This is a genomic window from Paraburkholderia phymatum (assembly GCF_038900715.1).
Lineage (GTDB): Bacteria > Pseudomonadota > Gammaproteobacteria > Burkholderiales > Burkholderiaceae > Paraburkholderia > Paraburkholderia phymatum_A.
Genome location: NZ_JAYMRZ010000003.1, coordinates 456,436 through 512,965 on the forward strand (window position 1 = coordinate 456,436; position 56,530 = coordinate 512,965).

Here is a 56,530-nt window from a genome sequence, read left to right on the forward strand (position 1 = left end):
CGAGCATCGCGCACGGCCGCAGGAACGCGACATCGTGCTGCATCTGATCGGCGAATGAAACGTCCTCGCTCTTCGCGACGAGAGTCCCGTCATTCGTTGAATGCACTCGTTTATGAGCCGGCATCATCAATAAGGAATCGAACCATGACAATGCGCGCCCGCGTTCGCCACGTTCTGCACGCACGTTTTACGGCAGCAGCGCTCGCACTGCTGGTGACGGCCTGCACGCATACGGGCCCCGTCGAATTCTCGGCGGCGGGCGCGGACGCGCCGACGCTGAACCGTTCGAGCGACATGGACTTCGGGCCGATGGACCATTCGATCGCGCAATGCAAAACGGTCGCGATGAATTCGGGTCCGGGCCAGTGTACAAAGGTGCGCGCGTACGAATCGTGCATGAAGAGCAGAGGCTATATCACGGTGCTCGGCCCCGAGAACCCGAAAGGCTGCGGCGAGCCCGACTGGGAAAAAGACGTACGCAAATGGCTTCAATGACGACGGGGTTTCGTCGTCGATTCGGCGTGTGTTATCCACAATTTCTGTGCACAGGCCTGTGGAAAAGTTCTTGGGCACGAACGCTATCTGTCTGATCAATCAGGCATTCTTCGCGCGCTGCGGTACAACGGCACCGGTCCGGGCCTATCGATTGCGAAGTTCTATTGGCAGTGACCGGCCGTGTGTTCTTCAATTCAAGCTCCCGACTACCGACCGAATGATGGGAGACCCGGATGAAGACGGCCGACTCGCGAAAGATCGTGCACGAAATAGCAGAATCCACGGACAGCCCCGAAGAAGTCGTATCGCAGATGTACACCGACGCCGTCGAAGACTATCAGCGCGAAGCGCGCATTTTCGACTATGTGCCGCTCTTCGCGGCGAAGCGCGTGCGCGAGACACTGCGTTCGCGAACAGGGCACTAACAGGACGCAGGACGTCAAGCGGCCCGCCCGAATACGGCACGGCCCATGCAGTCGTGCGGCGCATCCATCGCGTCGCAACCCGGTTGCATTTCTATCGACATGAACATGATGACGTGTGAACGTTGAAGCGCTACCCGGTAGCGTTCTTGTGTCGACGCGGCATCACGAGCGGCATCGTTTGCGTCCGTCATAACAACCTCGCTGCCGCTCGCATGCGGCGCTTGCGTTCCTTCGCAAGCGAGTCGAGCGCGCGAGCGCTTGACGCTTCGTCGGAAAACACACTCTGGTTGTCGCGCAACAACTGTTCGCTCGCGACGACGTCGTTCAACTCGCCGAAGCGCTTCTGAAGCTTCTTCAGCGAACTGACGGACTTCACCTGTTTTTTCTTTAGCACCGGCTCGAAGAACTCGATCAGATAGCGGAGCTTCTTCCCTGCCTTGCGCACTTCGTGATAGGACGCATAGTCCGAGCGCTTCGCATGCGCCGCTCGCTTCATGCGCTTCTTCATCGACTTTTGCGCCGACGCGAGCCGCTTGCGCGCGAACTTCGGCAGCGGCGTGCGATCGTGCGCAGTATTCAATTCGCGGTTCGCTTCCTTGAGCGCATCGCGTAGCGCGCTCTTCACGTTGGCCTGCGCGAGCGTTTCGCGGCTCGTGTCGAGCGACCTGGCACGCGCCGTTTTGAGCGCCTCGCGAGGTTGGCCTTGCGTGTCGGCTGTCTCTTCGAGCAAGCTGATCAGAATGTCCCAATCGCGAGTCTTGCCGGCCGCGCTCGCGAAGAACTTGAAGAGCGCGCGTTGCTGCGCGTCGAACGTTTCGTCGAGTAGCGGACGGTACGCCCACAACAACGAGCGCAAGCGCCGCAACGAAACGCGCAGCTTGTGCAGCACTTCCGCATCCGGATTGGCGCGCAGCGCGGCCGCGCAAGCAAGCGCGCTGTCGATCAGCGGCGCGGCATAGTGAGAGAAATGGGCTTCGGCCGTGCCGTCGTGCGGCACTGCACTACTGGCTTTGGTATTGGCTTCGACTCTCATTGGATTCCCTGATTGTGCGAGCACTCGGTCCCGGTCATGACCGACGAGCAAATCAGGTTCCCGATGCGGCCGTTCTATGGCTGCGCTTTGAGCCGCCATTCGAAGCCGTTATTGGGCCGCTATTGAGCCGTTATTGAGCCGCTTTATTGACCGCTCATCAGCAGGTCGCACGCATCGGGCGTGCAAGGCGCAACCGACGGCAATTTCAACGACGGCCAAGGGCGGCGTTCGGCGGTGATGAAATCTTCGACGCGCTTCAATATCTGCCAGAACGCGTATTCGAACGCGCCAGCAGCGGAGCGCGCGGACGGCGTCAACGCCCAGTGGAGCAATTGCGGGCGGCCGTGAAACGCGCGCATGTCGACGCGCGACGACTCGTCGCACAAACTGATGACGAAGTCCATCTGCGGCGCCCATTCGCTCGTGAACTCCAGCCAGCTCTTCGGATTGAGCAGTTCCAGGCTGGAAAAACCGTGGCGCAACTCTCCCATTGCCGCCGCGTGGACCTTGTCGGCGGGTTCGAGACCTGCGCTGAAAGCGTCGAAATGCAATCCGTCCAGTTCGCGTAGCAAGGCTTCCGCCAAGATGCTAAGCGCTGCGTTGTCCCTGCAGAGGAACAGCACCCTTTGTTTTCTGGTCACCCTATACCCCGTCATGCAAATCTTATTTTTTGCGGGATTCTGAGCGCGCAGTTTTTCATATTGGTGACAGAATCCCAATCGTCCATCTGACTCGCCGCAAGACCAATTAGGTACCACGCCAATTTGCCTTCTGCCAACCAGCGTTAACGATAGTCAAACGATTCAATACGGGATTCGCCCCGCCGGAGCTTGCGCTCCTCACGATGTGGAATGCGAGGCGGGAAGGAAGTGCAGCGCCGCCGCCACAATAGAACCGCGTGGGGAGCCAAGGCGCTGCGCGAAGAGAGGTCGTTACTTGACGATCGCGAGCAGTTCGACTTCGAACGTCAGATCGCTGTTCGGCGGAATCGGGCCGACGCCGCGCGAGCCGTAGGCCGTTGCGGCCGGGCAGGTCAGCTTTGCCTTCTCGCCGACTTTCATCGTTGCGACACCTTGCGTCCAGCAGGGAATCACGCGACCGAGCGGAAACTCCGCCGGACCGCCGTGCTTGGCTGAGCTGTCGAACTCGGTGCCGTTCGCGAGCGTGCCGCGGTAGTTGACGCGCACGACGTCGGCGGCCGTGGGCTGCGGGCCGCTTCCCTGCGTCAGGTGTTCGACGACGACGCCCGAGGGCAGCTTTTCCGTCGATGCAGCTTGAGCGGTGAGCGCCGTTGACGCGAGCGCGGCTGCGGCGAGCAGGGCAACAACTGATTTCACGCGAATCTCCTTGGTTGAAAAAGCGAGCCTCATTCTAGCGGATCGAACGTTTGCGGCCCGAGCGCTGAATCAAATCGCTACAAATGAAACCACGGACGAAACCAGGGAGACGCGCCGCCGCGCAGCCACACGCGATCAACGCAAAACGCCCGTGACGGCACGCGGCCAGTCACGGGCACATGGAAAGCCGCCCGACACGAGCGGCTTGCCGTTGCGTCAGACCTTCGGAAAGTCCACGACGGTATCGTTCACGCGATTGAACAGGTTCGTGAACGTGATGTCGGCGATTGCGAGCAGCGTCTCGACGATCTGCTGATTGCTATAGCCTGCGGCTTTCACGGCATCGACGACTTCGACGGGCACGGTGCCGTGCGTCGTGAACACCGTACGCGCAAACGCTGCGATTGCATTCAGACGCGCGTCGGCGGAATCGCGCCCTTCGCGCAGCGCGGCGATATCGTCGGCCGCGATGCTGGCCTTGCGGGCCGCCAGCGAGTGAGCCGCGAGACAGTAATCGCAATCGGCGACACCGCTGATCGCGAGCTTGATCGCTTCAACTTCCTTGCGCGACAGCGCGCCCTTCGTCAGCACGTCGCCCGTGCTGAGCACGACTTGCAGTGCAGCGGGGCTGTTCGTGCCGATGTCGACATACGCATTCGGCACCATGCCGACGGCGCGCTTGATGCCCGCAAACAGATCGGCGGCCTGGCCGGTGGCTTCGCTGACGGATTGGCTATTGAGACGTCCCATGATGTGCTCCAAAGGTTGATCGACTGGTGGTTGCGCGACGAGGTCAACGCATGGAGAGCATTCTAGGAACGAGCGTTGCTGCAATGAATGCCGGTTCAAATCACCTTTATGCTCGATCGGCTCATCCGCAGTTCAGTTCGTCTCTGCTATATTCGTGCGAGATTTGCCCGGCCGGATTGGCCAGCCACGGATCTGTCAGCAGGAGCGCGGTCATGAGCACTCAGCGGATCATGCGTATCACGAGGCGACTCGCGTTCATGGTGCTCGCGCTATTGGGCCTGTCGCTCGGCGCGCTGACATGGGCCGACGACAACGCCACGGCGCTCAGGGACAAATACGACGCGCTCGCGCCGCAACTCAAGTCGAATGCGTTTCATCGCCCGATCCACCTCGACTCGGAAGAAACGCAGAACACGCTGAAGGGCGATATCTACGCCGTCGTCGATTATCCGTTCGAGCTCGTCAACAGCGCGTTCAACGATCCGCAGCAAGGCCCCGCCAACTGGTGCGAAGTGCTGATCCTGCATCTGAACACGAAGTACTGTCATGCTGCTTCAGGCAGCAACGGCGCGATCATCAGCATGAACGTGGGCAAGAAGACGGAGCAGGAAATCGGCGATACGTACCGCGTGCAGTTCAACTACCGTTCGGTGGCGTCGAGCCCCGACTACTTCCAGGTCGGTCTGAGCGCGGCGACGGGACCGCTCAGCACGAAGGACTATCGCATCGTGCTCGAAGCCGCCGACATCGGCAACGGGCGCACGTTCCTGCATCTCACCTACTCGTATGGATTCGGCACGGCGGGGCGCATCGCGATGAAGGCCTATCTCGCGACGATAGGCAGCGCGAAAGTGGGCTTCTCGAAGGCGCCGGACGGCGATTACATCGGCGGCGTGCGCGGGCTCGTCGAACGCAATACGATGCGCTACTACCTCGCGATCGACGCGTATCTGGCCTCGCTTGCAATGCCCGCCGACAAGCGCGTCGCTCGACGCTTCGCGACATGGTTCGATGCAACCGAGCAGTATCAGCGCCAGTTGCACGAACTCGACCGGCAAGAGTACCTGGACATGAAGAAGAACGAGTACCGGCGCCAGCAAGCGGCGCAATAGTCCCTGCATGTTCTTCCGTGCGGCGAGAGACCGCACAAGCCGGGCGACAAACCAGTGCGGCTAGTCCCAGTTTTCATCGACCCATTCGATCGCCCATGTGCGCGCGCATGTCACCGCGTCCGATTCGTCGACGAATGAATCGATGTCACCCGATTGGTGCACTTCGGCGGGCGCATTGGCCGTCGCCGCCCGAGTGAGCTTGGCTTGGGCGACGTAGTGGCCATCTTCGTCGTGCCTCGCCCGGCAGTCGATATGAAATCCCTTGTAGTCGAAGTGCATGGCAAGCCTCCTGCAGCGAAGAAAGTGCGATGCAATCCGGGGCTGGGTTTCTCCCGGCGGATGACGGCATCGTAGCATGGCAAATCGCCCGCCAGGCCGCTGTCTATGTGCCCGGCGCCACACGAAGCCTTGCGTTGCTGCACGGCGTTTCGTCCTGTTGCGTTCCGCGCTCGCGCCGCCGCCGCGATTCAACCCTGATCGGTATATGGAAAAGCTGCAATCCGCATGACGGACTTTCATGGTCGGCGTGATGGTCGACGCGCAGCGCTTCCGACATGCCGCACGCGCAAGGCGGCATCTGAAGCCCGGCGCGAAACCGCGCGTGAACTCGCTGGAATCGGCGTTTTCCGCCATTGCGCGGCGGCTCTTGCGTGTTCGAAAGCTCGCCGGACGCAAGGTTGGAATGGCCGTTGCTGTGTCTGCTTACAAGACATGACCAGCCGCAAACAGCGACGGACCATTAGGGGGAGCAGCATGCACCACACGAGCTTCAGGCCAACGCGAAATCAGATATGGACGGCAGCGCGCGCCGCCGCGCATTCGATCCCGCCGCGCGTACTCGTCGTGGACGATTTCATCGATTCGGCCGACTCGCTGGCTGCCTTTCTCGGCAGCGTAGGCTTCGAGGCGCGCGTGGCCTACAACGGTTGCGACGCGCTGAAGATCGCGAACGAATGGCATCCCGACGGCGTCGTGCTCGACGTCGCGATGCCGGGCGTGTCGGGGCTCACCGTCGCAAGGACGTTGCGCGAGTCGCCCGAGACCGCATCCGTGCCGCTGCTCGCGTACACGGCCTATGAGACCGACGACAACTTCGACGAACTGCGCGCGGGCGGCTTCGACGCCGTCTGCGCAAAGCCCGTCGATCCGATGATGATCGTGAAGATCCTGACGCTGCTGATGGGCGTCACGCCGACGAACCGCACTTCGATCGACTCGTAACGCGGCGCCACGGCAGCGCTGCGCCTGTTCCGCTCGCTTGTTCCGCCTGCTTGTTCCGCTCGCTTGTTCCACTTGTAACCGCCCAACGCTCCCGCTAATCTGACGCGCATCCCGTTGCGGAGCGCGCACATGATCAAACTACGAAGTCTTCTCGCGGCCTTCACCGTCGCCTTGCTGACTTCGTGTGCAAGCTTGCCGCCGCAGACGGACCGCGTCGAGACGCATGCCGCCACCGATACGCAGAACACGCGCCTTGCCAACGCGTTCACGCGGCAAGAGCAGCAGCACCCGGACGAAAGCGCATTCCATCTGCTGCCCGACGCCGTCAATGCGCTCGTCGCGCGCCTCGTGCTCGCGCAAGCCGCCGACCGCACGCTCGATCTCCAGTACTACATCTGGCACGACGACCTGACGGGCCGCGCGCTGGGCGCCGCCGTGCTGCGCGCCGCCGATCGCGGCGTGCGCGTGCGCATCCTGCTCGACGATCTCGGCACCAACGCCGACGACAAGCTGCTGCTCGCGCTCGACTCGCATCCGAATGTGCAGATACGCCTGTTCAATCCCGTCGCCAGCCGCACGTTCAAGAAGATCGGCATGGCCACCGAGTTCTTTCGCGTGAACCGGCGCATGCACAACAAGTCGATGATCGCGGACAACGAAGGCGCGATACTCGGCGGGCGCAATATCGGCGACGAGTACTTCGGCGCGTCGACCGATGTCGCATTCGGCGATCTCGACGTGCTCGTGCACGGCCCCGTGGTGCGCGACGTATCGACGGCATTCGACCTGTACTGGAACTCCGAAGCGTCGTATCCCATCGCCAGCCTGATGGGCCGCGAGGCGGACTCCAACGCGCTCGCGGAGGTTCGCGCGAAGCTCGACGCGTATCTCGCGTCAGAGGAGACCAATCCGTACGTCGTCAATGCGCGTGCGCGGCTCACGCAGGTGATTCATTCGCACGACGCGACGCAGTACTCATGGGGCAAAGCCACGCTGCTCTATGACGATCCCGCGAAGATCACGCGCTCGCCCGGCAACGCGCAAGGCCATCTGATGACGCAGTTGAAGGCGCTCCACCTTCAGCCGGAGCATCAGATGCTCGTCGTCTCGCCTTATTTCGTGCCGGGAAAAGAAGGCGTCGCGTGGCTTAGCGGGCTCACGCACGATGGCGTGCGCGTGACCGTGCTGACCAACTCGCTCGCCGCCACGGATGTCGCCGCCGTGCACGCGGGCTATCAGCGCTACCGCAAGGCTTTGCTCGAAGCGGGCGTGCGGCTGTACGAACTCAAGCCCGTTGCCAGCGAGAAAAGCGCCTGGGACAAGAAGCAACTGTTCGGCTCGTCGAAAGCATCGCTGCACGCAAAGACCTATGTGTTCGATCGCGATACGCTCTTTATCGGCTCGATGAATCTCGATCCGCGCTCCGTCGAACTCAATACGGAAATCGGCGTGTATTGCGAGAGTGCAGCGGCCGCATCGCAAGTCGTCGATACGCTCGAGCCGAGCCTCGACCACATCGCCTGGCGGCTCGAACTGCGGCCGAATCCGAATGGCACGAACAGCATCGTGTGGATCGATACGGCACCCGACGGCACCGTGAAAGTGCTCGACAGCGAGCCGGATGTGTCGGCGCTGCGCAAGGCGAGTATCTGGCTGCTCGGCATACTGCCGATCGAATCGCAGTTGTAGCGGCGCTTTCCCGGTGACCATGTACGGCACGTTTCAGGTCGTCGATGCCTTTACGCGATCTTTACGCGCCGACCGTATATCTTTTGAAAATCTCGATGGCGGAGTGCCTAGAGTGCGTGCATTTGGGCTCGTACCCGACGGGACATGCAAGAACAACAACGCACGCGACGTGCCCTCGCCAGCGCAAAGTGGAAACACACGCTTCTCAGGTTCGCGCTGATGGCGGCAAGCCTCGCGCTATGCAGCGCGTTGCCGCTCGCGCATGCGCAAGCGGAAACCGCGCCCGCAGCCGACGCCGCTTTTCTGCCCGCGCCTGAAGATATCGTCGCGACGTTGCGCGCGCAGTTTCGCCTATCGGCTGCCGATGCGCTGACCATCGCGCAAGCCGTCCTCACGGAAGCGAACCGCTATTCGATGTCGCCCGTGCTGCTGTTGTCCGTGATGGCCGTCGAGTCGGGATTCGATCGGCGCGCGGTGAGCACACTCGGCGCGAGAGGCTTGATGCAGGTGCTGCCCGCTGCGCATCCGCGCGTCGTCGCCGACGTCAGGCAACTCGACGATCCCGCCATCAACGTGCGCATCGGTTCGTCGATCCTGCGCGGCTATCTCGACGAATCGGGCGGCGATATCGATGCCGCGCTCCTGCGCTATAGCGGCGGCGGCAAAGGCTACGCGCGCCGCGTCGCGCTGCGCATGCAGCGTTTCAACGCGACGTTGCGCGGCAATGGCAACGCGCAGCCGCTCGAAAAGGTATCGCTAGACGCGGTCCGTTAGCGTCATCAACTGTTTCGCAAGTGCGTACGCATGCGGCGTGAGCGCCGCAAAGTCCCGCGCGCACAGATGCAGACGCCGCGCCGTCCAGGCTTCCGACAACGGCAGGATCGCGAGATTCGCGTCGCGCAACGGCTGCGTGCAAGCCGCAGGCAGAATCGCGATGCCGACGCCCGCTTCGATCAGCCGGCCCAGATCGGCGACGTTGCGCAGACGCACGCGGTATTGCATCTGCCGCCCGAGCCGCGATGCGCGCTCCGTGAGATGCCGCTCCAGCGCCGCATCGGAAAGGCCGACAAAGGCCTCGTCGACGATATCGGCGAACGCGATGCGCGCGTCGTTGGCAATGCGATGCGCGCGGCTCGCGGCGACCACGAGTTGATCGTCCGCGATCAGATGCGTTTGCAGCGCGGCCAGATCGGCGATATCCGCGACGATGCCGAGATCGGCGCGCCCTTCGGCCACGGCGCGCACGATGTCGGCGCTCGGCCGCTCGTCGATGTCGACGGACAGATCGGGATGCGCGCTCAAGAAGCTGCACAACTGCTCGGGCAGAAACGATGCGAGCGCCGCCGTGTTCGACATCAGATGCACGCGACCCTTCAGGCCCGTCGCATAGCTGCGCAACTCGCCGCGCATCTGCTCGATCTGCCCGACGATCAGCCGCGCGTGACGCACGAGCGCCTCGCCTGCGGGCGTCGCGCGCACGCCGCGCCGCGTGCGTTCGAGCAACGGCGTGCCGAGCGCGGACTCCATGCCCGAGATGCGCTCGCTCGCCGACGCAAGCGCGAGATGCATCGCCTGCGCGCCGCGCGTGAGGCTGCCGTGCTCGACGGCCATCAGGAATAGCCGCAGATCGGTAAGGTCAAAACGCGACGTCGTCATCTTCGGTTGGTGCGAACGCTGGCATCGGAGAATCCCGATTGTATCCGCGAAGCCGGCGCCGCTATGATGCGTCGCATGAACGGACTATTCCTTGTGGCGGGCGCGGGACTGCTCGCAGGCGGCATGAACGCGCTGGCGGGCGGCGGCTCGTTCGTCACGCTTCCCGCATTGATTGCAGCCGGCGTGCCTTCGGTTCAGGCGAACGCTTCGAGCACCGTCGCGCTCTATCCCGGCGGCCTCGCGAGCGCGTGGGCGTATCGCGACGGACTCGGACCGGTCGGCTCCGTGTCGTTGCGCGCGATGATCGTCACGACGCTGATCGGCGGCATCGGCGGCGCGTTGCTGTTGCTGCTCACGCCTGCAAAGACATTCGATTTCGTCGTGCCGTGGCTGCTGCTGTTCGCGACGCTCGCGCTCGCATTCGGCCGGCGCTTCGGCGAATGGATGCGCGCGCGCTGGCATATCGGGCGAACAGCCGTGCTCGTCATTCAGTTCGTGCTCGGCGTGTACGGCGGCTATTTCGGCGGTGCGGTCGGCATCATGATGATGGCCGTATGGGGCCTGCTCGACAGCCGCGAGCTGAAGCTGCTCAACGCGCCGCGCACGCTGCTCGTGAGCGCGGCCAACACGATGGCCGTCCTCGCGTTCGTCGTCGCGCATGCGGTGCATTGGCCCGAGACGCTCGTGATGCTGATCGGCGCGACGCTCGGCGGATACGGCGGCGCGCACGTCGGACGGCGCGCGCCCGCGAGGGTGATCCGCTACGGCACGCTGACGTTGACGGCGTGCATCACGATTGCGTTCTTCGTGCGCGCGTATGGTTTGGGAAAGTGATCTGAGCGATTACGGACGGCGCAGCGTCGCGCCTTGACGTTCAACTGACGCCCAGTTGACCTTCAGCCCGCATGCCCTTGCCGGTGCGGCGCCTGCTGCTGGGCCTCGTCGACGCGCGGCGGCCGGTTGTGGCCGTGCTGCGGTCCGCGATCGTTGCCGTGACGCTCGGCCACGCGCGCCGCTCCCGGCTGCGGACGATGATGCTCCGCCGATGCATGCCGCACAGGCGCGCCTTCGTGGCGTTCGGGCCGATGCGGCGCATGCGTGTCGCGATGCGCGGCGGCCGTGTGGCTCGGCGCGTGAGCGCCTCGATGAGCCATCTCGGCGCGCAGATGCTCGCGCCGGCGGAAGACTTCGGCGCGGCGATCGCCATGCGCGTAAAAATGCCGATGACGCCGGCCATCCGGGCCCACTACCCACAGATACGTGTCGCCGCCGACGAACACCACGTCGCGATCCATCACGCCTGCGATGTAGACGTCGCTGGGCGCGGACACGTACACCGGCTGTCCGACAGGCGCAGGCGCGCGCACGACGACGGCGGGCGGCGGAGCCTGCACCGCGACGACTGCGGGACGCGGCCGTGCAGGCGCGGCGGAGATCTGCTGCTCACTCGTGACGCAACCGGCCAGCGCGGCCAGTGCAGCGATCGCGGCGACGTGTGTCGCCAGCTTCATCGTATTCAAATGCGGCTCCCCGTTCGTGTTTGCGTAGGTGGTCGTTGTGGTTTGGTCGCTGTGGTTTGGTCGCTGCGGTTTGGTCCCTGCGTTTGGGTCCATTAACGGCACAGCCTTTCAGAAGCTTTAGCAGGACACGCGCATCGTCGCCTGTATCATCGGCATATGTCGTTGTCCACGGCTCATGGAGAAAACGCTTGAACGTCAGTGATGCAATCACCAGCCGCAAATCGGTACGCCAGTTTCTGCCCGATCCCGTCGCGCCCGACGCGATCCGCCGCGTGCTCGCCACCGCCGCGCGCTCGCCTTCGGGCGGCAACCTGCAGCCGTGGCATATCCATGTCGTAGGGGGCGAGGCGCTCGCGCGACTCAAGCACATCATGCGCGTGCGCATCGTGGATGCGCCGGGCGGCGAAGAGACCGAGTACAACGTCTATCCGCCGAATCTTCATTCGCCGTATCGCGAGCGGCGTTTTGAAGTGGGCGAAGATCTGTATCGCAGCATCGGCATCGTGCGCGAGAACCGGCCCGGACGTCTCGCGCAGTTCGCGCGCAACTTCGCGTTCTTCGATGCGCCGCTTGCGCTCTTCTGCACCGTCGATCGCCGCATGGGTCCGCCGCAATGGGCCGATCTCGGCATGTTCATGCAGTCCGTGATGCTGCTGCTACGCGAGGAAGGGCTGCATAGCTGCGCGCAGGAATGCTGGGCGATGTATCCGAAGACGATCGGCGCGTTTCTCGACATGCCCGACGAGCGCATGCTGTTCAGCGGCATGGCAATCGGCTACGAGGATAAGGATGCCGCGATCAACCAGTGGCGCGCGCAGCGCACGCCGCTCGACGATTTCGCGGAGTTCATCGGCATCTGACTCGCCCGCCGTCGCGGCGCGCCCATTGGTGCGAGAATGGCTGCTTCGATGAAGCAAACGTGAGTGCATCCGATGTTCGAAGCCACCATCAATACCGCGCTCCCCAAGGCCGAGTTCTATCGTGAACTGGCCTCGCAGGCGCGCTCGCTCGTTGAGGGCGAATCGAATCAGATCGCCAACGCGGCGAATCTGTCAGCGCTGATCTTTCACAGCCTGCCGCAACTGAACTGGGCGGGCTTTTATTTCGCCATCGACGGTGAACTCGTGGTCGGCCCGTTTCAGGGCAAGCCTGCTTGCGTGCGCATTCCGATGGGCCGCGGCGTATGCGGCCACGCGGCGCAAACGCGGCAAACGCAAGTCGTGCCCGATGTCGACGCGTTCCCCGGACATATCGCGTGCGACTCGGCCTCGCGTTCGGAGATCGTGATTCCGCTGCAAAAGGCGAATGGCGAACTGGTCGGCGTGCTGGATATCGACAGCCCCGTGCTCGCGCGCTTCGACGACGATGACCGGCGAGGGCTTGAAGAGGTCGCGCGCATTTTCGCCGGTTCGCTTGCTTGATTCAGGCGTGCGCGTCGGCTCTTTAGCGCGTCGGTCCCGAAGATCGGCCTTGCAGCCGATCTTCGGAGAACACTAAGGTTAAGCGCTTCTTTGCATCGCCACACGTCACGTGCGATGCGCAGTGCTCATTTCACGGCAACTTATAGCGCGCGATTCGGCGTAGCGCTGCTCTTCTTCACCGACTCCAGCGCTGCCGTAACGCCTTGCCCATAAGCGGGATCGGCCTTCGTGCAATGCTCGATATGCAGCTTCTGGATCGGCTCCGACACGCCCGCGAGCGAGCGCGCCGTATTGTCGAACAGCGCCTGCTTCTGCTCGGCCGTCATCAGCCGGAACAGCGCGCCCGGTTGCGAGTAGTAGTCTTCGTCGACGCGATGATTCCAGTGATCCGCAGCGCCTTCGATCGACAACGGCGGCTCGCTGAAATCCGGCTGGTCGAGCCATTCGCCGCGCGTGTTCGGGTTATAAGGCGTCGCGCCGCCCATGTTGCCGTCCACGCGCATGAAGCCGTCGCGGTGATAGCTGTGTACCGGGCACCTCGGCGCGTTCACAGGAATCAGGCTGTGATTCACGCCCAGGCGATAGCGCTGCGCGTCGCCGTATGAAAAGAGCCGGCCTTGCAGCATCTTGTCGGGCGAGAAGCTGATGCCCGGCACGATATTGGCGGGATTGAACGCGGACTGCTCGACATCCGCGAAATGATTCTCCGCGTTGCGATTCAATTCCATCACGCCGACTTCGATCAGCGGATAGTCTTTCTTCGGCCAGACCTTCGTCAGATCGAACGGGTTATACGAGCACTTCGACGCGTCCTTCTCCGGCATCAATTGCACGAACATCTTCCACTTCGGGAATTCCTTGCGTTCGATCGCTTCATACAGGTCGCGATGCGAGCTTTCGCGATCGACGCCGACGAGCGCAGCCGCTTGCGCATCGGACAGATTCTCGATGCCCTGCTGCGTCTGGAAATGGAACTTCACCCAGTAGCGTTCTTTCGCGGCATTGATGAAGCTGAACGTGTGGCTGCCGAAGCCATGCATATGACGGAACGACTTCGGAATGCCGCGATCGCTCATCACGATCGTCACCTGATGCAGTGCTTCAGGCAGTTGCGTCCAGAAGTCCCAGTTGTTTTCCGCGCTGCGCAAGCCCGTGCGCGGATCGCGCTTGACCGCGTGATTCAGGTCGGGGAATTTCAGCGGATCGCGCAAGAAGAACACGGGCGTATTGTTGCCGACGAGATCCCAGTTGCCTTCTTCCGTATAGAACTTGATCGCGAAGCCACGAATGTCGCGCTCGGCATCGGCGGCGCCGCGCTCGCCCGCGACCGTCGAGAAGCGCACGAACAGTTCCGTCTTCTTGCCGACGTCGGAGAAGATCTTCGCCCGCGTGTACTTCGTGATGTCGTGCGTGACAGTAAATGTACCGAATGCACCGGAGCCTTTCGCATGCATCCGGCGCTCGGGAATCACTTCGCGGTCGAAGTGCGCGAGCTTTTCGAGGAACCACACGTCCTGCAATAACGCCGGGCCGCGCGGCCCTGCCGTCTGAATGTTCTGGTTGTCTACTACGGGTGCGCCAAAGGCAGTAGTCAGCTTGTTCACGTTCAACCCTCCAACACTTATAAGAAAGTCCGGCGGATGCTCTGCCGGAACATACGGTGGGGTCTATATGGGCAGCGGGCCCCTGCGCCGCTGCTTCCAAAAGCGAATTCCGGACGGCATGCCGAGGCAGTGCTGTCTGTGTCACGTCGGGATGAAAATCGCGCGGTGCTCGACACACGCGACCAAATGCTGCGGCGATGATCTTAGCGCCATTCGGATCGGCGAGCAGATGAGGGCGACCCTTACTGGCCACTCTCTACTCTCGCGCTGCGCACGGCACATCACATCCAATTCGACTAACGAAAACACGTGACAGAAGAATGACATTCAAATATGCAGCACACGCTTTTTCTATTGGACTTTAAATCCGATTAAAAATTTAAGTTAGCACTCGCTTTATTGTCCTTGTCATATACATACCAGATCGCAGAGCAGTGACAGATAACTAACCGACAAGACGCAGAACAAGACCCGGAAGACGACTCGATGTCCACCGCGTTCGCCCACACAGTCGAAGCGAGTTTCGCGACGCTCACGCCCACGGCCAAGCGCATCGCCAGTTATATGCTGGCGAACATGGAGCGCCTCGGCCTGGAGACGGCGGACCAGATCGCGCAGCAGACGGGCACGAGCGGCATTTCCGTCGGGCGCTTTTTGCGCAGCGTCGGCTATCGCAATCTGGATGATCTGAAGCGCGAATTGCGCGGCGCACAAGCGCGGCCGTGGTTCATCACCGACCGGCTCGACGCGTGGCGCAGCGAGCGCCATCACGACAACGCAAACATCCCTGCCAACGGCGACGCCACGCGCGACACCGCTCTCGCCCATTCGCTCGATCTCGAAGTCGATGCAATCGGCTACGTGTACCAGCTTGCGCAAGGCGAAACGTTCGCGCGCGTCGCGCAGCGCGTCGCCACGGCCGATGCCGTCTTCATTCTCGGCATTCAATCGACACGCGGCATTGCGAACGCGTTCTACAGCTACCTCGAATATCTGCGGCCGCGCGTGTTCTACTCCGACGGCATGTCGGGCTCGTATGTCGATTCGCTGAATTCGGAGTTCGCATCGCCCTATCTGATCGTCACCGACACCCGCGCCTATTCGCGCATCGCACGCCGCTATTGCGAAGCGGCCGCGCGGCGCGAATTGCCATTTGCGCTCGTCACCGATCTCTATTGTCCGTGGGCACGCGACTTCGCTTGCGATCTGCTGCAGGTGAAAACGGATGTCGGCCAGTTCTGGGATTCGCTTGCGCCGCTCACGTGCCTCTTCAATCTGCTGATTACGTCGATCGTCGAACGGCTGGGTCCCGCCATCGACGAACGCGTCGCGCGCAACCGCGAGTTGCAGCGCGAACTCGATCAATTCGACCTTTGACTCTCATGACCGACAAACCTCAACTGATTCATATCACTCAGGAAACGCACGGCGTCGACATCGACCTCGTCTATGCGACAGACCGCAACTTCACCGGCAAGGCGATCTACAAGCAGGCGCACTGCCTGTTGCTCGCGCCCGCCGAAGCGGGCTTGCGCAAGGCCGCCGAACTCGCCGCGAGCATCGGCATGAAGCTGCGCATTTTCGATGCGTATCGCCCACCGCAGGCGCAGCAGGTGTTGTGGGACTTTCTTCCTGATCCGACCTATATCGCCGAGCTTGGACGCGGCTCGAACCACAGCCGCGGCACCGCGCTCGATCTGACCTTGATCGACGGCAACGGCGAGCCGCTCGACATGGGCACGGGTTTCGACGCGATGGTCAAGGAGTCCGAGCACTTCCACCAGGGCCTGCCGCACCATGTGCAGCGCAATCGGCTGCTGTTGCTCGGCATCATGCACGCGGCCGGCTTCACGCATATTCCGAGCGAGTGGTGGCATTACGAGTTGCCGGGTTCGCGCGCGCTGCCCGTGATCGACAACAGCGAAAGCGGCCCTTTGAAATTGATGTAGTCACACTAAGGCCTTTGCAGGTTTCTCACCGCACTTTCCTCTCGATACGGAGCGAGTATGAATCTGGTTTTGCGCAATGCGCTGGCGGCAGTCGCGGTCGTATCCGCGCTGACGCTTACGATGACGACAACAAGCACCGCATTTGCGGCGACACCGAAAGACATGCTGGTGATCGCCACCACGCTCGACGAATTCTCGACGCTCGATCCGGGCGAAGTCTACGAGCTGGTGCCCGAGGAATACGTCGCGAACACGTATGACCGTCTGGTGCGCGTCGATCTGAAAGACCCGTCGAAATTCAATGGCGACGTTGCGCAATCGTGGACGGTCAGCCCCGATGGACTCACGTTCACGTTCAAGATTCGCCCCGGCCTCGAGTTCCACTCGGGCAATCCGCTGACGGCCGACGATGTCGCGTGGTCGATCCAGCGCTGCGTGCTGCTCGACAAGGGCGCAGCCGCCGTGCTTCAAGGCATCGGCCTGACGAAGGACAACGCGCTGCAAAACGTCAAGAAGATCGACGACTCCACCGTCAGCATCACGACCGACCAGAAATACGCGCCCACATTCGTGCTGAACGTGCTGGGCGCCTGGCCCGCGTCGGTCGTCGACAAGAAGCTGTTGATGTCGCATCAGAAGGGCAACGACTTCGGCAATGAATGGCTGCGCACGAACGAAGCGGGCTCCGGCGCGTACAAGCTCGTCAAATGGACGGCGAACGACAGCATCATCCTGCAGAAATACGACGGCTACCGCGTGCCGCTCGCGATGAAGCGGATCGTGATGCGCCACGTGCCCGAAGCGTCGAGCCAGCGCCTGCTGCTCGAAAACGGCGACGCGGATGTCGCGCGCAATCTGAGCCCCGACGATCTCGCCACGCTCACGAAGGGGAACAAGGTGCAGGTGATGTCGGTGCCGCAAGCGACGCTGCTCTATCTCGGCCTCAATGTGAAGAACCCGAATCTCGCGAAGCCGGAAGTGCAGGAAGCGATGAAGTGGCTGATCGATTACGACGGCATTCAAAAGAACGTGACGAAGAGCACGTTCAAGGTTCATCAGACGTTCCTGCCCGAAGGCTTCCTCGGCGCGTTGAATACCAATCCGTATCACCAGGACGTCGCGAAAGCGAAGGCGCTGCTCGCGAAAGCGGGCTTGTCGAACGGCTTCAACGTGACGATGGATGTGCGCAGCGCTTACCCGTACAACGAAATCGCGCAAGCGGTGCAGGCGAATCTCGCGCAAGGCGGCATCAAGGTCGAGATCATTCCCGGCGACAACAAGCAGACGCTCGCGAAGTATCGCGCGCGCCAGCACGATATCTATATCGGCGAATGGTCGGCGGATTACATCGACCCGCACAGCAACGCGCAAGGCTATGCGTGGAACCCGGACAACTCCGACAAGTCCTCGTACAAGATGCTCGCGTGGCGCAATTCGTGGGACATTCCCGATCTGACGAAAGAGACCAACGCGGCGCTCGCCGAATCGTCGACGACGAAACGCGCGCAGCTCTATCAAACGATGCAGAAGGAAATGCTCGCGAAATCGCCGTTCGTCATCATGTTCCAGCAGGTGTCGCAGGTGGCGATGCGTCCGGGCGTATCGGGTCTCGAAGTCGGTCCGATCAACGACCTCGTGTCGTATCTGCATGTGAAGAAGCAGTAAGCGCACGCGGCACTTCATCTACATGTCGACTACGCTCACTCCGATCGATCGCATTCGCGCTGCGTCCGCGCGCAGCGCAAGCGTGCGCTGGACGCTGCGCGTGCTGCGCTGGGTGCTTACGCTCGCCATTACGTTCACGGGCCTGCTTGCCGTGACCTTCGTAATCGGCCGCAAGGTGCCCATCGACCCCGTGCTCGCGATACTCGGCGATCGCGCGTCGGCGAGCGCGTATGCGGCAGCGCGCATCAAGCTCGGGCTCGACAAGCCGCTCGCCGTGCAGTTCTTCATCTACGTGCGCGCGGTGCTGCACGGCGATCTGGGCGTATCGCTGCTGACGGCGAATCCGGTGATCGACGACATCAAGCGCGTGTTTCCCGCGACGCTGGAACTCGCGACGCTGTCGACGATCATCGGCGTGCTGGTCGGCGTGCCGCTCGGCGTGATTGCCGCCACGCGGCACAATCGCTGGATCGATCACGTCGCGCGTTTCATCGGACTTATCGGCAGTTCCGTGCCCGTGTTCTGGCTTGGCCTGATGGGGCTGCTGCTCTTCTATGCGAAGCTGCATTGGGTGTCGGGACCGGGACGAATCGATCCCGTGTTCGACGGCATGGTCGACACACGCACAGGCAGCCTGCTGATCGATTCGCTGATCGCGGGCGAATGGGATGTGTTCTTCAATGCGCTGTCGCACATCGCGTTGCCCGCCGCGATCCTGGGCTACTACTCGGTCGCCTATCTGAGCCGGATGACGCGCTCGTTCATGCTCGACCAGTTGAACCAGGAGTACATCACGACGGCACGAGCGAAAGGTCTGTCCGAGCGTCGCGTCGTGTGGGTGCATGCGTTCGGCAACATCGCGGTGCCGCTGCTGACGGTGGTCGCGCTCTCGTACAGCTTCCTGCTCGAAGGCTCGGTGCTGACCGAAATCGTATTCGCGTGGCCCGGCATCGGTTCGTATCTGACGGGCGCCCTGCTCAACGCCGACATGAACGCCGTGCTCGGCAGCACGCTCGTGATCGGCATCACATTCATTGCGTTGAACCTGCTGACGGATGCGCTCTATCGCGTGTTCGATCCGCGCGCCCGCTGATGCAACGGAGAACTTCCACGTGCGTCCCACTGTTGACCGCTCGAAGCAGGACTGGCCGATGAACGCGCCTCGCCCGACGCTCAGAGCGTGGCTGCTGACCGACACGCCCGCTTCGCGCAGACAGGCGGCGCTCGGTCTCGCGTATCGGCGCTGGCGGCGCTTCGCGGGCAATCCGCTGTCGGTATTCGGCCTGTCGATCCTTGCACTGCTCGTGATCGTCGCGATCATCGGACCGTGGATCGCGCCGCATGATCCCCTCAGGCAGGTCTTGTCGGATCGCCTGCTGCCGCCCGGTTCGGCCTCTCACTGGCTCGGCACCGATCAGCTCGGCCGCGACATTCTCTCGCGCGTGATCTATGGATCGCGGCTCACGCTGTCGATCGCGATCCTCGTCGTCGTGGTGGTCGTGCCGATCGGCTTGATGATCGGCACGACGGCGGGCTTTTTCGGCGGCTGGGTCGATAACGTGCTGATGCGCGTGACGGATATTGCGCTCGCGTTCCCGAAGATCGTGCTCGCGCTCGCCTTCGCGGCTGCATTGGGCCCGGGTGTGTTCAATGCGGTGATCGCGATTTCGATTACCGCGTGGCCCGCGTACGCGCGTCTCGCGCGCGCCGAAACGCTGAGGCTCGTGCAAGCGGACTTCATTCACGTGGCGCGCCTGCAAGGCGCATCGAATCTGCGCATTCTGCTGCGCTATATCGTGCCGCTGTGTTCGTCGTCGGTGATCGTGCGCGCGACGCTCGACATGGCGGGGATCATTCTGACCGTCGCGGGTCTCGGCTTTCTGGGCCTCGGTGCGCAGCCGCCCAGTCCCGAATGGGGTTTCATGGTCGCGTCGGGCCGCAACGTGCTGCTCGACGCATGGTGGGTCGCGACGATACCGGGCTTTGCGATTCTGCTCGTGAGCCTCGCGTTCAATCTGCTCGGCGACGGGCTGCGCGACGTGTTCGATCCGCGTCATGGAGACTGACATGCGCACGAACGAAACGTCCTCCCCGCTGTGCGAGATCGACGATCTGCGCATCGCGTTTCGCACTCACGACGGCACGCTGAACGAAGCGGTGCGCGGACTCTCGCTGAGCCTGCACAAGGGCGAGCGCCTGGGCATCGTCGGCGAATCGGGTTCGGGTAAATCGCTGACGGGGCGCGCGCTGCTCGGCCTGCTGCCGCCAGCCGCGCATTGCACGGCGAAAACGCTGCGCTTTGACGGACACGATCTGCTGACCATGCGCGCCGACAAGCGCCGCCAGTTGTGCGGTCAGCAAATGGGCATGATCCTGCAAGACCCGAAGTACTCGCTGAACCCGGTGATGACCGTCGCGCAGCAGATGCGCGAAGCGTTCGCGCTGCACGACCCGAAGCTCAGCCGCCGCGCGATGCGCGAAAAGATCATCGCGGCGCTCGAAGCGGTGCATATCCGCAATCCCGAGCGCGTCGCGGATTCGTATCCGCATGAGCTTTCGGGCGGCATGGGGCAACGCGTGATGATCGCGATGATGGTGTCGACGGGACCGCGCCTCTTGATCGCCGACGAGCCGACCAGCGCACTCGACGTGCTGGTATCGATGCAGGTGCTCGCCGTGCTCGACGAGATGATCGCGAAACATGATACTGGCCTCATCTTTATCAGCCACGATTTGCCGCTCGTGATGTCGTTCTGCGATCGCGTCGTCGTGATGTATGCGGGCCGTGTCGTCGAAACGTGCGCGGCGCGCGATCTCGTGCATGCGCAACACCCGTACACGCGCGGCCTGCTCGCTGCCAATCCGCCGCTTGCCGATCCGCCCGCCGAGTTGCCCGTCCTGTCGCGCGATCCAGCATGGCTCGACGATGCGCAAGGAGCATCCGCATGATCGACGTCGATGCATTGACAGTGCGCTTCAAGACGGCGGCGGGCAGCGTCGACGCCGTGCGCAACGCGAGCTTTCATGTCGCGCGCGGCGAAGTGTTCGGGCTAGTCGGCGAATCGGGCTCGGGCAAGTCGACGATTCTTCGCGCAATGAGCGGACTTTCGCCCATCGCGCAAGGCACCGTGCGCATCGCGCAGCAAGGCGAACACGCGCAAGAGCGCAACGTGCAAATGGTGTTTCAGGACCCGTATGGCTCGCTGCATCCGCGCTTCACCGTCGACCAGACGCTGCGCGAACCGCTGCGCATCAACGGAATCGGCGAGCATGAAGAACGTATCGTCAATGCGCTGCGCGAAGTGGGACTGAATGCGTCGTTTCGCTTTCGCTACCCGCATCAGTTGTCGGGCGGCCAACGGCAGCGTGTGGCGATTGCGCGCGCGCTGATCGTCGAGCCGCGCGTGCTGCTGCTCGACGAGCCGACGTCGGCGCTCGACGTCTCCGTGCAAGCGGAGATCTTGAATCTGCTCAAGCGCCTGCATCGCGAGCGCGATCTGACGATGATTCTCGTGAGCCACAATCTCGCCGTCGTCGGCTTTCTGTGTTCGCGCGTTGCCATCATGCGCAACGGCGAAATCGTCGAAGAACTCGACATCGAGAGAATTCGCGCGCAGCAGGTCGACAACGAGTATTCGCGCAGCCTGCTGCTCGCGACGGGTGGCTATCAGCGCAAGGCCGTGGAGGCGCTGGGCATCGACACGGAAGGCTGAAGCTCTCGCTCAACGCGCGCCGCTCATACGGGTGCCGTGCCGACATAGTTCTCGGCCATCGACATCGCGGCACTGCGCGAAGTCGTTACGTACTCCAGTTCCGCGACCTGCAACTGCTGCTCGAACGGCGATGCATCGTCGAGGCGGTGCATCATGCGCGTCATCCAGTATGAGAAATGCTCGGCGCGCCAGATGCGCTTGAGCGCCGTTTCGCCATAGCGGTCCAGCAGATCGGTGCGGTCTTCCTTGTAGAACCCGCGCAGTGCTTCCGCCAACACGCGCACGTCGGAGACCGCGAGATTGAGGCCCTTCGCACCCGTCGGCGGCACGATGTGCGCGGCGTCGCCGGCAAGGAACAGCCGGCCGTGCTGCATCGTCGTCGAGACGAAGCTGCGCATGCCGATAATGTTCTTCCGGAAGATCTTGCCTTCGATCACCTTGTGCCCCTCGTCCGAATCGACACGTGCATGCATTTCGGCCCAGATGCGATCGTCGGACCAGTGGTCGACGCTGTCTTTCGGATCGCATTGAAAGTACATGCGCTGCACGTCGTGCGAACGCGTGCTGACGAGTGCGAAGCCGCGTTCATGGCGCGCATAGATCAGCTCATCCGATGTGGGCGGCGCTTCGACGAGAATGCCGAACCACGCGAACGGATAAACGCGCTGATAATCGCGGCGCAGCGCTTCGGGAATGGCGTTGCGCGAAACGCCCTGCGCGCCGTCGCATCCGATGATGAAATCGCAATGCAGTTCGCGGGCTTCGCCCTGATGCCGGTAGCGAATGCTCGGCTTGCTGCTTTCGATGTCATGCAGCGATACGTCCGACACCTCGAAATGCAGTGCGCCTTGCGCGGCGACGCGCGCGGCAACCAGATCCTTGATGACTTCGTGCTGCGCGTAAACGGTAATGGATTTTCCCGTCAATCCAGTGAGATCGAGACGCCGGCGCTTGCCTTCGAATGCGAGTTCGAAGCCGTGATGCAGCGCGCCCTGCGCTTTCATGCGCTCGCCGACGCCCGTTTCGGTGAGCAGATCCGCCGTGCCCTGTTCGAGCACGCCCGCCCGTATCGTCGATTCGATCTGCTCGCGGCTGCGCGATTCGAGCACGACGGAATCGATGCCCTGCAAATGGAGAAGATGAGAGAGAAGCAGCCCAGCAGGACCCGCGCCGATGATGCCGACTTGCGTACGCATATGTGTCTCCTGAATACGTTGAGTGCATGGTCTTGATTTGCGTCAAAGTGTGCAGGCCAGGCTTTTATCGAGCAACGCAATAGCGCGAATACGCGCTATCTCCAATCGCGATAATTGATCGCTGCGGGTTTCCCCTTATTCGTATGAGCGGCTTTATCCGAAGCGGAATGTTGACTATCTTTGACTCACAATCTGCCAAGCCAAATAGAGGGCAATCATGAAAGCACGCAATGTCGTGAAGCTGCTTGTCGCCGTGGGATGCATGACGCCGATGTCAGGCGTCTACGCGCAGGCCAGCGATAGCATGTCGATGGCGTCGAGTCCGGCCGCGCATTCGGGCAAGGCGACGTCGGCGGACAAGAAGCTGGCTCGCGATGTACGCAAGGCGTTGGCGAAAACGCCGAATTTCAATGTGTCGAATGTGTACGTGAAGGCACGCGACGGCGTGGTCACGTTATCGGGCAGCGTGCCCGATGGTCCGCAGATCGAGCAGGCCGCAGACGTGACGAAGGGTGTGCCGGGCGTGACGTCGGTGAGCAATCATCTGACGCTCTACAACAAAGGGTACTAGCCCGTCTTTTAGCCCTTCTCGCACGGACTGGCATTGCTCCTCACTTGCCCCGTCGCTTCGAGAATCGCCTGCCTGATGCGCGGATAAGTGCCGCAACGGCAGATGATGCCGTGCATCGCGCAGTCGATATCCTTCGCGTTCGGATGCGGATTGTTGAGAATCAGCGCGCTCGCGGCAATCAGTTGCGCGCTCTGGCAATAGCCGCATTGCACGACGTCGATACGCGTCCACGCTTCTTTCAGTGCGCGCGCTTGCAGTCCGTGCAATCCTTCGATCGTCGTCACGTCATTGGCGCCGATGTCGGAGAGCTTTTCCTGGCAAGAGGTCTTTGCCTCCTTGCCGACGAGCACGGTACACGCGCCGCACACGCCAACACCACAACCGAACTTCGTGCCCGTCATCTTCAGTTCGCAGCGCAAGACCCAGAGCAGCGGCGTCGTGGGATCGGAATACACGTCGACCGTCTTGCCGTTGATATTCAACTTGAGCATGTTGCACTCCCGGAGTACAGCTTCACTTTGAACGGCAACGTGCGAAAGCGCATGCCCGTCAGTGCGAATAGTGCATTCGCGACGGCGGGCGCGATGGGCGGCAGCGCGGTTTCTCCGACGCCTTGCGGATGCCCTTTGGACGGCATGATCTCGACGCAGATGTCGGGGCATTCGTCCATGCGCACGACGTCGAATTCGCTGTAAAGACTCTCGACGACTGCGCCGTTGTCGAGCGTGATTTCTTCCTTGAGCGCAGCGGAAAGGCCGAACACGATCGCGCCTTCCACCTGCTGCCTGATCAGATTCGGATTGACGGGCAAGCCGCAATCGATCGCGCAGAACACGCGGTTCACCCTCAACGCATTCCCCGCTTCCATCGACACATCGACGACCTGCGCGACCACGCTGCCGAATGCTTGATGCAGCGCGACGCCGCGCGCATGCCGGATACCGTTGTCGGACCATGTGAGGGGCGTACGCCATCCGGACATGCTCGCCACTTTCTGCAAAACAGCCAGATGCCGCGGATGCCGCGTCAAAAGACTCGCGCGAAACGCGACGGGGTCTTTGTGCGCGGCGGCGGCCAGTTCGTCGATAAAGCTCTCGATGAAAAACGCCTGATGCGAATGCCCGACGGAGCGCCAGAAGCCGACAGGCATCGGCAATTCGATCGTGCGTTGCCCGATCCACACGTTCGGCATTTCATAAGGCTGATCGAACGCGCCTTCGGAAACGGTCTTGTCCAGATTGAGGCCGATGTCGGGGATGTGGTAATTGCGTGCCATCCACGTCGTGACGATCGATTGGCTCACCGACGCGTTGTGCCACGCGATCAGTTGGCCGTGCGCATCGAGTCCCGCCTTGAAGCGCGACAGGCAGGCCGGCCGATAGAAGTCGTGGCGCATGTCCTGCGGACGCGTCCAGAGCGTTTGCACAGGACGTCCGTTGGCTTCGCGCGCAATCGCCACCGCTTGCACGATGAAGTCGACTTCGAGCCTGCGTCCGAACGCGCCGCCTATCAACTGCTGCTGCAAGTCGACCTGTGCGGCATCGATACCCAGCAGCTTCGCGACGTGCATGCGCGCGACGGCGGGCACCTGGGTCGCGGCCCAAACCGTTGCCGTGCCGTCCCTGATTTGCGCGGTGCAATTCACGGGCTCGAGCGCCGCATGCGCGAGATAGGGCACGTGATATTCGGCCATGACGGTATGCGCGGCGCGGTCGAGCGCGGCATCGACGTCGCCGTGGCTGTACCATGCGTGGCCGTCGCTCTCGTCTAGCGCCTGCGACAGACGCTCGACGACGGCTGCATAGTTCAACCCTTTCGTCGGGCCGTCGTTCCAGTCGATCGACAGCACGTCGAGCGCATTCATCGCGACGAACATGTTGTCCGCGATCACGGCGACGCCGCCCGTGCCGCCGTTGTACGCGTCGACGGCAAATACGCGTTGCACGCCCGGCAGCGCCGCCGCCACAGAGCCGTCGAATTTGCGCACCGTGCCGCCGAGTGTCGGGCACATCGCAATGCTCGCGTACAGCAGGCCATCCGGCAGCACGTCGATGCCGAAGCGCGCGGTGCCGTCCATCTTCGAAGCCGCTTCGATGCGCGTGAGCGGCTTGCCGATCAGCCTGAAGGTATCCGGGTCTTTCAGCACGGGCTTGCGCGGCAGCGGCTGGCGCGCGGCTTGGGCGGCGAGTTGCCCGAACGATGCGCTGCGCCCCGAGCCGTGCAGCACCTTGCCCTTTTCGACGCGGCAATCCGACGCCTTCACGTTCCAGATCTGGGCGGCCGCGCCGATCAGCATCGCACGCGCGCATGCGCCCGCCTCGCGCATCGGTTGCCACAGATCGTTGATGGTCGACGAGCCGCCCGTCATCGACGTGCCGAAATCGCGCGCGAGCTTGCGCGCGAGCCACACAGTGAGTTCCTTGATGACGCCGTCTTCGTCGGGACGAAACGGCAGATCGCCGACGACGCTCTCGACGTTGTTATAGATCCCGTCGATCGGCGCATGGGCCACGCGGATGTCCCGCCAGTCCGCATCGAGTTCCTCAGCCACCAGCATCGCAAGGCCCGTGTGGACGCCCTGTCCCATCTCGGCGCGGCACATCATCACGGTGACGGTGTCGTCGTTGGCGATCTTCACGTAGCCGTTGAGCGCCGATTCGCCAGGCCGCACGGGCAAGGGCGCCGATGCGACGATCCGCTGACGCGGCGGCAGCGCCGACCATCCGACGATCAGCGCGCCGACTGCGCCCGCACCGCCCAGCAGGAAGGTTCGACGCTTCAGCATGGCATCTCTCAGAGGAATACAGCACGGACACCAGTAAAACGCACCAGTCGCGGCTCAACTGAAAGCCTGTCTATTCATTCGCCGACGATGCGCCGCTGCATACTTCCATTACCTGTTCGAAAAGCGCCAATTCAAATCCGGTCAAAGTTCATATTAGTGCGCATTCGCCAATTTGCGGCGCACTCTATGAAAAAGCCAATAGAACCTGAAAAGATTGCGACAGTGCGGAAAAACCCGCATTGCCGGACTTTGCGACGCGAACGCAATGCGCAAAACATACGCATGCGGAATCGCCATGAATAAGCGCTTGAATCAAGCCGCATCAGGGCTTTAGCGCAGATACGGCGTCATGCTGCAACGCAATCCAAATCCAGTGGCATATCGCTTGCGTCGATCTCTGGCAGGCGCTGTGTTACGACGACCGCCTGGTCTCGGCAGTCGCACAGGGAGAAAAGAGATGCCTTATCTGATCGGTTGGTTGCTAGGTGTGCCGCTTATCGTCCTCGTGATTCTGTATTTGATTTTTCACTAAAGACGCACAGCTCATGCGGCCATTGCAGCCGCAACAATAATCGAAGATGCGGGATATACCCGCGCATTCCATCGCAGGCGCGGCGACTGTCGTTCGTCCACAGTCGCCGCGTTTCATTCGCTATAGAGGCCGCGTCAAGCGCGATATCGCACGAGATATCAAACGCCGCCAGCCTGCTTTTTCAGCGCGCCGAGAATGCGCTTTTCGAGCGCCGTGTAGTCATGCCCGAAGTGATGATCGCCCGATGTGCGGATCACTTCGATACCCGTCTTCGTGAGCGCCGGGCACAGCGTGTCTTCTTCGTGCTCGCCATAGAAGCACTGCACGATCCGCGGCGGCAGACGCTCGAACTCGGGCTTCACCTTCAGCGCCTTGTCGCTAGCGGGCATGCCGAGCCAGCCCGTCACGCGAATCTGAAAGTCCGCTGCGGGCGCGAAGCCGAGCAGCGAGATCAGCGAGACTTTTGCGCGCATCGCATCGGGCAAACGGTTGTACGCGAACGGCATCACGTCGGCGCCGAACGAATAGCCGATCAGCGCGACGTGTTCCGTGTGCCAGCGCGTCGTGTACGTTTGCAGCACGCGCGCGAGGTCGTGGCTCGTCTGTTGCGGCGAGTGCTCGGACCAGAAGTAACGCAGGCTGTCCCAGCCGATCACGGACACGCCATCTTTCTGCAGCTCTTCGGCAATCGTCTTGTCGAGATCGCGCCAGCCGCCGTCGCCTGAAATCACGATCGCCATCAGGCCATTCGGATGCGCGGCAGGCAGTTCGATCAACGGCAGATCGGAGACGTCCTCTTCCTTCATCGGCGCGACGCGCAGATGCGGCGTCGTCAGTTCGACGATGCGCTGCGTGCCGGCGGATGCGTTCGCATCCGTTTCGACGAAGCCGGGCAAGCCGGGGCCGTGCGTGATGGTCGGGTCCGGCGGGCAGGGGTTGAAACGCTTGTCGAGATCACGCTGCGCCGCAACCGATACGGCGCCCGCCACGGTGTTCTCCGCCGCCTGCTTCAGCACCGCCATCGCGAGCGTTGCGCCCTGGCCCGAGCCCGCAAGAATCGGCATGAAATAGCGGTTCGACTGCACCTGACGTTCGAGCTGATGACTGACAGCTTCCGCATCGCCGACGATCTGATGGCAGGTCTCTTTCTTCGCGGCGAGATTCGCCGCGTACTTCTTCGTATCGACGCCGACCACCATCGCGCCGTCCTTCGCGAGCGCATCGGCGGCCTGCTGATCCGCAGCGCTCCAGCCGCTTTCGCGCGAGAACAGCACGACGAAGCCATGCACTTCGCCTGCGGGCTTCGTCACCGTGACCTGGCCATAAAGGCCGCCGGATACGGTTTCATATGCGTGCGCCGTCGGCGCGATGCCCGCGAGCGAGCACAGCGAAACGCTCGCCAATGCGGCGAGCCGGTAGAACTTTTGCTTGATCATGAACGCCGGCCCCCTGCCAGCAATGACAGATCCGCGAGCGTGAAGAACACGCCGACAGACCCCGATGCAGCGAGATAGCGCGGCTCCCAATGAGGCTGGAATTTGCTCTTGAAAGCGCGCAGTCCGCGGAAGTTATAGAAGCGGCCGCCGAAGCGCCACACGATGCCCGCGAGCCGGTGCCAGCGCGACGCGAGCGGCGTCGGCGACATGCCGGAGAACGGCGCCATGCCGAGGCTCAGCGAACGGAAGCCCGCGTGCTTCAGATGCAGCGCGAGCTGGGTGAACAGATACTCCATTGCATACGGCGACGCTTGCGTCACGTGGCGCATCACGCCGACGGTCGCTTCCGTGTTCAGGTCCGTCGTCATGAACGTGACGAACGCGACGGGCTCGCCGTTCTGACGCACTAGCATCACCGATTGCGCGGCCAGATAGTCCTCCGTGAACGCAGCGACGGAGAAGCTCTTTTCGCGTGCATCACGGCTGTCGAGCCAGACGTCGGAAATCGCGCGCAGCGTCTCCATCGATTCGGGCACGCGCGCCGGCTCGATCACTTCGACCGTGAAGCCGTCGCGCTCGCCGCGCTTCAACGCATAGCGAAGATGCGCGCGATGCGAACCCTTCAGGTCGAATTCGTCGAGCACGACATGCGCTTCCTCGCCGAGCTTCATCAGCGTGAGGCCCGCGTCGAGATAGAGCGGCAGCGCATTCGCGCGCACCTGATAGAACGCGGCGCGCCCGCCATGCGCATGCGCGAGCGCGACGAACTCGCCGATCAGGTCGGCCCACTCGCAGCGCGGGCCGACGGGATCGTGCAGCGCGGCCCACGTGCGGCCGTACTTCGCGTACATCAGAAAGGCCTGGCGCGACTTGGAGAACAGAAAGCTCTTGTCGCCCATCAGCGCGAGGCCGGCGTCGCTGCGTTCCTGCGCGCGGAAGATGCGGGCCGCGTCCTCGAGATCCTGCTTCGCCGGCTTCACGAAGCGGCCCGCCGCGGGACGCAGCAATTGCCAGAACGAGAACGTCGCGGCGAACAGGCTGGCCGCGAGCGTCGCGCGCAGCGCGCGCGGCGCGCGTTCGTCGAAAGCGAATTGCCACCACAGGTCGCGCGTATAAGGCACGTCGCGGAACGCGAACAGCATCACCCACACCGCGAGCATCAGCACCATCATCACCGACACGAGCCAGGCCGCCGTGAACGGCTCGGCAAACAGCGACGAGCGGCGATTGAAGCGCGAGCGCGTCGCGAGAAGCAGCACGATCAGCGTGGACAGCACGCCCGCTTCGACGAACGCGAGACCCTTCGTCAGAGACAGCGCGAGACTCAGGACAGCGAGGCCGAGCGTGAGCCACCATGCCGCATCGAGTCGCCGCGACAGACCGCGCGCGACGAACAGCAGCGCCACGCCGACGAGGCTGCACAGCATCTGCGAGCCTTCGAGCACCCACAGCGGCAAAAAGTCCCGCAGGATCGCGATGCGATGCCAGAACGCGGGCGTCGCACTGGAGATCACCAGCATGCCGCCGACGACGAACGTCACGAGGCTCAGAAACAGCGGCGCGAGCTGCGAGACGGCCGCCGCGTGATGCAGCGGCAGATGCTTTCGCAGCGCGCGTCCTTCGAAGCCGGCCAGCAGTCCCGCCGACACGATCAGCGGCAAGCCGAAATAGATCGCGCGATAGGCGAGCAGCGCGGCGACCATATAGTGCGTCTGCACGCTGCCGCCGAGCGCGAACACCATCGCCGCCTCGAACACGCCGACGCCGCCCGGCGTATGGCCGATCAGCCCGAGCAGCATCGCCGCCGCGTAGATCGTGATGAACGACACGAAGCTCACGTCCGTGTGCGGCAACAGCGCCCACAGCGCGAGACCGGCGGCGACCACGTCGAGCGCGGCGAGCAGCACTTGCGCGACGAAGTCGCGGCGCGACGGCACATCGAACGCGAGCCAGCTCCAGCGCGTGCGGATTTGCCGCGTGTCCTTGCCGCACGCGAGCGTCAAGAGCCCGAGCAGCGTCAGCAGCGCCGCGCCGCCCCACGCGAGCGCGCCCGTCGGGCTGTGGAGCATCGGCGCGAGCGTCGCTGCGTCGCACAGCATGCCGAGTGCCGTCATCAGCACGAGCGCGAGCGCAAGCGAAACGCTCGTGAAGACAGTCATGCGGCCGATCTGCGCGGGCGTCACGTCGGCGACCGCGTAGACGCGCGCGCGCACCGCGCCGCCCGTCAGCGCGCCGAAGCCGGTCACGTTGCCGAGCGCCGAGCCCGCCGTCGCGCCGATCCAGAGCGCCGCGCGCGGCACCGTCTTGCCGACGTAGCGCAGCCCGACGGCATCGCGGCCCGCTAGAGCGATATAGCTGAGCACGGTCGCGCCGAGCGCGGCCGACCACTCGCCCGCCGTCAGATGACGCAGGTGGCGGATCACCGAGCGATAGTCGACGGCCTGCGACAGGTGCTGGAAGACGATCAGGAGCAGCACGCAGACGCCCAGCGACAGCACGGGCGACAGCAGCCGCCGGCTGCCGAGCGCGGCGCATGCTCGCTGAAGCAGCGCGGCCGCGCTGCTCGAAAAACGGGGTTGGTCAGACATGGATGAATTCGGGTGTTGCCACGATGCGCAGCAATGGTCTCGTTGCGTCCGCATCGAATACGGTTGGATTTCGGAGCGATCCGGGGAGCTATGGCCGCCCTGACTTCGCCTTTTTCAACTCTTTACAAACGGACAACGGCAATTTGCCCAAAAGGTTGACACCGGGAGGAACCCGAAGACGATTTTTTGCGGTTTTCGCTTAAGAAATCCTGATGTGGCCGGTAATCGGCCTGACATTGAGGCGGATCTTCCCGACGACGAATTGTCCTGCCCGGGCGCTGTCCATGACGGGCGACGAGGCGCCGACCCGCATGGCGGCTTGCTCTTCGGCCGGTGCAGGGCCGGCGGATGTACCGGTTGGAACAAATCCCGGCGATGCCGGTTTTCGTGTTCAGGCAGATCGAGCCCGCGCGAACGATACCAGATTTGTCCTTACGTTTACCCTTATTTGTCATTGCATTTGCCTTCGCCTCCATGCGGATGGTGAAAGCAGACAGGCCGGCAACCGTCAAATCGAGGCCTGTGATGCCCGCGATCCAACTCCCGCCTCCGGTTTGTTGCCCGTCTCCCGACACCCTTGCGGCTTATCGCCCGCCTGGCCTTGTTCCTTCCAGCATCAGACGAATTGGCATGTTCGATGCCTTGTGACAGGTGCGCCAATCGCAGCGCAACGCAAGGAGATCCCATGAAACCTCTCGACAATCCGCTCGCCGCGCTGGTCTGGGCGATACGGTTCCTGTGCCGCCACGTGCTGTATCTCGGCATCGTGATTCCGCTCGTCCTCGTCGCGGCGTTCTATCTCGGGCCGCGGATCATCGCGCTGTGCGGCGCGTGGTTCGATCCGCTGACGCTCGTCGAGCCGATCGCGGTCTCCGACGATTTCAAGCACCGTGGCTATACCGATCAGACCTTGCAGCATGTGCTCGTCGATACGCTCAGCGATCTGCGCAAGGAAGCCGAATCCGTCACGCCCGCAAACGATACCGAGCACGTGCTCTCCGAGTTCAAGCTGCCCGACATCACCGTGCCCGGCACCGATCTGTCGATCCGCCCGCTGATCGAATTCGCGCGCACGCTGCTCAAGCGCGACTCGTCGGTGTACGGCACGGTCGTCGGCACGCCGTCGTCGTTCGCGATGATGCTCACGCTGCGCGATCCCGACGGACGCACCGTCGCGCTCGGCAACGGCATGTCGCCCGAAGCGATCGCGCAAGCGGATGCGTCGAGCGAATCGCAGGCGCTCACGCATGCGCTGCGGCAAGCGGCGATGACGATCCTTCAGCATCAGAGCCCGCTGCTGTACGCGTCGTATCTGACGCAGATGGAGCAGAAGCGCTGCCTGAAGGGAGGCACGGATGACGCGCCCTGCCAGTTCGACGACGTGCGCGAGCGCTTCGAACAATTGGCGGCGGGCTCGGGGCGCGACGCGTCGGGCGCGTCGCAAGAGGATGCCGCGTGGGCGTTGCTCGCGCTGTCGAAGCTCGACACCTACGCGCGCGACTACGAAGGCTCGATCCGGCACGCGCGCCGCATCGTCGACATGAGCGGCGAGCTGCATGCGTGGAAGAAGGTGCGTCCGTGGGCGTACTACAACTGGGGCGTCGCGCTCGCCGACATGGGCTGCTACCAGCACGCCGCCAACGTGCTCAAGCGCGCCGTTCAGCTGCACAAGGACTACGCGCCCGCGCACAACGCACTCGCCCGCGCGTGGCTCGGGCTCGCGCAGATGCCCGCGCTCGCGGATGCCTCGATGCAGCCGGGCACCGACTATCGCGCCGCCGCCGTCGACGAATTGCGGATCGCGATCGCGAAGAATCCCGGCTATCAGGAAGCGTATGTGAATCTCGGCGACGCGCTGCGTCTGCCGTCGATGAAGACGGGCCTCGTCTCGCCCGCTGCAATGGACGACGCGCGCGACGCGTATCGCACGGCCGTTGCGCTGAACATCGACGGCGCCGGGCGCGCGTATGAGCGGCTCGAAGCGCTGCACGACAGCGCGTTCATGAAGGTTGCGGCGCGCATCACGCGCAGCCGCGCGCAATGCTCGACGGGGATGGCGCGCTCGCTGCTCGAATCGTGGGGATGCAGCGATGCGCAGATCGCAACGGGCGCGGACAAGGACTCGGCGGGCACGCAGCCCGTCGCGATGCAGCCCGAAGCGCGCGCGAAAACGTGCAACAAGCCCGAACTGATGCTGCCGACCACTGCGCCGACGAACAGCGTCAAGGGACGCGGCGCCGGCATCATCGAAGTGAAGAACATCGACGCGACGCCGACGCCGCACGACGCAACGCCTGCTGTCGATCCCGTTCGCAAGGCTGTCGCGCAGCAGCGGGGCTGAGCGCTTCACTGCCGCAGCCACCGACGCGTTCAGCGCTTCAGCGCTTCAGCGAAAAACCCCGGTCCATTGACTGGACCGGGGCTTCACACACTTACGCGCGACCGGCTCGATCGGCCCACGCTCAATGCGCGCCCGCCGCTGCCGCGCCGCCACCGCCGCCCTTGGCGGGCCGCGTCAGCCAGATCAGCGGAATGATCACGATAAAGATCATCGACGACAGCCAGAAGATGTCGTTCAGCCCGAGCATCGCAGCCTGCGCGTTCAGGGAGTGCTCGAAGAACGCGACAGCCTGATTCATGCTGCCGCCGAGCGTCGAGTGCACGTTCGCGATCGCGTTCGTGTACGCGGGGTTGTTCACGCTCGACTGCTCCGCGAGTTGCGCGTGGTGCAGGATGGTCCGGTTGTTCCAGCCCGTCGTGATGAGCGACGTGCCCACGCCGCCCGCGAACACGCGCACGAAGTTCGACAGGCCCGCTGCGGCCGGAATCTTGTCGGCGGGCAGGCCCGACAGGATGATCGCCGTCAGCGGCACGAAGAACAGCGCCATCGGAATGCCTTGCAGCAGCGTCGGCAGGATCAGCGTCCACGGGTCGACGCCCGTCGTGTACTGCGAGCGCATGAAGAACACGCCTGCGAAGCCGATGAAGGCGAGCGTCGCGAGCACGCGCGCATCGGACTTCGGCATGATCTTCGCCATCACGGGCGCGAGCAGCACGGCGAAGATGCCGAGCGGCGCGGTCACGAGACCGGCATCGACGGAACGATAGCCGAGATAGCCCTGAATCCATTGCGGCAGGATCACGAGGTTCGAGAAGAACACGGCATACGCGACCGAGATCGCAATCGTGCCGCCGCGGAAATTGCGCACAGCGAACAGGCGAATATCGACGATCGGATTCTTCTCCGTGAACTCCCAGATCAGGAAGAACAGGAAGCTGATGGCCGCGATGACCGCGAGCGCGCAGATCACGGGCGAGTTGAACCAGTCGAGGTCCTTGCCCTTGTCCAGCATGATCTGCAGCGACGCGACCCAGGCGATCAGCGACAACAGTCCGACCTTGTCGATGGGCAGCTTGCGTGCCGGCGATTCGCGGTCGCGATAGATGATCCACGTCACGGCGGCGGCGAACAGGCCAACGGGAATGTTGATATAGAAGATCCACGACCAGCTGTAGCTGTCGGTGATCCAGCCGCCCAGCGCCGGGCCTGCGATCGGACCGACGGTCGCCGTCATCGCCCACAGCGACAGCGCCGTCGAGCTTCTTTCTTTCGGATAAGAGCCGAGCAGAATCGCCTGCGACAGCGGAATCAGCGGGCCCGCGACCGCGCCCTGCAACACGCGCGCGGCAAGCAGCACGATCAGATTCGGCGCGACGCCGCACAGCCACGACGAGAACACGAACAGCACGATCGCGGCGACGAACAGCCTGATCTGGCCGACGCGCTGCGTGAGCCAGCCCGTCAGCGGAATCGCGACGGCATTGGCCGCCGAGAACAGCGTGATGACCCACGTGCCTTCGTCGACGGACACGCCGAGATTGCCGGAGATGGTTGGAATCGCAACGTTCGCAATCGACGAGTCGAGCACGTTCATGAACGTCGCAAGCGCGACGGCGATCGTCGCGAGGACCAGCTTGCCGCCCGTGAGCGGTGGCGGTGAAAGTTGCGTCGAGGGATTCATGTCAGTTCAGGTCCCATGTTTTCTATCGGTCGGCGTCTTTTATCTGACTGATCAGATAATTGGGCGGACCGTGACGCGGATGTGAGCCGCGTCACGGGATGTGGATTAACCGGCGCGCTGGGCCGCGCCGACGCGCCTGTCGCCCTTGTCGTTCTTCAGGTCCGCGTCGCGCTTCGTGATCGGCCGCGACGATGTGGCGCTGGCCATCGCGCCCTCATGGATCGGCACGCTGTTCTGCGCGATGATCTTCTCGATCTCCGCGTCGGCCTGCGCGCCGTATCCATCGAACACATCGGTGTGATACGTCGTGTTCATCGCCGTGCCGAGTTGCGCGCCGGTGTCGTCGCGCGTGTCGACATCGACTTCCATCGAAAGACCGATACGCAGCGGATGCGCTTCGAGTTCCTTCTGGTCGAGCTGGATACGCGCGGGCAGGCGTTGCACGACCTTGATCCAGTTGCCCGTCGCGTTCTGCGCGGGCAGCGTTGCGAACGCGCTGCCCGTGCCCGCCGAAAAGCCCACCACGCGGCCGTGATACTGGACCTTGCCGCCATACACGTCGGCCGTCAGCGTCACGGGCTGACCGATGCGCATGTTGCGCAACTGGCTTTCCTTGTAGTTCGCATCGACCCACACGCCGTCGAGCGGCACGATCGCCATCAGCGGCGTGCCCGGCGACACGCGCTGGCCGACCTGCACCGAGCGCTTCGCGACATAGCCGGTGACGGGCGCGGGCAGCGTGTTCCGCGCATAAGCGAGGTACGCGTCGCGCACTTTCGATGCAGCGGCCTGCACGTTCGGATGCTGTTCGATCGTCGTGCGATCGGTCAACGCGCGGTTCGCTTCCGCCTGTTGACGCGCGGCATCGAGCGCGGCCTGCGCGGCCGTCACGGTATCGCGTGCGTGCGCGATGTCTTCCGCCGACACCGCGCCCGTATCGGCGACGGCACGGCGGCGGCGCAGATCGTCCTGCGCGCGCGCCAGATCGGATTGCTTCTGCGCGACGTTGGCCGCATAGAAATCGTTGTTCACGTAGAGGCTGCTCACTTGCCGCACGGTCTGGCCGAGCGTCGCTTCGGCGTTGCCGAGTGCAACCTTCGCATCGGCGTTGTCGAGCTTCACGACGGAGTCGCCTGCTTTCACAATCTGCGTGTCGTCGGCGTTCACGGCGACGACGGTGCCCGTCACCTGCGGCGTCAACTGAACGAGATTGCCGCTGACATATGCGTCGTCGGTGGTCTCGTGATAGCGGGCATACGTCATGTAGTACGCGCCATAAGCCGCCGCCGACACGACGACGGCCACGCCGAGCAGCGCGAGCAACAGCTTGCGCTTGCGTGTGTTGGGCTCGTTCGCGGCGGCATTCTGCTTCGCGGGCGCTGCTGCCGTCGCTTGCGTGTCTTGCGTCGCTTGACGCTCCGGGGTGTTGAGTTCGCTCATTTCGATTCTCCAGGCGGATTCGGTGAGTCGCCGCTCAGCGCGCGGCGACGGCAGGCGTGTTGGGATCGGACGCATTCGACGCATCGACGAAGCCGCCGCCAAGCGCGGAGGCCAGCGCGATCTGCTGGTCGCGGCGGTCCATGCGCAGGTTCGCGACGGCCTGATCGGCGGAAAGCGCGTTGACGTCGGCATTCAGCACGGTCAGCTGGTTCGTGAGACCGGCCTTGTACTGCACCAGCGCGAGCTTGTCGGCCTGGCGCGCGGCGTCCTGCGCGTTCTGCGCATCGACGAGCTGCCCGTCCGTCGAGCGCGCGTCGGCGAGCTGCGTCGCGACTTCGTTCAATGCGGTGACGAGCGTCTGGTTGTACGTCGCGACGGCGTAATCGAAATCGGCGTAACGGCCCTTCAGTTGCGCGCGCAGTTCGCCTGCATCGAAGATGGGCAGATGGATCGCCGGGCCCACCGACGCAGTGCGGCTCGCCGCCGTCAGAAAGCGGCCGAAGCCGAACGCGTCGAGACCGATCGCCGCGCTCAGGTTGATGTCGGGATAGAACTCGGCCTTCGCTTCCTTCACGTCGTGCGTCATCGCATCGACGCGCCAGCGGGCGGCCACGATATCGGGGCGGCGGCTCACGAGATCGGCGGGCAGGTTGTCGGGCAGACGCACTTCGTCGCCGATGCCGAGCGTCGGACGCGCGATCTGCAAGCCACGGTCCGGGCCCGCGCCGAGCAGCGCGGCGATCTGATAGCGCGTCGCGAGAATCTGGCCGTCGAGCGCCTTCAGCGTGGCGCGGCTCGTCGCGAGATTGGCCTGCGCGGTCTTGCGCTCGACTTCCGTATCCAGCCCCGTCGCGATACGGCCCGCCGTGATGCGGTCGATCTGCTCGCGCTGCGCGATCTCCTGTTGCGCGATGTCGCGCAGCACGTACAGGCGCGCGAGGTGGTTATACGTGCGGGCGATCGAGGTCGTCAGCGTCAGCTTGACGCGTTCCGCGTCGGCCTGGCTGGCCTGAAGCTGCGAGACAGCCGACTTCAACGCCTCGCGGTTCTTGCCCCACAGATCGAGATCGTACGAAGCGCTCAAGAGGCCCTTGTTTTCCGTCTGCCACGAGCCGCCGTATGGAGGCGGCACGAGCGCCGTGCTGGAAAACTGCTGGCGCGTGAGCGAGTAGCTCGCGTCGACGCGCGGCATCGTGCCCGCCTTCGCCGTTTCGCTATACGCCGAAGCAGACGCGACGCGGGCACGCGCCTGGTCGAGCGTCGGGCTGCTCTTCAGCGCCTCGTCGATCAGCGCCTTCAGTTGCGCATCGCCGAACTGATCGGCCCAATTGGCGGCGGGCCAATGGCCCTGTTCGGCGGGAATGCTCTGCTGCGTCGCGTATTGCTGTGGCTCGGCCGTCTTCGCGTCGCTGTGGATGCCCGCGTAGTTCACGCACGCCGACAGCACCGCTGCGAACATCACCGACACGCCCACTTTCAGCACCCGCGATGCGCGCTGTCTGGTGCTTGACCGATTGTTTGACTGATTGCTCATTTTCTGACCTATCAGATAACTGGATAAAAAAAATCGCTCAATCGTCGAGGAATTTTCGAAGCAGACGGCGCAGTTCGTCGAATTCCGCTACCGTGAAGCGCCCGAGGCGTGCGTTCAGCACGTCAGGCGCGATCTCGGCGATGCGCAGCGCGATCTCCCGACCCGAGTCCGTCAGTTCGAGATTCACAACGCGCCGATCGTCGATGCTGCGCGAGCGCGTGAGCATGCTGTGCGCTTCGAGCTTGTCGAGCATGCGCGTCATCAGACCCGTGTCGATGCCAAGGTGCCGCGACAGCATCGCCGGCGTCGTATCGATGCCGCGCATCAGCGACAACAAGATGCCCACGTGGTGCGCCCTGATGTTCAGGTCCTTCACCGCTGCATCCATCTGCGTCATCACGACGTTGCGCGCCTTGCTAATCGCGCAAATGACGTCTTGCGTCAAATGGAAATCGTCTTTCGGATCGTGCGACATCTCTGACTCCGTGCTATTTGCAAGAACAATAATTGACGTGTCAGATACAGTCAACGGCGCATGCGTGAAACTCATTGTTCCATCAGATGCGACAGTCCTTGTCTTTCAGCTGGAGAATGCGCGCGCGGACCGAACGGCCGCGCAGAGCGTGTTCACTCGCCCAGGAATTTGCGCAGCAAGCGGCGCAGTTCCGTGAGTTCGGCCTTGGTGAAGTCCTTGAGGCGCGCGTTGAGCACGTCAGGCGCGATTTCGGGAATCTGATCGGCGACGGCGATGCCGTCCTTCGTCAGAGAAAGATTGACGACGCGACGGTCTTCCTGATCGCGCGAGCGCACCAGCAGCCCTCTCGTTTCGAGCTTGTCCAGCATGCGGGTCATCAGACCCGTGTCGATGCCGAGCATTTTCGACAGCTCGAATGGCGTCGACGCGAGTTTCTGTCTGAGCATCAGCACGATGCCCATTTGCTGGCCGGAGATGTCGAGTTCCTTGAGCGCCGCGTCCATCTCGGTGACGATCAGGTTGCGCGCCTTCACGAGCTGGAAGCCGACGCTCTCCCGCACCTTGAAATTGTCTTTGGTGTAGTGACGCACGCGAGGCCTCCTGAGCAAACGGCGATCTGACTGACATATCAGATACTACCAAATCAGGTCTCGCGCGCCGCTCGAAACTTGCTCACTTCAACCCGAGACGCTTCGCGAGCCGGTTCAGGTTCGCGCGATCCATGCCGAGCGTACGCGCGACGGCCGCCCAGTTATGGTTGTTGCGCTCGAGCGCGTCGCTGACGAGCGTGCGCTCGTAGGCCGTGACGGCGCTGCGGAAATCGGTGACGCTCGCATCGCCTGTGTCCGTCGAAGACGAACTCGATGCGGGCGCGGCCAGATCGCCGCCGGGGTTCGCCGACATGCCGAGGTCCGCAGCCGTCAGCGTCAGAATGCGTGGACGCTCGCGATGCCGCGACAGCGCCTTGAACGCGCTGCGCCCGATCATGTGCTCCAGTTCGCGCACGTTGCCCGGCCAGTTGTACGCAAGCAGCGCGGCCTGCGCGTCGTGCGCGAGCCGGATGCTGAGCAGCCCGAGCCGCGCGCGGTTCTCTTCGAGGAAGAAGCCCGCGAGCAGCAGCACATCGCGTCCGCGTTCGCGCAGCGGCGGCACGCGCAGCGGATAGACGCTCAGCCGGTGATACAGGTCCGCGCGAAAACGTCCGGCGCGCACTTCTTCGGCCAGATCGCGATTCGTCGCGGCGATAAGCCGCACGTCCACCTTGTGCTCGCTGTCCGAGCCGATGCGCTGCAACTGCCCGTTCTGCAGCACGCGCAGCAGCTTCGCCTGCACGCCGAGCGGCAGTTCGCCGACTTCGTCGAGAAAGAGCGTGCCGCCGTCGGCCAGCTCGAACTTGCCGCTGCGGTCCGACGACGCGCCCGAGAACGCGCCGCGCACATGCCCGAACAGTTCGCTTTCGACGAGCGTATCGGGCAGCGCTGCGCAGTTGAGACTGATCATCGGCTTGTTCGCGCGCGGCGAGCCGCTGTGAATCGCGTTCGCGACGAGCTCTTTGCCGACGCCCGTTTCGCCCGTGACGAGCACCGTCAGCTCGCTGTTCGCGACGACGCGGATTTCGTTGACGAGTTGCTGATGCGCCGCGCTGCTGCCGATCATATCGCGGCTGCTCTGCCCGCTCGCCTGGCGGTACGCCTCGGCGCGCTGACGCTCTTCTTCCGTGTTGCGCTCGAGCGTATGGATGCGCTCCGCGACGCTCACCGTGGCCGCCGCGAGGCTCAGAAACGCCTGCAGCGCATCCGTGTCGATGCTGTCGAAGCGCTCCGGGTCGAGCGCATCGAGCGTCAGCAAGCCCCACGGCCTGCCGCCGATGAACAGAGGACAGCCCAGGCAATCGTGCACTTCGAGATGGCCGCTCACGCCCTGCACGAGGCCGTCGTAGGGATCGGGCAACGCGGAATCGGCGGGAAAGCGCGTCGGCTCGCGACTCGAGAGCAGCGATTCGAAGCGCGGATGATCGCCGACTCGAAAGCGCCTGCCGAGCGTATCGCCGCTCAGGCCGTCGATCGCGAGCGGTACGAGCGTGTCTTCGTCGAGACGCAAAAGGGCCGCTGCATCGCCGGGAAAAAGCGTGCGCAGCGTCGTCAGCAGCCGGCGATAGCGCTCGCGCTCCGGCAGGTCGCGCGACAGGTCCTCGACGAGCGGAATCAGTGCATCGAGGACCTCGGATGCAGTCAGTTTGACTTCGAATGAAGTCTGTTTAACCCTTGTCATATCCACAGACGATTTTTCTAACCCTTTGATTTTACGACGCTCGCGAGCTGGCCCGATACCTGCATTAGGTGATTACCCGAGACCCGCCGCATTGGCGGGCGCCACTCACCCAACCGCGAGGAACAAATTCATGCTGTCAGCCGAACAACGCGCAATCATCAAGGCAACCGTGCCCCTGCTCGAAAGCGGCGGCGAAGCGCTCACGACGCACTTCTACAAGATCATGCTGTCGGAGTACCCGACCGTGCGCCCGCTGTTCAACCAGGCGCACCAGCAATCAGGCGACCAGCCGCGTGCGCTGGCGAATGCGGTGCTGATGTACGCGCGTCATATCGATCAACTCGAACAACTCGGCGGACTGGTTTCGCAAATCGTCAACAAACACGTCGCGCTGAACATCCTTCCCGAGCATTATCCGATCGTCGGCGGATGTCTGCTGCGCGCGATCCGCGAAGTGCTGGGCGCGGAGATCGCAACGGATGCCGTGATCGAAGCATGGGCTGCGGCCTATCAGCAACTGGCCGACCTGCTGATCGGTCTCGAAGAAAAGGTGTATGTCGAAAAGGAAACGGCCAATGGCGGCTGGCGCGGCACGCGTGAGTTCGTGGTGGCGCGCAAGGTCAAGGAGAGCGACGAAATCACGTCGTTCTATCTGCGCCCGGCCGACGGCGGCGATGTGCTCGAATTCAGTCCGGGCCAGTACATCGGCTTGCGCCTGGTCGTCGAAGGTGAGGAAATCCGCCGCAACTATTCGCTGTCGGCTGCGGCAAATGGCCACGAATATCGGATCAGCGTGAAGCGCGAGCCGAACGGCCGGGGCTCGAACTTCCTGCACGACTCCGTGCACGAGGGCTCGACGCTGGACCTGTACGCGCCGTCGGGTGACTTCACGCTGGAGAGCAGCGAGAAGCCGCTCGTGCTGATCAGCGGCGGTGTCGGCATCACGCCGACGCTCGCGATGCTCAACGCCGCGTTGCAAACGTCGCGTCCGATTCACTTCATCCACGCAGCGCGTCACGGCGGCGTGCATGCGTTCCGCGACGTCATCGACGATCTCGCGGACCGTCATCCGCAACTCAAGCGCTTTTACGTGTACGAAAAGCCGCGTGCCGACGATGAAGCGCATCACGCGGAAGGCTTGCTCGATGAAGCGCGTCTGATCGAATGGATGCCCGCGACGCGCGACGTCGATGTGTATTTCCTCGGACCGAAGCCTTTCATGAAGGCCGTGAAGCGCCATCTGAAGGCGATCGGCGTGCCCGAGAAGCAGAGCCGTTACGAATTCTTCGGGCCTGCTGCGGCGCTCGACTAATCGAGCTGATTTTTGTTGTAGTGGTTGTTATCTGGTAGGGCTACCCTAGTAGTACTTTGGAAGAGACGCGTAACTGGTCTCTTCCTTTTTTTGTTTTTACGGCCCTGGCGAAAACAGGTGCAGAAGCTAAAGCCGTTAGCGATCGTCCTCATGAATCGACGACGGATGCCGGCACATCGCATCGACTTCGACTTCCATATACGGATAGAGCGGCAACTGCATGAGCAGATCATTCAGGTGCGCGGGACTTTCCACGTCGAACACGCTGTAGTTTGCATAGAGCCCGGCGATACGCCACAAGTGTCTCCAGATTCCTTCCTGTTGCAGCCGCTGCGCCATCGCCTTTTCGTTGGCCTTCAATTCGTTCGCTCGTTCCGCAGGCATATCGGGCGGCAGCTTAACGACCATCTTCACGTGAAATAGCATTCGGGTACTCCGCTTGTTTTGAGTTACTTTCGGGCGATTGCGCGACATTCAATACATGCCGCGTTTTCAATGCGCGCGACCGCCTTAAGCGGCGGCCGCATTCAACCATTCGACGATGCTGCGCGATCAGGCGCGAGCGCGGTCCACTTCACTCGTCGGCACGTCGTTGCGTTCCTTGACGAGATTGAAGTCGAAGTCTATCAGCGCGAACTGGCCGTCGATCCCATAAGGCTTGCCCGTTGCGCCCTCTTCCTTTTTCACCGCGGGCACGAGGCCTTCGCGCGTGGCGAACGCGAAATCGTCCCACAGATACGGATCGCCTTCGATGTTGATTTGCGTCGTCAGCTTGCGATAGCCAGGCGCCGACACGAAGAAGTGAATGTGCGCGGGACGATGGCCGTGACGGCCGAGCAGATCGAGCAACTGCTGCGTCTTGCCTTCGGGCGGCACGCTATAGCCGATGGGAACCACGCTGCGGAAGCTGTAGTTACCGTTTTCATCGGTGCGGATCGAGCGGCGCAGGTTGTATTCGGGTTGCGACTTGTCGAAGTGCGAGTAATTGCCGAGATGGTTCGCGTGCCACACTTCGACGAGCGCACCGCGCAGCGGTTCGCCGTTTTCTGCGAGCACGCGACCGCGCATCACGAGCGTTTCGCCCGGCTCGTTGCCGTTGTCCAGACGCGCATGGCCCGTCGATTCCGGCGCGCCCGCCACATACAGCGGACCTTCGATCGTGCGCGGCGTGCCACCCGTGACACCTGCATTCTTTTCTGCTTCGTCGAGACGGACGTCCAGGAAGTGCTCGAAGCCAAGACCCGCCGCCAGCAGGCCGAGTTCGCCGCTTTGGCCCGCTTCGCCGAGATAGTTCAGCGCCGACCAGAACTCGTTCGGCGTCACATCGAGTTCGTCGATCGTGATGAACAGATCGCGAATGATGCGGTTCACCACCTGCTTCGTGCGGGCATTGCCTTCGTGCGTGGCGCTCTCGTTGATCGTGTTCAACAGGGCGTCGATGGCTTTGATTTCCATGGGGATGTCTCCTTTAGTCCAATCACTGACGACGATGCTTAACGGGCCGTTTCAGCACCGTCATAGCTTCATTACACTCGCGCCGCGCTTCGCATCGCGGCGCAATCTCTCGATCTTGTCGAGGTCGAGTTGAATGCCGAGGCCCGGCCCTTGTGGCAACTTCAACGCGAAGTTCTCGTAGCGCAGCGGCTCGACGAGAACTTCTTCGGTGAGAAGCAATGGCCCGAAAAGTTCGGTGCCCCACTTCAATTCGCGGAAAGTACTGAACAGTTGCGCAGAAGCGATCGTGCCGAGCGCGCCTTCGAGCATCGTTCCGCCATACAGGTCCACACCCGATGCGAGCGCAATCGCCGCCACGTTCGCCGCGCCCGTCAGGCCGCCCGATTGCGCGATCTTCACGGCGAATACATCGGCGGCGTGGGTGCTCGCGAGATCGAACGCATCGACGGGGCCGTGCAATGCTTCGTCGGCCATGATGGGCACCTTCGACAGATGCGTGAGACGCTTGAGGCCGCGCCGGTCTTCGGCGGCAATCGGCTGTTCGATCAGATCGCAGCCTGCATCCGCGAGCCGCTCGATCGCCCACAGCGCTTCGGCCTGGCTCCATGCCTGATTCACGTCGACGCGCACGTACGCGCGGTCGCCCACGGCGGCCTTGATCGCGGCGACATGCGCGATATCGTCAGCGGGCACACGCGCGCCGATCTTCAGCTTGAACACGCGATGGCGCTTCATTTCCAGCATCTGATGCGCTTCGTCGATATCGCGGCCCGTGTCGCCGCTCGCAAGCGTCCACGCGACTTCGACGGAATCCGTCACGCGGCCGCCGAACAGTTCCGACAGCGGCACGCCAAAGCGTCGAGCCTGCGCGTCGAACAGCGCCGTTTCGATCGCACACTTCGCAAAGCGATTGCCTTGAAAGCTCTCGCGCAGCTTCGCCATGATCTGGCCGGGGCGCGTCGCGTCCATGCCTTTGAGCATCGGCGCGAAGTAGGCGTCGATATTGGTCTTGATGCTCTCGGGGCTTTCCTCGCCATAAGCGAGGCCGCCGATCGTCGTCGCCTCGCCCCAGCCCGCTATACCATCCGCGCATTGAATCCGCACCAGCACGAGGACCTGGCAATTCATCGTGGCAACGGACAACCGGTGCGGCCGGATCGTGGGAACATCGACGAGAATGGTGTCTACGGCTTGTATCTGTGTGGGGCTTGGTATCATACGGCTCTCCTGCTGTTGGTCCCATACTAGGGGCGCCGGCGGAATCCGTCCAAGACCGATTGAGTCTGTTTCCATACCTTCAGGGCATAGATGGAACTGCGTCAACTTCGCTATTTCGTCGCGGTCGCGGAAGAAAGAAACTTCACGCGCGCCGCCGAACGACTGAACATGACGCAGCCGCCCCTCTCGCGGCAAATCCAGCAGATCGAAGACAGCGTGGGCCTTGCGCTCTTCGAACGGGGCGCGCGCCCGCTCAAGCTGACGGAAGCCGGACGCGTCTTTTACGCGCAGGCAAAGCGCCTGCTCGAAGAGAGCGACGAGTTGTTGCCACTCACGCGACGCCTCGCGCAACTCGCCGAGCGCATCGTCATCGGCTTCGTACCGTCGACGCTGTACGGCCCCTTGCCCGATGTGATCCGCGCATTCAGGGAAGCGGCGCCGCTCATCCAGATTTCGCTGATCGAGATGTTCACGATCGAGCAGTTGAGCGCGCTAAAAGGCGGACGCATCGATGTCGGCTTTGGACGCCTGCGTTTCGACGAACCGCAGTTGGCGCGCGAGGTGCTTGTCGAAGAGACGCTGATCGCCGCATTGCCCGCCGGCCATGCGCTCGCCGAAAGCGAAACGTTGACGCTCGACGCGCTATCGAAAGAAACGCTGATTGTCTATCCGTCCACGCCACGGCCCAGTTACGCGGACCAGCAACTCTCCGCGTTCCGCGATCATGCCGTCGAGCCCGCAGCCGTCCATGAAGTGCGCGAGTTGCAGACGGCGCTCGGTCTCGTCGCCGCGCAGGTCGGCGTGTGTCTCGTGCCGGAGAGCGTCAGAGGTTTGCGTGCGCGAGGCGTGACGTATCGTTCACTCGACGACGCGCAGGTGTCGTCGCCGATCATCATGAGCCGCCGCTTACAGGATCAAAGTCCCACGACCGATCTGTTCTGTTCGATCGCGCGCGATCTGTTCAGGCGACCGCTAACCGTCTAGTACATTTAGCGTTGCTCGACAGTATCGGAAGGGGATTCGCCGACGACATTCCACGCTGCGACTGCCATGCCGCCAGAACGTGATGCGCGCGACGCACGCGAAAAGCCCAACGCGAGCAAAGCGCCCGCCTTGAGGAGGCATTCGATCAGCGATTGCGAGAAAACCCACACCGACTGGTTAAGTTCGACGGGTAGTCCCGGTACGATTGCGACGAGGCTCAGTCCGCACAGGAACGAAAACAGCCACTGCGCGCGCCTGACGCCACGCACCGCCGCAACGCCCATCGCGACCCAGAGAATCTTGGCAATCGCGAGCGCTGCGATGCCCATGTGGCCCAACGGAGGATCGAGTTCGGCAGGCGTCTCGATCAGCGACCAGCCGCACACGCCGAGAACGAAAAGAGTCGGAGCGAGTATCAAACGCGTGCGGCTGCGGTGCGCGCGCATTTGCGGCAGAGCGTCAGCGTCGTCGATGACGCTCCCGAGTGAACGATCTGCCCCGGCCTTCACGATCGAACGTCTCCTGTCGATGCCATGCCTGCGCGAACCATACGAAAGCGAATGATCGAATTGTCGTATGTCGAAAGCAGGAGCGGTAGTTAATCTTTGTTAAGTCACAGCACTCCATCCTTTTTAGACGATTCGGCCGGCGGCGTTTTCAAGAACAACAGTCCTGTGCGTGAAAACCACTATGTGGTGCTTCCGTTTTGTTCAGGCTCTCGCGCGAGCCACGGCGAAACGCAGTCCGCGACGACAACGAAGATCAGCGCCGCCGCCCCGATCGCAAACAGCAGACGATGATTGCTGCCGCTCGCGTTGAAGATCGCCGAATACGCGTAGCCCGCAATCGCCTGAGATGCTGCGAAGGTCGTCGTCGCGCGGCTCCACACGACGTGCTGCTTGCCGTGGTCATGCACGACTTCGTGGATGCGCGCGAGCATCGTCGGCACAATGCCGGGCGGATAGCTGCCGATCAGCAGCGTGAGCGCGCCAATCAGTACCCTGTTGCTCGACATCGCAAGTGCCGCGAGAGCCACGACTTGCAGCAGCGACAGCACGCGGATAGCGAATCGCCCGCCCAGGCGGTCCGCGACAAAACCATAAACAGGCGCACCGAAGATCGCTCCCGCGCCATAGAGAATCCAGTACGAAGCGCCGATGTGCGCGCCGGCGCCGAGCCCACGGGCGATGAAATCGACGAGAAAGACCATCGTGGGAACAAGGCCGAGCGCCATCAATGCGTACTCGACGTAAAGCACGCGGACTGTCGAAGGCTCGCGCGCCTTAACAGTGTGAGACGCCGATGAAGCGTGCAACGATTGCGTTGCGGACGGCCATCCGTGCCACGTCGCCAAGGTCAAGGCGGCGGACAAGACTGCGATGCCGATCCACGTATTCTGCAAGCCGAGGTTGAGCAGCAAGGGAACGATCGTGCCCGACGCCGCGATGCCGACGCCGAGGCCGAGAAAGATCGCTCCGCTTGCAAGCCCTTTGCGCGCTGCGGGCACGTGCGGCAGCACGGTTGCGGCGACCAGCACCATGATCGTTCCGCCCGCCACGCCCGACATCAATCTCCAGAAGAAGAACCACGCCACCGATACGGGAAACGCACAGGCTAGAAACGCCACGGTGACGAGCAACATCATTGCTCTCAACGCCGACGTGTTCGTCGCGCGATGCGCAAGAGGGCGACCGAGCAGCGCGCCGAGCAGATAGCCGGCGAGATTGGCCGCGCCGAGATACACGACATCCGATGCCGCAAACCAATGCGCTTGAATCAGCGGCGGAATGAGCGGCGTATAGGCGAAGCGAGCGAGTCCGATACCGACGAGGCTCGCACTGAAACCAGCAAAGATATGTCGCCATATGGCGATACGGCCACTGTCGGCCGTCGAAGAGAGAGAGGCATCTGTGGACATATTGAAGTGTTCCGCTTGAAGCCGCGCGCTGCGTGGCGGTTTTCGAAGGAGCGGAACGAGCCGCTCGCCATTTTTGACTTGAATGTCAATCATGCGAATTCTAGACACGCTTGACAAACATCGCAAGGGGAATGTGACCGCGGAATTCATCAGGCGGAACCGCAGACGCATTGCAGCGGATCACACGCTTCAAAATCTCGCTATGTGGGAAGCGGGCTGGCTACTGACCTTTCTTATATCCACGGAGGCACGCGGGACGTTTGCTTGCGCAGTTCCAGCAAAGCGTTTAATCTTCGAACTACGACTTATAGAGTCGTAGTTATAAACGGACGTTCGTATGCTTGCATCGTGCTGAAGCCTGCTGGCACGTCGCAACCGTCAGAAATGCTTTGTATCGGAGAGTTGAAAATGAAATTCGTCGAGACCGTTCTCATATCCACTGCCGCAGCGTGTATCGCGCTCGGCGCATCGCACGCCGCCCATGCGCAAGGCATCGATAGCCCGCACGAGCACATCAGCCCGGCGTTCCAGACGGCCATTGCAAACGTGCCAGGCAAGACCATGACGGCCATCGTCGTCGACTACAAACCGGGTGGCGTTTCGCCGTCACATCGGCATGGGCAGGCGTTCGTGGTCGGCTATGTGCTGCAGGGCGAAATTCGCAGCAAGGTCGACGGCGGCGAGGCGCACGTGTATCACGCGGGCGAGAGCTGGACAGAAACGCCCGGCGCCCACCATCTGGTCAGCGAAAACGCAAGCAAGACCAGGCCTGCGAAGCTGCTCGCCATCTTTGTCGCGGACGACAACGATAAGAACCTCGTGATGTGGGACAAGAAGTAAGTCACGCGCATATTTGGCTTATCGAATCAGAGCAAGAGCACGCAAGGCACGCGCAAGCTTCAAGCATTTAGTTGCCCGTCGATCGTGGCTATCGGCCATTAAAACGTGCGTGCCTTTATTCAGTTTGGGATGCATGCGTTCATCGTCTTTGGGCTGCGCATCGATCAATCGCTTACTACGCGAAATTGCCCCTCGATTGGCGAAGCTTAGCTTGCCGTATTGCGGTCAGAACGTCCAATATAGAGTCATGGCGCGTCGATGCCTTGTATGGACGATGCGTATCGCTGCGCCATGCAGGCATGTCAAACAAATTGCCTTGCGAGCCACACCGTACAACAACGTTGACGTCAGCAGCAGCACCTCGGCCGCGCGATCGCGAGCCGCCAGCCAAACTCTGTGACGGAGGTGAATGATGACTCGTCCGGTCGAAGAAGATATTGTTCGACGCGCATTGGTGGGCGTTTTGATGCCCACACCCTCGACGCTTGAATCGACCAGAAAAGCGCAATACGGTCCAAAGAAAAAATTCCGCATGACCAAACGTCCACCGCCCGAAGCGCTGGAACCTGTCGAAGTGGAACCACCGCCCGCGCATATTTCGATTCTCGAACTTCTATCGTCAAAGACGCTCAGCGTGTGCTGGAGCGACCCGCGCTCGGGTCATTACGCGGATCAGGTATGGCGGATCGGCCTCGCGCGCAAGGACGCCTTTTGCGTTTTGACAGGCAGGCCGATTCGACGCGGTGATCCCGTGTTCCGTCCGCGCGCATGCGAAACGTATTTCCCCGCAAACCGCAATCGAATGATCCTCGCGTCGGAAGTGCCCGGCTATGCGAGGGGCATCCTGCTCGACTAGATTCGACCGTCGATTCGTCCGCACATAGATGTATATAAGGAAGTGGTGAAACTCTAATATTTCTGCGCCTTTGACATACGCTCGACTTTTTTCCTGATCGACGGCGGCCACATGGCCGCTGTTTCCTTTGGCACGTACGATACGTTCGCGAAACACTGTTTCCCGTTTTCATCACGGATGCTCCGGCCGTCTGGGTCGATAACGGCCTGAGCCTCTCTGCATAAGCCTCTCGCTTCTTCACACGAATTCCGGATGCACGACGCCCGGAATCTCCGTTTGCGCCCCCTCCGTTGCATCGAATTCACAAACCCACTATTCTCGCAACTACGATATTTTGAGTCGCAGTAACAGCGCCCCGGGGAAAACGAAGGTTCTGTCGCTCGCGAGTGACCCAGCCGTCTTCGGCCGCCAGGTGCGGCGCCGATTTTCAAAAATGTTGCAACTGGAGAGCAAACATGAAGATTTTTCACGTCGATTCAAGCGCCAAGCGCGAACGGTCCAATTCGCGCGCGCTGTCGCGCCAGTTCATCGACAACTTGCGCAGTGAAGGCGTTGAGGTCGAAGTCGACTACCTCGATGTCACCGTTGATACGCCGGCGCACGTCACCGAGGCATTTGCAATTGCGACGTATCGCGACGAACAGGCGCGCACCGATGAAATGCGCGCGACGCTCGCTGCTTCCGACGCACTCTGCAAGCGCCTCTTCGAGGCCGATGCTTTCGTCTTCGCGATGCCGATGTACAACTGGTCGATGCCGTCCGCGTTCAAGGCGTTCATCGACAACATCACGCGTGCCGGCATCACCTACAAGACAACGGAGGATGGACGCATCGTCGGCCAGCTGAATCGTCAGAAAGTACTGTTCATCACCACGCGCGGCGCGGACTTGCGCCCCGGCAACGTGTTCTCGTCGATGGATGCGTTGACGCCGGCGCTCAAGGCGGCGTTCGGCTTCATCGGTGTCGATGCCGCCACTTTCGTCGATGCACAGCCGCTGCAATTCTCCGATCAGGACGCACGCATTGACGCGTTGAAGCGCGCGCACGCAGACCTCGCAGCCGTGGCGGCCGATTGGGCGACATGGGAGCGGGAACGCACCGGCAGAGAGCAACTCGAAACGGCGTAAAGCATCTGCCGCAAGAATGCGGCTCTTCCCATGCGCAAACAAAAAGGCCGCAGCATCAATGCTGCGGCCTTTCGCGTCAAACTCGCCGGAAAATGACCTCGCGACTATCGCTCCGCGTCGTGTGCCCTAGGACGATCGCCGCGCTCGCGACGCCGGCCAGTCGCACGCCCTTCGAGCCACTTCACGACTTGCGGCCCGAACGTGCGTGGCGCTTTCGCCGATGTGCGCGTCGCCAGTTCCGAAAGCGATTGCGATGCCAGCGCCTCGCGCATGCGCTTCTCGGCGTTCTGCATCACCGCATGGATCGAGCAGACGCCGCTCGACGCCCATGTCGGCGCCGTCTCGCCGAATACCGCACAACGCGTGCGCACTTCGCGGCATTCGAACAGCGGCTTGTCGCCGTCGATCGCCGTCACGACATCGAGTACCGAAATCTGGTGTGCCGGACGCGCCAGTGCAAAGCCACCCTTCGCGCCCTCCGTCGCAATGACGAGCCCCGCCTTGTGCAGCTTCGTGAACAGCTTTGCGACGTAATCGGCGGGTACGCCCTGCAGTTCCGCGAGGTCGCGCACGCTCGCTTCCGTCACGCCGCCCGGCGCCTGTTCGGTCAGATAAAGCAGGCAGTGCAACCCGTATTCGACGCCCGCGCTGATGTGAGACATAGCCACTCCGACTGATCTAATCGCAGTTAGGCTACCTGCTTTCGAATGCGGGTGCAACCCGGCAGGCGCTGCATGCCTGCCGGATTGAAGTCTGAACAATGGAAACGTCGCTCGTGCTAGAGAGGACGCGTGCTGTCGAGCGGATGTAGTTCGAGCGCATCGTCGACGGCAAGCTCGTGCGCAATGAAGTCGATCAGCGTGCCGACGCGCCGGCTCGGCACCGCGCCCACATAGACAGCGAACAGATCGACGCGCTCACCGATGAACGCGTCCAGCGCTATTTCGAGCCGGCCGGACATCAGTTCGTGATAGATGTCCCAACGGTTCTTGAGCACGACGCCATAGCCGTTCACAGCCCATTCGCGCAGCACGCTGCCATCGCTCGCGACGCGGTTCCCCGATACCTTCACCGACACCTTCTTGCCGTCGATGATGAACGGCCAGTCCGACAGCGGCCCATCGGGCCGCGCGAATATCAGGCAATTGTGCGAAGAAAGCTGAGACGGGTGCATCGGCTTGCCATGCGCCGTCCAGTACGACGGTGCCGCGCAGACGACGAGCGGGCCCGTCAGCAGCAGCCGCGCCTTGAGCCGCGAATCGATCAGGGGTCCGTTGCGCAACGCAAGGTCCAGACGCTGATCGACGAGATCGACGACGCCGTCGGTCAACAGCAGCGACACCTGCACTTGCGGATGCAGGCTCATGAACTTGTCGAGCAACGGCACGACGCGGGTCCGGCCGAAATCGTTGCTGGCCGTGAGACGGATCGGTCCATTCAAGGGGCCGTCGTCGCGCAGGCTGAGTATGGCGGCATCCCAGTCGGCGAGCACGCGGCGCGCGTCGTCGAGAAAACGCTGACCTTCGTGCGTGAATGACAGCCGCCGCGTCGTGCGCGTAATGAGCCGCGCGCCGACTTCCTCTTCCAGCTTTTGCAGCGCAAGTGTGACTGTCGAAGTCGAGATCGTGCTCTTTCGCGCGGCCGCGGAAAAACTCCCGGCTTCGGCGATTTCGACGAACAGCCTTAACGCGTCCAGCCGGTCCATCGTCGTGTCCGTTAGAAAGAGTCGTAGCAGTATGGGTGTTTGCTTCGGCGGCTCTTGCTATATACGCGCGCGCATATGGCGACGGTGGCGCGCCATTGGCGCGCGCCACGAATCGACACCTGAGTATCGAATAATTCGATCGGTATCTAAAGACAAACTAGCGCCGAAATCGGTCCATTAACGCTTTTCCCGAGCTCATGTTATTTCGCCTCGGAGAACTTTCGTGAGGACGAACGCGTGCCCGGTCATTTTTTCAGGTTCTCCGCGCGAACCGCATCATCGCCACATACAGCACTGCGCCCGCGACCGCGCCGATCAGCCAGCCAAAATTGTTCTCGGGCAGCACGTGCAGCAACTGCGTGCACAACTCCCAACCCACGGAGATGCATCCCGACAGCACAAGCGCCGCAACACCCACCTTGTTCCAGCCGCCGTCGTAATAGAAACGTCCCGTCGGCGCCATCGTATAGAGTTCGGCCGTTTGCACCTGCTGTTTTTTGATGAGGTAAAAGTCGGCCATCATGACGCCATACAGCGGTGCGAGCACGGAGCCGAATATGCTGACAAAAATCGTAATGGCCTTTGGACTGTCGACAAAAATCCACGGGCAAACGAGCACGGCGAGAATGGACGCGATCAAACCGCCGCGCTTGAAATCGACATGCTTCGGGAAAAGATTGGCAAGATCATAGGCAGGCGAAACAAAATTGGCGACGATATTAATGCCCATTGTCGCCACGATAAACGTCAGGCTGCCGATCACAACGGCCACCTTGTTCTGGATGCGCGCGACGATCGCGACGGGGTCCATGATCATCGAACCAAATACGCTCGCGCTACCCGACGTCACGATGACGGTAATGATCGCAAAGACGATGAAGTTGACGGGCAGGCCGAGGAAATTGCCGACTTTCATTTGCTGCTCGCTTCTTGCGAAACGTGAGAAATCGCCGAAATTCAGCAGCAACGCAGCGAAATAACTGACGACGAGCAATATGGCATTGCCCATTCCAGCAAACTGTTGCGCGCCCGTCAGCGCTTTGCCGCCAAGCGTCAGGCTCAAGCTGCCAAGCCCAGCTTGCGAAAGAATCCACGCCATCAACGCGAACATCACGACGTACACAGCGGGGCCGCAAAAATCAATGAACCTGCGGATCGTCTCCATGCCGCGTTGAAAAATAAAGAGCTGGAAGATCCACATGAAAAGAAAGCTTATCCAGCCCAGGCCATCGAGTTTCAGAAAACTCACGTCACGCAATGCCGCTGATGCAGGAATGAACAAGAGCAGCAGTGTCGCGACGGCTTTGGACGCGAAGTACGTCTGCACGCCATACCAGACAATGCCGACTATGCCGCGAATCATCGCCGCGAGGTTCGCGCCCATCACGCCCATGCTCACGCGCGCCATCACCGGGAACGGAATGCCGTGCATATAGCTCGGCTTGCCGACCCAGTTCATCAGCATGTAAACAACAAGAATGCCGACCGTCAGCGCGATCAGCACCTGCCAGCCGGAAATGCCTAGTAGAAAGAGACTCGCCGCGAACGTATAGCCGCCGACGCTATGCACGTCGGACATCCACATCGCAAAGATGCTATAGCCCGTCCACGTGCGGCGGTCGTGCGGAACGGGCGCGAGATCGCGGTTGTGCAGGCGCGAATCGGCCTGCTCGGCCAAATCGCTGGGACCGTGCGGCGCATCGAATAGAGGTGACGTGGACATGGCTCCCCCTGCTGGTTGAAGCATGGCCGTCTCCCGAAGACCGCCATGACTTGACGATGCGACGTGGCGCGCACGCGTGATTCACTGCCGGACCCGACTGGAATCACGTCTGCGATGACAGGTTTTGTTTCTGCAATATAGGTTGATTGTTTTAGTAATAAAAGCACCAGTCGATACGACAAAAAACAGGCATGCGAATTGAAACGGGGAAAGAGAGACGCGAGAACCGCGCAGAGGATGAATGCTTCCGTGACCGATGAACGCGTCGCACGGCGTGGGTTTCGCCGCTGACCATCCCTGCCGGCGCCATCTTGCGAATGACGCGGCACCCGTCGGCGGAGGGTTATCCGCCCGTCGTTGCGGGCAAGGAAGCATAGTGAAGAATATACCGGCGATGCGCGGGGATAGGCTTCCTGTCTCACGCGAAAGACGGGCGCATACCGGAATGTCGTTCCATTAGAATAGAAATTTCCAGAACATTCTTCCGACCGAACATCATGCAAGCCCGCAACCGCCCGCTGGACAATCAGGACCGCGCGATCATGCGCGCGCTGCAAAAGAACGCGCGCCTGTCGAACGCGGAGCTGGCCGAACTCGTCGGCATGTCGACCACTGCGTGCTGGAACCGCACGCGCCAGCTCGAAGCCGACGGATATATCCGCGGCTACGTCGCGTTGCTTGACCAGCAGAAGCTGGGCTTCGCGGATGTCGTGCTGATCGAGGTCACGCTCGACCGGCACGACGACGACGCGCTGGCCCGCTTCGGCGCCGAACTCGCGACGCTGCCCGAAGTGCTCGAGGCGTATCTCGTGTCGGGCGAATACGATTATCTGGTCAAGGTGGCCGTCGATGGCACGGCGGGCTATGAGCGCTTCCTGCGCGAAAAGCTCTATAAGATCTCCGGCATTCGACACAGCCGCTCGATGTTCGCGCTGCGATGCATGAAGAGCATTCCGTCGGTGCAGGTCTAGGAATCAAGCCGACGCCTGGTCCGCGCTTCGCCGAGCAGGCACGCCGCGCAGCAAAGCGATGCCGCTCATGAACAGCAATGCGGTCAGCAGATAGAGCGCGTTGTCCATGCTGCCCGTTTGCATCTTGATGAGCCCGATCACCCATGGGCTCACAATGCCGCTCGTAATGCCGATGCTGCTGATCAGCGCGATGCCCGCAGCAGCCGCCTTGCCCGACAGATAACCGGACGGCACGGTCCAGAAGATCGGCAGCGCGGCGAAGATCAGCACGGCGGCAATCGACAGAATGCCGAGCATCGCGGGAAAGCTGCTCAGATGCAGCGTGAGCAACGAGAGCGCAATGCCGCCCCCCATCGTGCAAAAGGCGAAATGTTTGCGGCGCTCGCCGTGACGGTCCGAATGACGCGCAATGGCAATCAGCCCGACCGCGCCGATCGCATTGGGAATCACCGTGTACAGGCTGATCCACAGCACGTCGTGGACGCCGAAATCGCGGATCATCAACGGCATCCAGAAGTTGAGCGTCAACGACGCGCACGTCAGCGAGAAATAGATGAACGCGAACAGATAGACGCGCGGGTTGCGCAATGCGTCGATGAACGAGCGCGAAGAATGCGAACTGGCGGGACGATGCTCGGCATCGCGTTGCGCGATCAGATGATCCCTCTCCTGCTGCGTGAGCCACGCGGCTTTTTGCGGCCCATCGACGAGCCAGAACGCAGCGAGCAAGCCGAGCACGACAGCGGGCGCGCCTTCGATCGCGAACATCCACTGCCAGCCGAACAGGCCCATGACGCCCGCCATGTCGCGCATGATCCAGCCGGAGACGAGACCGCCGAGCACGCCGGCCACTGCGACACCCGCGAAGAAGATCGACAGGATCACGGCGCGCCGTTGCGCGGGATACCAGTACGTCAGATACAGCACGATGCCCGGAAAAAAGCCCGCTTCGAACACGCCGAGCATGAACCGCAGCAGATAGAAATGCGACGGTTGCGAGACGAACATCATGCACACCGACGCCGCGCCCCACAGCAGCATGATCCGCGTGAACGTGCGGCGCGCGCCGAAGCGCGCCAACAGCAGATTGCTCGGCACTTCGCACGCCACGTAGCCGATATAGAAGACGGCCGCGCCGAGTCCATACATCGCATCGCTGAAGCCGAGATCGTGCTTCATCTGCAATTGCGCGAAGCCGATGTTGATGCGATCGAGAAACGAAATGACGTAGCAGAGAAACAGAAACGGCACGATGCGCAACGTGACCTTGCGATACAGCGCCGTGTCGTCGTGCTGCGTGGCGGCGGAACCACCAGGCTCATAGGCATGCGGAACAGAGTGGCTCATGGACTGACTCATCAGGATCTCCAGACAATACGGGTCCAACGGACCCAACGGGTCCGGCGTTTGTTGCGCCGTGTTGTGAGGTTGTGAAGGTGTGAGGCTGCGGGAAAACGGCGGCTCGCGAGCGCTTACGCTGCGAGCCGCATCATGAGATCAGGCCGCGACGCGCGGCGCGTCCGCTGCATGCCCGGCGGCAGCGTGCGCATTCTTTCCGTCGACGCCTTCGCGCGCATATCGAATCGCTTCCATCAGCGTCGCATGGTCGCCGATATGATTCGCGAGCAGCAGAATCAACTGCGCGTTGGCCGCCTGGCTTTGCGCTTCATCGAAGTCGCGATGCATGTCGATCAGCGCTTCGTAGAAGTCGTCGGGTTGTGTCAGATTGAGTTGCGTGATGAGTGCCACTGTTGTCTCCTTGCTCCGTTCCCTGTGTTTACGCGACGCCTTCCACGCACAAAGCCCGCTTGAGCGCGGCTTCGACGCGCGCCGCGTCGAGCGTGCGCCAGCGCGCACACACATGCTGGTCCGGGCGGATCAGATAGAACGCGCCGGGCGTCGCGTCGTAACGCGAGAACGCGAGCCCCTCGGCATCGTCGAGCACGACTGCGCCCTTCAGATCACGTATCGAATCGCGCGC

55 protein-coding genes (2 of these 55 running past the window's edge) are annotated in these 56,530 nt (G+C 62.4%); 25 read left to right on the forward strand and 30 right to left on the reverse strand.

Features of this window, described 5'->3' with window-relative positions; genetic code table 11:
• The 3 genes from VSR68_RS08375 to VSR68_RS08385 form a co-directional block, all read left to right on the forward strand.
• Positions 1–58: the 3' end of a secondary thiamine-phosphate synthase enzyme YjbQ gene (locus tag VSR68_RS08375; protein WP_342939363.1), read on the forward strand. Its footprint begins 362 nt before the window's first position; only the last 58 of its 420 coding nucleotides appear in the window; its start codon lies beyond the left edge, outside the window; the stop codon is at positions 56–58.
• Positions 59–150: 92 nt separating this feature from the next.
• Positions 151–495 (forward strand): hypothetical protein, encoded by a 345-nt coding sequence (locus VSR68_RS08380; protein ID WP_342939442.1) that lies wholly within the window; start codon positions 151–153, stop codon positions 493–495.
• A gap of 233 nt (positions 496–728) precedes the next feature.
• Positions 729–920, forward strand: a complete 192-nt coding sequence (locus tag VSR68_RS08385; protein ID WP_342939364.1) for a DUF3562 domain-containing protein — start codon at positions 729–731, stop codon at positions 918–920.
• A gap of 187 nt (positions 921–1,107) precedes the next feature.
• Here VSR68_RS08385 and VSR68_RS08390 read toward each other — a convergent pair whose 3' ends face one another.
• The 4 genes from VSR68_RS08390 to VSR68_RS08405 form a co-directional block, all read right to left on the reverse strand.
• On the reverse strand, positions 1,108–1,953 hold the full coding sequence (locus VSR68_RS08390; protein ID WP_342939365.1) for a CHAD domain-containing protein: 846 nt from the start codon (positions 1,951–1,953) through the stop codon (positions 1,108–1,110).
• A 143-nt stretch (positions 1,954–2,096) separates the two neighbouring features.
• Positions 2,097–2,672, reverse strand: a complete 576-nt coding sequence (locus VSR68_RS08395; RefSeq protein ID WP_428983470.1) for a low molecular weight phosphatase family protein — start codon at positions 2,670–2,672, stop codon at positions 2,097–2,099.
• Positions 2,673–2,885: 213 nt separating this feature from the next.
• Complete coding sequence (locus tag VSR68_RS08400) at positions 2,886–3,290, reverse strand: FKBP-type peptidyl-prolyl cis-trans isomerase (protein ID WP_087732882.1); 405 nt, start codon at positions 3,288–3,290, stop codon at positions 2,886–2,888.
• Positions 3,291–3,506: 216 nt separating this feature from the next.
• Positions 3,507–4,040 carry a carboxymuconolactone decarboxylase family protein gene (locus VSR68_RS08405; protein ID WP_342939366.1) on the reverse strand — a complete coding sequence of 178 codons (534 nt, stop codon included), beginning with the start codon at positions 4,038–4,040 and terminating at the stop codon, positions 3,507–3,509.
• Positions 4,041–4,252: 212 nt separating this feature from the next.
• Here VSR68_RS08405 and VSR68_RS08410 point away from each other — a divergent pair, with 212 nt between their 5' ends.
• Positions 4,253–5,152, forward strand: coding sequence for a hypothetical protein (locus VSR68_RS08410; protein ID WP_342939367.1), 900 nt, complete (start codon positions 4,253–4,255; stop codon positions 5,150–5,152).
• Positions 5,153–5,212: 60 nt separating this feature from the next.
• On the opposite strand, the gene VSR68_RS08415 is transcribed toward VSR68_RS08410, so the two are convergent.
• Entirely contained in the window at positions 5,213–5,431 is a 219-nt protein-coding gene (locus VSR68_RS08415; protein WP_342939368.1) for a hypothetical protein, read from the reverse strand.
• 474 nt (positions 5,432–5,905) lie between these two features.
• Here VSR68_RS08415 and VSR68_RS08420 point away from each other — a divergent pair, with 474 nt between their 5' ends.
• The 3 genes from VSR68_RS08420 to VSR68_RS08430 all read left to right on the forward strand — a co-directional run bounded on the left by VSR68_RS08420 (position 5,906) and on the right by VSR68_RS08430 (position 8,836).
• Positions 5,906–6,373 (forward strand): response regulator, encoded by a 468-nt coding sequence (locus tag VSR68_RS08420; RefSeq protein WP_342939369.1) that lies wholly within the window; start codon positions 5,906–5,908, stop codon positions 6,371–6,373.
• 129 nt (positions 6,374–6,502) lie between these two features.
• Entirely contained in the window at positions 6,503–8,062 is a 1,560-nt protein-coding gene (locus VSR68_RS08425) for a phospholipase D family protein (RefSeq protein ID WP_342939370.1), read from the forward strand.
• Positions 8,063–8,206: 144 nt separating this feature from the next.
• Positions 8,207–8,836, forward strand: coding sequence for a lytic transglycosylase domain-containing protein (locus tag VSR68_RS08430; RefSeq protein WP_342939371.1), 630 nt, complete (start codon positions 8,207–8,209; stop codon positions 8,834–8,836).
• Here the strand turns inward: VSR68_RS08430 and VSR68_RS08435 are convergent.
• Positions 8,819–9,718, reverse strand: coding sequence for a LysR family transcriptional regulator (locus tag VSR68_RS08435; protein ID WP_342939372.1), 900 nt, complete (start codon positions 9,716–9,718; stop codon positions 8,819–8,821). The genes VSR68_RS08430 and VSR68_RS08435 overlap by 18 nt on opposite strands.
• Before the next feature lie 75 nt (positions 9,719–9,793).
• Here VSR68_RS08435 and VSR68_RS08440 point away from each other — a divergent pair, with 75 nt between their 5' ends.
• Entirely contained in the window at positions 9,794–10,552 is a 759-nt protein-coding gene (locus tag VSR68_RS08440; protein ID WP_342939373.1) for a sulfite exporter TauE/SafE family protein, read from the forward strand.
• A 62-nt stretch (positions 10,553–10,614) separates the two neighbouring features.
• Here VSR68_RS08440 and VSR68_RS08445 read toward each other — a convergent pair whose 3' ends face one another.
• Positions 10,615–11,229, reverse strand: coding sequence for a hypothetical protein (locus tag VSR68_RS08445; RefSeq protein ID WP_342939444.1), 615 nt, complete (start codon positions 11,227–11,229; stop codon positions 10,615–10,617).
• A 197-nt stretch (positions 11,230–11,426) separates the two neighbouring features.
• On the opposite strand from VSR68_RS08445, the gene VSR68_RS08450 reads away from it, so the two are divergent.
• Positions 11,427–12,098, forward strand: coding sequence for a nitroreductase (locus tag VSR68_RS08450; RefSeq protein ID WP_342939374.1), 672 nt, complete (start codon positions 11,427–11,429; stop codon positions 12,096–12,098).
• 72 nt (positions 12,099–12,170) lie between these two features.
• Entirely contained in the window at positions 12,171–12,659 is a 489-nt protein-coding gene (locus tag VSR68_RS08455) for a GAF domain-containing protein (protein WP_342939375.1), read from the forward strand.
• Positions 12,660–12,799: 140 nt separating this feature from the next.
• On the opposite strand, the gene VSR68_RS08460 is transcribed toward VSR68_RS08455, so the two are convergent.
• Positions 12,800–14,263 (reverse strand): catalase, encoded by a 1,464-nt coding sequence (locus VSR68_RS08460; RefSeq protein WP_342939376.1) that lies wholly within the window; start codon positions 14,261–14,263, stop codon positions 12,800–12,802.
• Positions 14,264–14,749: 486 nt separating this feature from the next.
• Between VSR68_RS08460 and sapR the strand changes: the two genes are divergently transcribed.
• From sapR to VSR68_RS08495, 7 genes are read left to right on the forward strand one after another with little or no spacing between them, the layout of a single operon-like run.
• Positions 14,750–15,640: a sap1 transcriptional regulator SapR gene (sapR, locus tag VSR68_RS08465; protein WP_342939377.1), complete on the forward strand. Its 891-nt coding sequence runs from the start codon at positions 14,750–14,752 to the stop codon at positions 15,638–15,640.
• Positions 15,641–15,645: 5 nt separating this feature from the next.
• On the forward strand, positions 15,646–16,212 hold the full coding sequence (gene ddpX / locus VSR68_RS08470) for a D-alanyl-D-alanine dipeptidase (RefSeq protein ID WP_342939378.1): 567 nt from the start codon (positions 15,646–15,648) through the stop codon (positions 16,210–16,212).
• Positions 16,213–16,269: 57 nt separating this feature from the next.
• Positions 16,270–17,877, forward strand: coding sequence for an ABC transporter substrate-binding protein (locus tag VSR68_RS08475; RefSeq protein ID WP_342939379.1), 1,608 nt, complete (start codon positions 16,270–16,272; stop codon positions 17,875–17,877).
• 22 nt (positions 17,878–17,899) lie between these two features.
• Positions 17,900–18,970: an ABC transporter permease gene (locus VSR68_RS08480; protein WP_342939380.1), complete on the forward strand. Its 1,071-nt coding sequence runs from the start codon at positions 17,900–17,902 to the stop codon at positions 18,968–18,970.
• A gap of 58 nt (positions 18,971–19,028) precedes the next feature.
• The gene (gene nikC / locus VSR68_RS08485; protein ID WP_342939445.1) at positions 19,029–19,943 is read left to right on the forward strand and encodes a nickel transporter permease; all 915 of its coding nucleotides are present in this window, start codon (positions 19,029–19,031) and stop codon (positions 19,941–19,943) included.
• Between the two features lies 1 nt (position 19,944).
• The gene (locus VSR68_RS08490) at positions 19,945–20,826 is read left to right on the forward strand and encodes an ABC transporter ATP-binding protein (RefSeq protein ID WP_342939381.1); all 882 of its coding nucleotides are present in this window, start codon (positions 19,945–19,947) and stop codon (positions 20,824–20,826) included.
• Positions 20,823–21,590 carry an ABC transporter ATP-binding protein gene (locus tag VSR68_RS08495; protein WP_342939382.1) on the forward strand — a complete coding sequence of 256 codons (768 nt, stop codon included), beginning with the start codon at positions 20,823–20,825 and terminating at the stop codon, positions 21,588–21,590. The genes VSR68_RS08490 and VSR68_RS08495 overlap by 4 nt, the downstream gene beginning before the upstream one ends.
• 23 nt (positions 21,591–21,613) lie before the next feature.
• Here the strand turns inward: VSR68_RS08495 and VSR68_RS08500 are convergent, their stop codons facing one another.
• Positions 21,614–22,786, reverse strand: coding sequence for a 4-hydroxybenzoate 3-monooxygenase (locus VSR68_RS08500; protein WP_342939383.1), 1,173 nt, complete (start codon positions 22,784–22,786; stop codon positions 21,614–21,616).
• Between the two features lie 217 nt (positions 22,787–23,003).
• Here VSR68_RS08500 and VSR68_RS08505 point away from each other — a divergent pair, with 217 nt between their 5' ends.
• Positions 23,004–23,357: a BON domain-containing protein gene (locus VSR68_RS08505; protein ID WP_342939384.1), complete on the forward strand. Its 354-nt coding sequence runs from the start codon at positions 23,004–23,006 to the stop codon at positions 23,355–23,357.
• Positions 23,358–23,365: 8 nt separating this feature from the next.
• Here the strand turns inward: VSR68_RS08505 and VSR68_RS08510 are convergent, their stop codons facing one another.
• From VSR68_RS08510 to mprF, 4 genes are all read right to left on the reverse strand, one after another.
• Complete coding sequence (locus VSR68_RS08510) at positions 23,366–23,848, reverse strand: (2Fe-2S)-binding protein (RefSeq protein ID WP_342939385.1); 483 nt, start codon at positions 23,846–23,848, stop codon at positions 23,366–23,368.
• Positions 23,836–26,142 carry a xanthine dehydrogenase family protein molybdopterin-binding subunit gene (locus VSR68_RS08515; protein ID WP_342939386.1) on the reverse strand — a complete coding sequence of 769 codons (2,307 nt, stop codon included), beginning with the start codon at positions 26,140–26,142 and terminating at the stop codon, positions 23,836–23,838. Before VSR68_RS08515 ends, VSR68_RS08510 begins: the two co-directional genes overlap by 13 nt.
• 690 nt (positions 26,143–26,832) lie before the next feature.
• Complete coding sequence (locus tag VSR68_RS08520) at positions 26,833–28,110, reverse strand: virulence factor family protein (protein ID WP_342939387.1); 1,278 nt, start codon at positions 28,108–28,110, stop codon at positions 26,833–26,835.
• Positions 28,107–30,698 carry a bifunctional lysylphosphatidylglycerol flippase/synthetase MprF gene (mprF, locus tag VSR68_RS08525; RefSeq protein WP_342939388.1) on the reverse strand — a complete coding sequence of 864 codons (2,592 nt, stop codon included), beginning with the start codon at positions 30,696–30,698 and terminating at the stop codon, positions 28,107–28,109. Before mprF ends, VSR68_RS08520 begins: the two co-directional genes overlap by 4 nt.
• A 685-nt stretch (positions 30,699–31,383) precedes the next feature.
• Here mprF and VSR68_RS08530 point away from each other — a divergent pair.
• A complete protein-coding gene (locus tag VSR68_RS08530; protein ID WP_342939389.1) occupies positions 31,384–33,039 on the forward strand; it encodes a tetratricopeptide repeat protein in 1,656 nt (551 codons plus the stop codon).
• A gap of 121 nt (positions 33,040–33,160) precedes the next feature.
• Here the strand turns inward: VSR68_RS08530 and VSR68_RS08535 are convergent, their stop codons facing one another.
• From VSR68_RS08535 to norR, 6 genes are all read right to left on the reverse strand, one after another.
• A complete protein-coding gene (locus VSR68_RS08535; protein WP_342939390.1) occupies positions 33,161–34,720 on the reverse strand; it encodes a DHA2 family efflux MFS transporter permease subunit in 1,560 nt (519 codons plus the stop codon).
• A 105-nt stretch (positions 34,721–34,825) separates the two neighbouring features.
• A complete protein-coding gene (locus VSR68_RS08540; protein ID WP_342939391.1) occupies positions 34,826–36,160 on the reverse strand; it encodes an HlyD family efflux transporter periplasmic adaptor subunit in 1,335 nt (444 codons plus the stop codon).
• Between the two features lie 34 nt (positions 36,161–36,194).
• Positions 36,195–37,694, reverse strand: coding sequence for an efflux transporter outer membrane subunit (locus VSR68_RS08545; protein ID WP_342939392.1), 1,500 nt, complete (start codon positions 37,692–37,694; stop codon positions 36,195–36,197).
• Between the two features lie 37 nt (positions 37,695–37,731).
• Positions 37,732–38,169 carry a MarR family winged helix-turn-helix transcriptional regulator gene (locus VSR68_RS08550; RefSeq protein WP_342939393.1) on the reverse strand — a complete coding sequence of 146 codons (438 nt, stop codon included), beginning with the start codon at positions 38,167–38,169 and terminating at the stop codon, positions 37,732–37,734.
• Between the two features lie 152 nt (positions 38,170–38,321).
• Positions 38,322–38,759, reverse strand: a complete 438-nt coding sequence (locus VSR68_RS08555) for a MarR family transcriptional regulator (RefSeq protein WP_342939394.1) — start codon at positions 38,757–38,759, stop codon at positions 38,322–38,324.
• 82 nt (positions 38,760–38,841) lie between these two features.
• On the reverse strand, positions 38,842–40,440 hold the full coding sequence (norR, locus tag VSR68_RS08560; protein WP_342939395.1) for a nitric oxide reductase transcriptional regulator NorR: 1,599 nt from the start codon (positions 40,438–40,440) through the stop codon (positions 38,842–38,844).
• Between the two features lie 130 nt (positions 40,441–40,570).
• On the opposite strand from norR, the gene hmpA reads away from it, so the two are divergent.
• The gene (gene hmpA / locus VSR68_RS08565) at positions 40,571–41,752 is read left to right on the forward strand and encodes an NO-inducible flavohemoprotein (RefSeq protein WP_342939396.1); all 1,182 of its coding nucleotides are present in this window, start codon (positions 40,571–40,573) and stop codon (positions 41,750–41,752) included.
• A 135-nt stretch (positions 41,753–41,887) separates the two neighbouring features.
• Here the strand turns inward: hmpA and catC are convergent, their stop codons facing one another.
• From catC to VSR68_RS08580, 3 genes are all read right to left on the reverse strand, one after another.
• On the reverse strand, positions 41,888–42,178 hold the full coding sequence (gene catC / locus VSR68_RS08570) for a muconolactone Delta-isomerase (protein ID WP_342939397.1): 291 nt from the start codon (positions 42,176–42,178) through the stop codon (positions 41,888–41,890).
• Between the two features lie 126 nt (positions 42,179–42,304).
• Positions 42,305–43,207, reverse strand: a complete 903-nt coding sequence (catA, locus tag VSR68_RS08575) for a catechol 1,2-dioxygenase (protein WP_342939398.1) — start codon at positions 43,205–43,207, stop codon at positions 42,305–42,307.
• Positions 43,208–43,267: 60 nt separating this feature from the next.
• Complete coding sequence (locus VSR68_RS08580) at positions 43,268–44,425, reverse strand: muconate/chloromuconate family cycloisomerase (RefSeq protein WP_342939399.1); 1,158 nt, start codon at positions 44,423–44,425, stop codon at positions 43,268–43,270.
• A 90-nt stretch (positions 44,426–44,515) separates the two neighbouring features.
• Between VSR68_RS08580 and VSR68_RS08585 the strand changes: the two genes are divergently transcribed.
• Positions 44,516–45,409 (forward strand): LysR family transcriptional regulator, encoded by an 894-nt coding sequence (locus VSR68_RS08585; RefSeq protein WP_342939400.1) that lies wholly within the window; start codon positions 44,516–44,518, stop codon positions 45,407–45,409.
• A gap of 5 nt (positions 45,410–45,414) precedes the next feature.
• Here the strand turns inward: VSR68_RS08585 and VSR68_RS08590 are convergent, their stop codons facing one another.
• On the reverse strand, positions 45,415–45,918 hold the full coding sequence (locus tag VSR68_RS08590; RefSeq protein ID WP_342939401.1) for a hypothetical protein: 504 nt from the start codon (positions 45,916–45,918) through the stop codon (positions 45,415–45,417).
• 179 nt (positions 45,919–46,097) lie between these two features.
• Positions 46,098–47,327 (reverse strand): YbfB/YjiJ family MFS transporter, encoded by a 1,230-nt coding sequence (locus VSR68_RS08595; RefSeq protein WP_342939446.1) that lies wholly within the window; start codon positions 47,325–47,327, stop codon positions 46,098–46,100.
• A 408-nt stretch (positions 47,328–47,735) separates the two neighbouring features.
• Here VSR68_RS08595 and VSR68_RS08600 point away from each other — a divergent pair, with 408 nt between their 5' ends.
• From VSR68_RS08600 to VSR68_RS08610, 3 genes are all read left to right on the forward strand, one after another.
• A complete protein-coding gene (locus tag VSR68_RS08600) occupies positions 47,736–48,167 on the forward strand; it encodes a cupin domain-containing protein (RefSeq protein WP_342939402.1) in 432 nt (143 codons plus the stop codon).
• A 532-nt stretch (positions 48,168–48,699) separates the two neighbouring features.
• Positions 48,700–49,023: a DUF3331 domain-containing protein gene (locus VSR68_RS08605; RefSeq protein ID WP_342939403.1), complete on the forward strand. Its 324-nt coding sequence runs from the start codon at positions 48,700–48,702 to the stop codon at positions 49,021–49,023.
• A 455-nt stretch (positions 49,024–49,478) separates the two neighbouring features.
• On the forward strand, positions 49,479–50,150 hold the full coding sequence (locus VSR68_RS08610; RefSeq protein ID WP_342939404.1) for an FMN-dependent NADH-azoreductase: 672 nt from the start codon (positions 49,479–49,481) through the stop codon (positions 50,148–50,150).
• 104 nt (positions 50,151–50,254) lie between these two features.
• Here the strand turns inward: VSR68_RS08610 and VSR68_RS08615 are convergent, their stop codons facing one another.
• The 3 genes from VSR68_RS08615 to VSR68_RS08625 all read right to left on the reverse strand — a co-directional run bounded on the left by VSR68_RS08615 (position 50,255) and on the right by VSR68_RS08625 (position 53,578).
• A complete protein-coding gene (locus tag VSR68_RS08615; protein WP_342939405.1) occupies positions 50,255–50,812 on the reverse strand; it encodes an Rrf2 family transcriptional regulator in 558 nt (185 codons plus the stop codon).
• A 116-nt stretch (positions 50,813–50,928) separates the two neighbouring features.
• A complete protein-coding gene (locus tag VSR68_RS08620) occupies positions 50,929–51,855 on the reverse strand; it encodes a LysR family transcriptional regulator (protein ID WP_342939406.1) in 927 nt (308 codons plus the stop codon).
• 253 nt (positions 51,856–52,108) lie between these two features.
• Positions 52,109–53,578, reverse strand: a complete 1,470-nt coding sequence (locus VSR68_RS08625) for an NCS1 family nucleobase:cation symporter-1 (protein WP_342939407.1) — start codon at positions 53,576–53,578, stop codon at positions 52,109–52,111.
• A 497-nt stretch (positions 53,579–54,075) separates the two neighbouring features.
• Between VSR68_RS08625 and VSR68_RS08630 the strand changes: the two genes are divergently transcribed.
• The gene (locus tag VSR68_RS08630) at positions 54,076–54,549 is read left to right on the forward strand and encodes an Lrp/AsnC family transcriptional regulator (protein WP_342939408.1); all 474 of its coding nucleotides are present in this window, start codon (positions 54,076–54,078) and stop codon (positions 54,547–54,549) included.
• Between the two features lie 3 nt (positions 54,550–54,552).
• Here the strand turns inward: VSR68_RS08630 and VSR68_RS08635 are convergent, their stop codons facing one another.
• From VSR68_RS08635 to VSR68_RS08645, 3 genes are all read right to left on the reverse strand, one after another.
• Entirely contained in the window at positions 54,553–55,896 is a 1,344-nt protein-coding gene (locus VSR68_RS08635) for an MFS transporter (RefSeq protein ID WP_342939447.1), read from the reverse strand.
• A 150-nt stretch (positions 55,897–56,046) separates the two neighbouring features.
• Entirely contained in the window at positions 56,047–56,298 is a 252-nt protein-coding gene (locus VSR68_RS08640) for a DUF2783 domain-containing protein (RefSeq protein ID WP_342939409.1), read from the reverse strand.
• A gap of 28 nt (positions 56,299–56,326) precedes the next feature.
• Positions 56,327–56,530, reverse strand: partial view of an FAD-dependent oxidoreductase gene (locus VSR68_RS08645; RefSeq protein WP_342939410.1) — the final stretch only. It continues 1,503 nt past the right edge of the window; only the last 204 of its 1,707 coding nucleotides appear in the window; its start codon lies off the right edge, out of view; it ends in the stop codon at positions 56,327–56,329.

Excerpts from the sequence above, each read along its gene's own strand:
- VSR68_RS08515 (WP_342939386.1), bottom strand. The coding sequence starts at position 26,142 with ATGCTGAAGCGTCGAACCTTCCTGCTGGGCGGTGCGGGCGCAGTCGGC.
- VSR68_RS08495 (WP_342939382.1), top strand. The coding sequence starts at position 20,823 with ATGATCGACGTCGATGCATTGACAGTGCGCTTCAAGACGGCGGCGGGC.
- VSR68_RS08615 (WP_342939405.1), bottom strand. The coding sequence starts at position 50,812 with ATGTCTCACATCAGCGCGGGCGTCGAATACGGGTTGCACTGCCTGCTT.
- nikC (WP_342939445.1), top strand. The coding sequence starts at position 19,029 with ATGAACGCGCCTCGCCCGACGCTCAGAGCGTGGCTGCTGACCGACACG.
- VSR68_RS08580 (WP_342939399.1), bottom strand. The coding sequence starts at position 44,425 with ATGATACCAAGCCCCACACAGATACAAGCCGTAGACACCATTCTCGTC.
- VSR68_RS08530 (WP_342939389.1), top strand. The coding sequence starts at position 31,384 with ATGAAACCTCTCGACAATCCGCTCGCCGCGCTGGTCTGGGCGATACGG.
- VSR68_RS08635 (WP_342939447.1), bottom strand. The coding sequence starts at position 55,896 with ATGAGCCACTCTGTTCCGCATGCCTATGAGCCTGGTGGTTCCGCCGCC.
- VSR68_RS08385 (WP_342939364.1), top strand. The coding sequence starts at position 729 with ATGAAGACGGCCGACTCGCGAAAGATCGTGCACGAAATAGCAGAATCC.
- sapR (WP_342939377.1), top strand. The coding sequence starts at position 14,750 with ATGTCCACCGCGTTCGCCCACACAGTCGAAGCGAGTTTCGCGACGCTC.
- ddpX (WP_342939378.1), top strand. The coding sequence starts at position 15,646 with ATGACCGACAAACCTCAACTGATTCATATCACTCAGGAAACGCACGGC.
- VSR68_RS08625 (WP_342939407.1), bottom strand. The coding sequence starts at position 53,578 with ATGTCCACGTCACCTCTATTCGATGCGCCGCACGGTCCCAGCGATTTG.
- VSR68_RS08435 (WP_342939372.1), bottom strand. The coding sequence starts at position 9,718 with ATGACGACGTCGCGTTTTGACCTTACCGATCTGCGGCTATTCCTGATG.
- VSR68_RS08390 (WP_342939365.1), bottom strand. The coding sequence starts at position 1,953 with ATGAGAGTCGAAGCCAATACCAAAGCCAGTAGTGCAGTGCCGCACGAC.
- VSR68_RS08540 (WP_342939391.1), bottom strand. The coding sequence starts at position 36,160 with ATGAGCGAACTCAACACCCCGGAGCGTCAAGCGACGCAAGACACGCAA.
- VSR68_RS08420 (WP_342939369.1), top strand. The coding sequence starts at position 5,906 with ATGCACCACACGAGCTTCAGGCCAACGCGAAATCAGATATGGACGGCA.
- VSR68_RS08600 (WP_342939402.1), top strand. The coding sequence starts at position 47,736 with ATGAAATTCGTCGAGACCGTTCTCATATCCACTGCCGCAGCGTGTATC.
- VSR68_RS08445 (WP_342939444.1), bottom strand. The coding sequence starts at position 11,229 with ATGAAGCTGGCGACACACGTCGCCGCGATCGCTGCACTGGCCGCGCTG.
- VSR68_RS08585 (WP_342939400.1), top strand. The coding sequence starts at position 44,516 with ATGGAACTGCGTCAACTTCGCTATTTCGTCGCGGTCGCGGAAGAAAGA.
- VSR68_RS08610 (WP_342939404.1), top strand. The coding sequence starts at position 49,479 with ATGAAGATTTTTCACGTCGATTCAAGCGCCAAGCGCGAACGGTCCAAT.
- VSR68_RS08535 (WP_342939390.1), bottom strand. The coding sequence starts at position 34,720 with ATGAATCCCTCGACGCAACTTTCACCGCCACCGCTCACGGGCGGCAAG.
- VSR68_RS08490 (WP_342939381.1), top strand. The coding sequence starts at position 19,945 with ATGCGCACGAACGAAACGTCCTCCCCGCTGTGCGAGATCGACGATCTG.
- VSR68_RS08545 (WP_342939392.1), bottom strand. The coding sequence starts at position 37,694 with ATGAGCAATCAGTCAAACAATCGGTCAAGCACCAGACAGCGCGCATCG.
- VSR68_RS08415 (WP_342939368.1), bottom strand. The coding sequence starts at position 5,431 with ATGCACTTCGACTACAAGGGATTTCATATCGACTGCCGGGCGAGGCAC.
- VSR68_RS08510 (WP_342939385.1), bottom strand. The coding sequence starts at position 23,848 with ATGCTCAAGTTGAATATCAACGGCAAGACGGTCGACGTGTATTCCGAT.
- VSR68_RS08605 (WP_342939403.1), top strand. The coding sequence starts at position 48,700 with ATGACCAAACGTCCACCGCCCGAAGCGCTGGAACCTGTCGAAGTGGAA.
- VSR68_RS08455 (WP_342939375.1), top strand. The coding sequence starts at position 12,171 with ATGTTCGAAGCCACCATCAATACCGCGCTCCCCAAGGCCGAGTTCTAT.
- VSR68_RS08595 (WP_342939446.1), bottom strand. The coding sequence starts at position 47,327 with ATGTCCACAGATGCCTCTCTCTCTTCGACGGCCGACAGTGGCCGTATC.
- catA (WP_342939398.1), bottom strand. The coding sequence starts at position 43,207 with ATGGAAATCAAAGCCATCGACGCCCTGTTGAACACGATCAACGAGAGC.
- mprF (WP_342939388.1), bottom strand. The coding sequence starts at position 30,698 with ATGTCTGACCAACCCCGTTTTTCGAGCAGCGCGGCCGCGCTGCTTCAG.
- hmpA (WP_342939396.1), top strand. The coding sequence starts at position 40,571 with ATGCTGTCAGCCGAACAACGCGCAATCATCAAGGCAACCGTGCCCCTG.
- VSR68_RS08475 (WP_342939379.1), top strand. The coding sequence starts at position 16,270 with ATGAATCTGGTTTTGCGCAATGCGCTGGCGGCAGTCGCGGTCGTATCC.
- VSR68_RS08405 (WP_342939366.1), bottom strand. The coding sequence starts at position 4,040 with ATGGGACGTCTCAATAGCCAATCCGTCAGCGAAGCCACCGGCCAGGCC.
- VSR68_RS08550 (WP_342939393.1), bottom strand. The coding sequence starts at position 38,169 with ATGTCGCACGATCCGAAAGACGATTTCCATTTGACGCAAGACGTCATT.
- VSR68_RS08630 (WP_342939408.1), top strand. The coding sequence starts at position 54,076 with ATGCAAGCCCGCAACCGCCCGCTGGACAATCAGGACCGCGCGATCATG.
- VSR68_RS08440 (WP_342939373.1), top strand. The coding sequence starts at position 9,794 with ATGAACGGACTATTCCTTGTGGCGGGCGCGGGACTGCTCGCAGGCGGC.
- catC (WP_342939397.1), bottom strand. The coding sequence starts at position 42,178 with ATGCTATTTCACGTGAAGATGGTCGTTAAGCTGCCGCCCGATATGCCT.
- VSR68_RS08425 (WP_342939370.1), top strand. The coding sequence starts at position 6,503 with ATGATCAAACTACGAAGTCTTCTCGCGGCCTTCACCGTCGCCTTGCTG.
- VSR68_RS08520 (WP_342939387.1), bottom strand. The coding sequence starts at position 28,110 with ATGATCAAGCAAAAGTTCTACCGGCTCGCCGCATTGGCGAGCGTTTCG.
- VSR68_RS08505 (WP_342939384.1), top strand. The coding sequence starts at position 23,004 with ATGAAAGCACGCAATGTCGTGAAGCTGCTTGTCGCCGTGGGATGCATG.
- VSR68_RS08620 (WP_342939406.1), bottom strand. The coding sequence starts at position 51,855 with ATGGACCGGCTGGACGCGTTAAGGCTGTTCGTCGAAATCGCCGAAGCC.
- VSR68_RS08430 (WP_342939371.1), top strand. The coding sequence starts at position 8,207 with ATGCAAGAACAACAACGCACGCGACGTGCCCTCGCCAGCGCAAAGTGG.
- VSR68_RS08500 (WP_342939383.1), bottom strand. The coding sequence starts at position 22,786 with ATGCGTACGCAAGTCGGCATCATCGGCGCGGGTCCTGCTGGGCTGCTT.
- norR (WP_342939395.1), bottom strand. The coding sequence starts at position 40,440 with ATGACAAGGGTTAAACAGACTTCATTCGAAGTCAAACTGACTGCATCC.
- VSR68_RS08380 (WP_342939442.1), top strand. The coding sequence starts at position 151 with ATGCGCGCCCGCGTTCGCCACGTTCTGCACGCACGTTTTACGGCAGCA.
- VSR68_RS08410 (WP_342939367.1), top strand. The coding sequence starts at position 4,253 with ATGAGCACTCAGCGGATCATGCGTATCACGAGGCGACTCGCGTTCATG.
- VSR68_RS08480 (WP_342939380.1), top strand. The coding sequence starts at position 17,900 with ATGTCGACTACGCTCACTCCGATCGATCGCATTCGCGCTGCGTCCGCG.